The following is a 57,671-nucleotide window of genomic DNA, read 5'->3' on the forward strand; positions in this document are numbered from 1 at the left end:
TGCTTGCCCTTGATGTAGGCAGCGGTCTCGGGAGAATTCAAATATTTTGGTTGCTCATCTCCCATCGCACGAGCACCGAAGGCAACAGGGTTGCCGTTAACATCCAATACGGGAAAGATGATCCGGTGCCGAAAGCGGTCATAAATACGGCCTTTTTCTTCATTCTTAGAGACCAGACCGCTCTGTTCAATAAGCTTATCGTTCGCACCACTAGCAAGCAGATGTTCGTGAAGTGCCTGCCATTCATTCGGGGCAAAACCTATCCGGAACTGTTCGAGCACGGCTCTGGTTATGCCTCGTCCTTCCAGATAATTGTGTGCAGCGGCCGCCGCTCTGTCACCCGAATAGAGAAATTCTTCCCAGAATGTCAAAGCTATGCGATTCAGCTCGATGAGCTCTTCAGAAAGCTTTTTCTGCTGTTCTTTTTTCTTTTTTGTCTGTTGATACTGCTTATCGTCGATAGGTTCCGGAAGCGCGGTTCCGGTCATTTCGGCAACACGACGGACAGCTTCTGGAAAGCTAAGTCCTTCCATTTCCATAAGAAATGTGAAGGCGTTCCCTCCTTTACCGCAGCCAAAACATTTATAAAAGCCCTTTGAAGGATTTACCGAGAATGACGGCGTTTTTTCCTGATGAAATGGGCAACACGCCATCCAGTTCGCGCCTTTTTTCTTCAAAGGAGCGTAGGGTTCGATGATCCGCACGAGGTCAGCGCGGTCTCTGAGGTCATCAATTAAGTATTGATCGTAAAGCAAGGTGACATTATAGCACTCAGCAGTAAACAAATAGACTGAGTGGGGTTCATCTTCAATGCTATTGCCAAGGCTTCTACATTTTCAGTTCTGCGATCGTCGCGCCGTTGCCCCCTTGGGAGGAAGGAGCGAAGGCGAATCGCTCGATTAATTCGTGATGCTTTAGAAAATGGTGGACATAGTTTTTGAGAGCGCCGGTTCCGAAGCCGTGGATGATGCGTATTCGCGGCAGCGACGCCATATAAGCTTCGTCAATAAATCGATCAAGCTCGTATTCTGCATCTGCAGTGGTTTTGCCGATCAGATTCAGTTCAGCCGGGGCTTCCAGGTTATCAGGCCGAAGGTTTGGTGTTGACTTTCGCTTCTCAGTAGATGAGGTTCTTTGCTTGGTCTCTGGAGTAAATATCGTTCGCAGGTCAGAAAGTTTTTCCCGCATTCTGATGTTACCCACAAGTACTTCGGCGATCTCTTTATCGATTTTCTCCACAATGCCTGCTTTTCCAAGCGATGTGGTAACCTTCGAACCGACCTTTATGGGAATGTTTATATCTGAAGGTCTTTCGCTGGAGATTGAAGATTCGGGGTCAGATACTGAGCTGTTAACTTCATTTAGCTTCGAGAGTATTGCTCTATTAAGCTCAGCTTTTCGGGCTGAGCGTTCTTTGTCTAGTTTGTTTTTGAGGGCCTTATCCTCGATCGTGTCAATAAATGCTTTAGACTGGCGTTCGAACGATTCAAGGGCTTCAGCCAGCTTCTGTTCGAATTCCTTTTGTCTGATTTTTTCTTTGCGCAACGCTTCCACCTCAAGGCCAGCATATTTTAGTGCTGTTGCCTCTCGTTCTTCTTCGAGTGCGATACGAAGATCTTCAGCTTGTTTGGTCTCGGTCTGCAGCTTTAGTAAATAAGCCTCTGCTTCCTGTGCCGAAACATCCAAATTCTGACGTGCCTTGTCGATAACCTCCGGCAATATGCCGAATCGGCTGGCGATCTGAATTCCTGAAGAGGCTCCGGCCAGACCGATAAGCAGTCTATACGTTGGCTGTAGCGTCTTTTCGTCGAATTCGACGGAAGCGTTTATCACGTCCGGATCATTTGCGGCGTATATCTTTAAACCGCGATAATGAGTTGAGGCGATGACCTGAGCTCCTTTTTGTCGGAAATGATCGACTATCGCAACACCCAGAGCCGACCCTTCTTCCGGATCGGTCCCGGTGCCAACCTCATCTAGTAGAACAAGTGAGGGCTGGATACAATCGCGCATCATTTCCGCGATGTTGGACATATGGGAGCTGAACGTCGAGAGATTTGCGGAAAGTGATTGGTGATCGCCGATGTCTGCCAACACTGATCTATAAAATGGCACCTTTGCCTGTTTTGCAGGGACGGGAAGCCCGGAAATTGCCATAAGGCTCAATAACCCGGCGGTCTTGAGAACAACGGTCTTGCCACCTGCATTCGCACCAGAGATTATCATTACCGATCGTTTGGCATCTAAAGAAAAACTTGACGGCACTATCTCATCGGTCTGATCCGAATCAGACGGTTGTTTGCCATTCGCCGCTAGCTGATTCCTTAAATTCTCTTCCAGCAAAGGATGTCTTGCGTCGGCAAGATACAGTGAACCCTCATTCGAAAGTTCAGGGACGATCGCTTTGAAACGGCGAGCGAATTCGACTTTTGCCCTAATGAAGTCGAGCTTTCCTACTGCGTCGGCGGCTTTTTCGATGGCAGGAAGTTGGTCGCGGAGCGATTCGGTCAGGTCGAATAGTATTCTGGATATCTCGCGTTCTTCTTTGCCTTTTATGTTCTGGAGCTCGTTATTTGCTTCGATGGCTTCGAGCGGTTCGATAAAAACGGTCTGCCCGCTGGAAGAGAAGCCATGAGCGACACCGCGTACCTTGCCGCGGAGATCTGCCTTAATAGGGATAACATATCGGTCATTACGCAGAGTTACGATCTGATCTTGAATAGAATCTCCCGCCGAACGCATTACGGTTTCAAGAGAGTGGGCCAAACGCGACCGCTGTGCATTAAGTTCACGGCGAATTTGGCCCAGTTCAGGCGAGGCCGAGTCGTCTATCTCGCCGCCGGGCAATATCTTCCGTTTGACGTTGTCCAGTGTTCCTAGCAGATTCGGCGGAATATCCTCGACGATGTTCCAAAGTGTCGCGGCAAATTCCTTTTCAGGATGTATCAAAGAGCGAGCGAACAATGCCTGTTCGCATAAACGGACAATTTCAAGCATTCGTTCAGGTTCGAGCGATGCATTGCGGATCTTTAACACAGCAAGGGCATAATTCGGATCCTGCATACCACTGAATGACCATGAGACCTGCTTTTCTTCGTTGAGCAATATTGTTTCTGAAATTCCCGAAAGTTCGCGCTCCAATCCGATCCGGTCTGTCATGGGCTGAAGATCGAGCATCATTTTGCGCCCCATTTCGGTCTGAGTGAGACCAATGAGTAGATCGACCAACCGGTGGAATTCAAGTGTCTCAAGCGAATAGTTCATAAAATCAAAGTCTGAGATTCAAATTCTAGAACAGACAGATAGAACTTTACACAAGTGTTATGACAAAGGTGTTCGGTATCTTTCATTATTTGCTTGCAAACGGTACAACAAGATATTACAGCAATTTGAAAATAGTATTTAGAATCATTTAATTTAAGAGATAATAGGTGATAGCTTTGCGGCCTTTGCGAAGGAGCACCTACCTGTCTAAACAATATGAACCTCACTGATATTAAGGCAAACCAAGAGGCCATGGTCACAGCTGTAATTGGCACGGATACGATAGCCAATCGTTTGATGGAGATGGGTATTGTCCCAGGAGTTTCGGTCCGTGTCATCAAAGCCGCCCCGTTCGGCGACCCAATAGAGGTTCGGTTGCTCGGTTACAATCTTGCTCTACGGCGCAACGAAGCAGCGATGATAAGCGTCGCGAAGGTCTGATCCTAATGTCCAAAGAAACCATTACAGTTGCACTTGCGGGCAATCCGAACGCTGGAAAGACTACACTTTTTAATGCTCTTACAGGGCTAAGGCAAAAGGTTGCCAATTTCCCCGGCGTAACTGTTGAACGAAAGACTGGTAGTTGGAACGCAAATGGGCAACCTATCGATCTGATCGATCTGCCGGGGCTATACAGTCTTGATGCAACGTCTGTTGATGAAGAGATCGCACGAAAGGTTCTGACCGGCGAGGCTGAAGGCCAGCCAAAGCCGAATGCAGTGATTGCTGTGGTTGACGCAACGAATCTTGAAAGAAACCTCTATCTTGTAACGCAGATCCTTGAGCAGGGGATAGAAGTCGTTGTTGCGATGACAATGACCGATCTATTCGAGGATCAAGGTCATGAGATCGATATCGCAAAGTTTTCGAAAATGCTTGGGGCTCCGGTGGTCCAAGTTGATGCTCGGACAGGCCGAGGTTTGAACGAACTTGCAGAAATTACTCTTTTAGCACAAGCCAAAGGAAGTGGGTCGGTGATGATCGCTGCCTCTCGAATCGTACCTACAACGCTCCGGTCAGAAGAGCGACATGGGCGAACTCCTCACATCCAACCCGAAGTCCAGCGGACGCTTTCATTCCGATTGGCTCAACATGATGTACCCGCGTCTGCGCGTTGCGAAGGACCTCCTTCGTGAAGACGGTGTCATGTTTATTTCGATCGACGATAACGAAGCTCGTAACCTACGATTGTTAGTTGACGAGATTTTCGGAGAAGAAAACTTCATTTCTCAGATAGTTATTCAGTCGAATAAACGCGGCCAGACTTATAAGGAAATAGCCAAGACGCATGAATATCTGCTTCTGCATTCGCTCGGAGAAGACTATTCCATCTTTGAACTTCCGAAGCCCGATGACAGCCTCCCTTTTGAAGACTCAGACGGCCGTTTTGAGCTTTGGGAGCTGAGGAATCGAAACCCGAAATTTGGCCGGCACAATAGACCGAATCTTTTCTACCCAATATATGTGCGCCCTGAGGTTGGACCCGATGGCTACGCGGCAATATCGCTTAAGGCGTCCACCGAGTTTGTAAAGGTAGAACCATTTGACAGTAATGGCCGCGAAAGTTGCTGGCGTTGGGGTCGCGATACGGTACAGAAGGCAATCGAGAAAGGTGATTCGGTTCTTGTCGCAAAACAGCGACGCGACGGCAAATGGAATATCTACGAAAAATCACGAAAGAGCACGACGAGCCCTAAGTCTCTTTGGACTGAGACGGATGTAATCAGTGAGCAAGGGACCGTAGAGCTGGGCGAGCTCGGGATGGGAAAATACTTTGATCATCCTAAGCCGCTCGGCTTGCTGGACAAGGTTCTGCGGATAGCCACCGAACAAGACGATATGGTAATCGACTTCTTTGCAGGAAGCGGAACGCTTGCCCATGCCGTCTACGCCCTGAATGCGGAGGATGGAGGCAATCGAAAAGCGATCTCAGTCCAAATTGGCGAACAGATTTCCAATGGACACGCTGCCTATAAGGACGGCTTCAGAAAGATTTCCGATGTTACCGCGGAGAGACTTCGAAGGGCGTCAAAAGCAATATCGGAGGGCGGAAAGAGAGAGAATGCAGACTTAGGCTTTAGAAGTTATCGACTTGAAAAATCTAACTTCAAAGCATGGACTGATTATCAAGGAAACGACCTCGACGAACTCCGAGGACTTCTTCAGGCGCAACTCGATTCGACGTTCGTTGACGGAGCGACCGAGGACGCGATTCTGACCGAGATCCTCCTTCTGGAAGGCTTCCCATTGACCTCGAAAATTGAGACCGATGAGACGTTCGAAAAGAACATCGTTCGTCGCATCTCGCACGAATGGTCCGAACACCGCCTCTTCGTCACGCTCGACAAAGAGATCCAGGAAGAAACGATCCGAAAGGTTGATGAACTGATCGACTCCGAAGAAATGTCCAAGATCGACATCTTCATCTGCCTCGACAACGCCCTAACAGACCAAGACAAACTCCGACTAGCCGACGTGTGCAGGCTCAAGACGATCTAAATGTCAAAGATCAAGTTCCAATTCGATCCGGATCAGGAGTATCAGCTTGCCGCTGTTCGCTCAGTGGTTGACCTGTTTGAAGGCCACATGCCCTATCGTGCGGGTTTCCTCGGGTCTGAAGAGATCATACCGAACATACCGCCGGACGAGATACTTTACGATTCGGACTTGCGGGCCAATCTCGAATACGTTCAGAACTTGAACGGCTTGCCCGTCACAGGCGAGCTGGAGAAGGAAAGTGGGATGGTATTGGAGGGAATCGGCGTTGATTCCCATGATTTTCCGCAGTTCACGGTCGAGATGGAAACCGGAACCGGGAAGACCTATGTGTACTTTCGGACGATATATGAGCTTAACAAACATTACGGCTTCACAAAGTTCATCATCGTGGTGCCATCAATTGCTATTTACGAGGGCGTCTTTAAGACAGATCTAATAACCCGCAGTCATTTTGCTAGCCTCTATGACAACAATACTCTCAACCTAATTCCGTATGACGGTAGCCGTCCGGGCCAAGTACGTAGTTTTGCGAACTCGTCGCAGATCCAAGTCCTTCTGATGACGATCGATGCCTTCAACAAGAAGTCGAATAACTTCTACAAAGCTACGGACAAGCTGCAAGGATCGGGATTGCGGCCGTTTGAGTTTGTGGCGGCCACGCGCCCGATCGTGATACTCGACGAACCGCAGAGTATTGATTCGACCGAAAAGGCAAAATCCGCGATTAGAACACTCAAACCCCTGTTTTCACTTCGGTACAGCGCAACTCATCGCCGAAGCCCGAATCTGATTTACCGGCTCTCGCCCGTCGATGCATATCATCAGGGACTCGTGAAGAAGATCGAGGTGACCGGCATTGATGCCCTCGACAATTTGAACGATATGCAGCTTGCCCTGGAAGATGTGCTTTTGTCACCTTTCAGGGCCAAGATTCGTACACTGGTAAATCGCGGCGGTACTTCGTTGTCGGAAACGGTCACGGTAAAACAAGGAGAAGATCTCTATCGGCACACTAAGCGTGAGGAACATCGCGAAGGCTTTAAAGTTGAAGAGATCAGTGTGACCGGTGAGAAACCATTTGTTACTTTTGAAAATCAGGTCAAACTCGAGCTAGGCTCGACAACGGCGCCCCTCCGCTCCGAAATATTCCGAGCGCAGATCCGCGAAACGATAGTTGAACACCTTCAGCGGCAGGAGAAGCTTCACGATCTCGGGATCAAAGTCCTTTCGTTATTCTTTATTGATCGGGTCAGCAATTACACCGACGATGACGGAATCATCCGAAAGCTCTTCGACGAAGAGTTCGATCAACTCAAACCCGCTTACAGACATTTCTCGAAGCTTGCTCCGGAAGACGTTCGAAGCTCGTATTTTGCGAAAAAGAAGTCAGCAACCGGCGAGTTTGCGATTGACACCAGTGCAAAGACGGCTGAAGAACGGGAAGCAGAAAAAGCAGCTTTCTCGCTTATCATGCGAGACAAAGAAAAGTTGTTGTCGTTTGATGAGAAAGTGAGTTTCATTTTCGCTCATTCGGCCCTTAAAGAGGGTTGGGATAACCCAAACGTCTTTCAGATCTGCACGCTGAATCAGACGATCTCTGAAGTTAAAAAGAGGCAAGAAATAGGCCGCGGCCTTCGGCTGTGCGTAGATCAAACCGGACAACGGATCTTCGACGAAGACGTAAATGTTCTGACTGTCGTCGCGAATGATAGCTATAAGGATTACGTAGAGTCGCTGCAAAACGAATACATTGCTGACGGCGAGACCGAGGCTCCGCCGAAGCCCTCCAGCTCACGCAAATCGACAGCATTCCGTCGCGATCCAATCTTTTTGGGTGCTGATTTCCGCGAGTTCTGGGAAAAGCTGGAGCAAAAAGCAGAATACATCATCAAGCTTCAAACGGCTTCGGTCGTTAATGATTGCATTCAAAGACTCTCGTCCTATAGATTCCCCGAGCCGAAGATTGTCATTTCAAAGGGCGAGTTCATAATGGCGAGCTATCGCATCAGCCTGGACCGAGTTTCGGGGAGCGTTGCGCACCTAAGAATCGCGAGCAAGGCGTCAGATGGTTCCGAAACGGTTCGATCGATCCCAGTTGAAGTCGGTTCGAAACTCGACAAGGTTTGCAAAGACGACACCTTGAGAGAATTCAAGGTAATGGCTATTACAAGCGATTCAGAAGCCCGAGTCGTTTTCGAGAACGACTTAGAACTGAATCAATACAATGAGATCCCGTTAGACGTACAAATTAGTCGTAAACCCGTCGTTTCTACAGTTGAGTTTAAGTCAAACACAGCTAGCACTTTTGACTTCATTTCTCGGATAGCTGATGAAACTCAATTGACGCGCAAAACCTTGGTCGAGATCTTTTGCGGATTGCCAACCACGACCCAAGAACAGGTCTTCAAGAATCCTGAAGGTTTCACGAACAAGTTTGTCGAGGTTGTTAAAGACGTTGTGGGCAGAACCGTCGCAGAGAACATTGAATACCGAATCGTACCGGATCAGAACATTGACCTTGAGGAACTATTCCCTGTAACGAAGAGTTACCCTCAACGTGAACTCATACCGGCTGGCGAACGAGGTTTATACGACCAGATGCAGGTTGACTCGGAGGTTGAACGGAACTTCATCAACAGGAATCTTGTTGAGCAGTCGGATGTCGTTTTCTATTTCAAGTTCCCCCCTAAGTTTAAGATCAATCTGCCTAAGATAATCAACAACTACAACCCAGATTGGGGAATCGTAAGACAGCCCCAAGGAAGCGTTCAAAACTTTGAGATCGTCGTCGAAACTAAGGGCGGGTTGGATATTGCCAAGCTCCGTTTCGCGAGTGAAGGGTGGAAGATTCGCTGCGCGATGCGGTTCTTTGCTGAGCTGGGGATTTCATATCGCCACGTTGACGGCAACACCTTCACATGGGCAGTCTTCGACGGGCAAAGCAATCTACCGTGATCTACCGGAAGTCGTAGAAAAGAGTAAAAGCGGGACAGTAGTAGGGTTCGTGGAAGCGTGCTGGACTCATTCTGGATTACTGAGATACGGCGTTCTCGAATGCATCACTGGTGGCTTGCCCTTTGAGATACTATGGGTGAAAAGCGATGAAAACTTTTGTGAGGTTTATCAATCGCTTGCTCCTGAGATGAGATCACCAACAGGATTTCAGCTCCCGGCATTGCACAGGAATACTGGTGAGTTTGTCGATTTAATGTGCTTCGTTTGAGTGCCGCACTTAGCGATGATCGCCTAGAAGAAAGAAAGCCGCCCAGAAATAGGGTTCGTGCGATCCGGTTGACTTGTTTTGGATCATCGAAATCGATACAGCCTGTAGTGCTTTTGCCGCAGAGGTTCCGTCTCGATACTGCTCGTAGAATTTTTGGGTAAACAGCTCAGTTGACCGGTCATTGGCCTCCCATTGGGCAGAAATAACCGACGAACTCCCTGATCCTAGCAGAGCCCATGCGATGCTTACGAGCCCCTCACCGTTAAGGACATTATTCGTTTCGCAAGATGCGAGGAATGCAAGGTTCTGTTTTTTAAGACGAACGCTGAGAAGGTCTTGCACCGTGATCTGCCCCGAATCCTTGCCGAAAGCCTTGAAGGCCAAAAAGGACTCCAACGGTTCATTCGGATCTGCTTGCGCGTGCATTGAAAAATGTAGAATGTCTGATTCACCCGCAGAACTCAAGAATTGTCTTCGTGTCGCACCGATCACAGGCCTCGCGGAGAAAATTCGTCCGACTTTTTCGGCTTCGCGATTAACGTATTCCAAATGGCGGTCTTGAAATGAATCATTAGCAAAAACCTGAATTGTTTTCCTGGACGGAACCGGCTGCGTAAGCTCATTCAAGAGCATCGAGACGGACGGTGAATAGCTTACGATTCGTTTTTCGATAAGGTAGGATTCACCATCAGGACTTAAAGCATGGAACGGGATCTTCCACAGAGCTTTGTCCGGCACGATCACGATATGGTTCGAGGCAAGCGACAAGGGGGCGAGCAGCCTATTGTAAAGCTCGTTTCCATCGCTCTTAAAGAAGATCCTATCGCGGATCTTAACTCGCGTGGATTGTGCTATTCGGGCTGCCTCGCCCTCTGAAAGCGATAATTCGACGGCACGGACAGGCTTACTGTCCTCAATAACATAGGCTCGTAGCTGACCACCGATTGTGAAAAAATACGAAACAACTGCGGTGTCGCGGAGCAGGTTTTTATTATCGAAGGAATTCAGATCGAGTTTTCGTTCAGCTGCGATTTGAGGCAACGAGAGCGTTACAGATTTTTCAATGGCGGCCAATTCATCTCGCACCTTTCCGCCGTCGATTAGTTGAGTTGAAAGTTCCTCGACATGCTTGCGGACCTCGCTATCTAGATCTGCTTTACGTCGGAGAGCCGAATTCTCAATGCGGTCGCGTAGCACACGAGCTTTTGAGTAATCGACAAGTTCTAAAGCGGTAGTCGTATTGCCCCTTTTATCTTCTATTTCCGCCAAAAGCCGAAAAACGGAATGGTACGTCTCCAGGATCGACAACGACAAGATGGTGTCCCCTGTCGGACGATCACTTTCGAAGATCGCGGCTGCACGTCTTGCGTGCTCGATTGCCAACTCCTGTTCTCCTAACCCCCAATATCCTTTTGCCAAACTAAAATAAATTCCCAGTAGATCTTCACGAAAATTACTTTCTTCAGTGGACTTTTGCAGTACCTTCATTTGTTCGATCAATCCGGCCCAGTCTTTACCTTTTTCGGCGAGGATGGCCTTCCAGTGCGGAATGAGATAATCGGAATGAGCCTTCAACGTTTCGAGTTCCTTGAAGTAGTTCGCCGATAACTCCTTTTGTCCTTGAAGTCCCGCGACCACCGCATTTCCCAGAATGGCTTCGAATAGGAATCTTCTGTCCCGATCAACACGGTCTAGGGTCAAAAGATGCTTCTTAGCGCTCGTTACATCTCCTTCGTAAAGGGACGTGAGGATCAGCGGAGAGAGAAGCAAACATGCCTGATAGGCGTCTTTCTCTGTCAAGGCGAGTTTCAGTCCTTTTTCGCGCATTTGTTTGGCTTTTCGCCCTTGACCAACCGAGCTTAGGAGCCCCCCGAATTCATAGAGTGCGAGCCGATGACGGTATTTGAATTCGGTTTTCTCGCTTATCTTGACGAGTTTTTCTCCATACTCTATCGCTCTTGCATAATTGAATTTCGCCGCCCATGCCAAGCTAAGATGTCCCAGGACATCAAGGTGCCCGAGCGACATCGGAAGGCCTCGGGCCAGTTTCTCGGCTTTTTCAAGCCAGATGATCGCCGCAACGTCAAATCCGGACGAGTACATTACCCGGCCGATGGCGAGATGATATTCAAATCTGATCTGTGGATCGGAAGCAGCCGCCGCAAGAGCGTTACGGGCGGACTTTAGCGCAGATGGAAAATCCCGCAGGGCACGCGCGTGCGCGGATCTGGCCAAATATATCGCGGCGATTCTTCGAGGCTGTCTCGCTTGCTCGGCGTCTGTCAGCGCTTCATCGAGAACCGTTGAAGCTTCTTCATATCTCTCCAGCCGCATCAACGCCTGAGCCTTCAGTACTCCTAGTTCGGAAGCGGTGGCCGGTGTCCCGGCTTTACGAGTTCGCAAGATCGCTTCTGGGGCTAGCCTCACAACTCCTTCGAAATGCCCGTTGTTGAACGAGTTTCGTATAGTCGCCAGTGGACTCGATTGACCGCGGATTCCGACCGACGCGAGAACTAAAAGAAGCAAGCCGGTTAATATCGGCCGGCTTGCTATTGCGAACCTCCAAAACCAACATTTCGAAAAGCTATGGTTCATTTAGTCGTCTCGCGGGCGGCAATTGCCGTTTCCGTCGCCGTCAGCTTCGTTGTTCGGGCGACAGTTCTGGCAAATTCGCAAAGGACAGTCTCCACTTTCGAACAAAGAGAGTACCTGTTCGGCGACAAACGAGAGCAATCCAGGGGCAATTCCAGCAGTACCCGTTACGACCGGTCCCGTCGCAAAGTTGCTTCCGGTCAGACTTATCAAAAGCACCAGCGTTAAGGCAAGTGATTTTATTCTCTTCATTTATTTTCTCCTCTTTTATTTAGTTGTCTTTTTAGAAATTCATACATTGCCGCAGTCACGTAACGGCTCGCTACGCCATGGCCTGCCTCCTTGGCATATATGAACCAGACCTCGTTCCCCTTGTTCTGCAATTGGGATTTCAGGTCGAGAACATCCCTCTCGGGATTCCTTGCATCGAGCTTTCCTCTGGTCATAAACAAAGGAGCACCGCTCCAGCGATCCGCGTTGTTCAATGGTGAAAGCTCGTCAAGCTGTTTCATAAGTTTTTCGTCTTTCGGATCGCCGTACTCGTTGATGGCGAACTCCTCGATCCATGTTTGGGAGAGAAGGCCTCTTATTGAAACCAGCGGATACTCGGCTATGACGGCCTTTACCCGCTTTGGTTCCAACAACGCAGAGCCAAGAGCGACAAAACCACCGTAACTCTCCCCGCGGACGATTATCCGGTTCCGATCAAGTTCAGGCTGCCTTTCGATCCAGTCCAGTAGGGCGGAAATGTCCCTAACAGCGTCCCCTCGCTTTTCCCCATTGTCGGCATCCATGAACTCAATACCAAAGCCTTTGGATCCGCGAATATTGGTGTGTATGATCGTAAGGCCAAGATCGGCCGCGAATCTCAGGGCCTGCGAATTGAAGACCGGCCGATCGATCACTTGCGGGCCACCGTGGATGAAAATTAGGACGGGTGACCTTCCCTCGATCTTTGCAGGCTTGATCATATAGCCAGATATATCGCGGCCATCGAAGGACTGCCACTTGATCACTTCGGGCGGGTTTACTTTATTCTCAAACTGGGGTGGTATCCGCTCCTGTGTCCACGCTGTAGTTCGTTTGGACGATATATCAAAGACCTCTATCGAGGCTGGCTTCGAAATGTTCTCTGTTGTGTATGCGATCTCCTTGTTCGAAAGCCATCGAGTATTCCAGACAACGTATGAGCCGCGAATGAAGGGTGGAACTGTCTCGATGATCGCGTTCTTCCATAGCCTGCCGATACGCATGTTGTCGATCCCATCCCGCATCTCCTGAATCAAAAAAGATCTCTTATCCGGTGAGATCTTTACGTCCTGAAGATTTGCAATTCCCTCGGGCAAGTTTATCCGGGTCTTGATTCCAGCTTTTAGATCCATCGACGAAAGACAGATCTCCGGACCACATTCAGCTGACCCTTCGGAAAGCCAGAAAACCCGTCCCAATCCGAAAAATCCTTTTGTTGAGTTTCCTTTGTCCTCGACGGTGATCAGCCTTTTCGAATTCAGGTCATAGATATACAGGCTCTGGTTGCTGGACGACTTCCAATGTTTGAGAAGCACTTTGTTTCTATCCGAATCAACAACATTCCAGATACCTTTCAGATCAACGTCATAGCACGCACTTCTTGACAGGTCGTGATCGCAAAGTCGGGTTGATTTCTTTTCATAGTCGATCTTCGCATAAAAAATCCTTTTACCTGCTTCATCCCATACGAAAGACTCCACGGACTGATCCTTGCCTGAAAATGAGGAAAGCTTTCGTATTTTTCCCACTTCATCCCGGAGATGGAGTTCAAAATTGTCTGCATCTTCCTTATCGTCAGTAAAGGCGAATACTCTGCCTTTCGGACTTACACGGACCATATTCGGCGAACGTTCGTCAATCACGGTTTGCGGTTTTTCCATCGGCGAATCGAGTCGATAGATATAGTTCTTTTCATCGGTAATGAGTATTGAGCGATTCTTTCGGTCTACATCCCAAATAAGGTTGCTCCTTACCTGCGAAGCATCGAAGAACAAATGGTCCACCTCGGATTTCCTGATTGGAGGAATTCCTTCAACTTTATAGGAATCCGGGACCGGGAATACATCGCTATTTTGCGACAGAACCGGCAACACGAAACAGAGCGCCAAGACCACATTGATGGCGTATTTGAAAGTCGCCCTCTTACCATAGATCTGTGTCTTTCCGCTTATCTTCAACATTCACCTCACCGCTCTGCCTATTGGCTCGCCAAGCAACGCGTTTCTGACTTTGCCTTGCTTTTGCGTACTTTCTGATTTGATTGAAAATCCCTGGCGGATAATTTCTGTGCATCGACGCTCAGGGTCTGACCGTTCTCAAGCGTAATAATGATCTTCCATTTATAAGCCTTATCCGGATCAAGCGTTTTCTTCAATGTAAATGAAGTGCCTGTCTCAGTTTCGAATTCATCTATTAAGATCTCATTGTCATCGGAAACATAGAGGTGGTATTTCGCCGCATTCGGAACGCTTTCCCACCTAAGAACCAGGTCACCATCTTCAGATCCAAGCTGCATCTCGAATGTTCTTTGGGCACCGCATTTTGACATCGCACCTCTGGTCGAGGAGATATTTGCATTAACTCCCCGCGGCACCGTCTTACCGCTATTGGCGCCAGTCTTTGGATATTGCCTCGACTGAGGGTTGCTCGGCTCCGAAAGATTTCGATCTGCGGATATTCGACCGGGCGATTGACTCAGACGGTCATCGCCTGCACTGTTATGTGGCAGCACGAGTTCTGGTTCTTCATTCTGGTAGTTGGGGCCTGATATTGGATCTTCAATTTCGAACGATTTAGCAATGGCGCCTCCGACACTCGATTCTTTCGAAACTGCCAAGAGAATCAAGAGGGTCAGACCCAATATGACGACCAGGGAACCACTGCTCCAGGCCAGAATACTGGGTTTGTTAAAGAGTTCAACGAACTCGTGAAGGTATGACTGTACCGAAACAGTGTTCCGGTCGGTCTTTGACCGTTCAGAGTCCTGTTCGCTCAGCACAGCCGTCCAGAATTGCTTTGGATTCGGCAATGGAAGCAACCCTCGGCAATTTGCACATCCGAGCAAGTGTCGGCCGACTTCGCGCGATTCGCACTCGGGGAGTGTTCGGGCACTGAAAGCCGCAATCTGGAGGTCTGTTAAATGTTCCGATGGATTCATTTTCTAATCAGTCCTTCGAGTTTCACCCGAGCCTCATATCTTGCCTTCTTGACCGAACCCGCCGTTGATGCCCGTATCGATCGGCCTTCCGTTTCTCCTGCGATCTGTGCATCTGTCATCGACAGCTGATTGCGAATCTCGTACCAACGGTCCTCATTGAACTGCAGCGCTTCTGCTAGATCCCTGTCCGTAATACCGCTCTGCATTAAATGAATGATCAATTCTTGTGAGTGAAGCAGCAACGCTCGTCGCTGTCGCAATGACAGCTGGCAAATTCCTTGCCACACTTGGTGAATGAGAGAAAAAACCTCAATTTCGGTTTGTCCCTCAACAGAGGGCTCCTCAATTTCCGAAACCATTACTAGCGGCACATTGGCCGCATTCTTTTCGCCCGAGAAATGCCGGTTGACCTCGTTATAGGCCGTTCGCGCAGCAAAAGAGTTCCACTCCTCGCCGGACATTTTCTCGCTCGTTTCCTTGTGGTTTGTGCGCCATCGCCAGAGCCGGAGGGCTACTTCCTGCACGAGATCTGAAGTGTTCGTAAAATCTAGCCGAGCCCGACGTCGGCCGACAATACGTTGAACGATCGGCAGAGCGGCAAGAAACGAATTCTCGGAAGAATTACCCCAACCGGGCGTGTCGGGTTCTGAGGCGGTCCGCTCTTCCTCAGCCACGCCCGGTTGGGGTAATTCTTCTAAAAGAGAATCGATCATTCAGTGTTTTTAGCGAAGTACCGCTTTCCAGGTTGTTCCAACCGTGATGAACTTATCAGTTCGTTCACTTTGTTCTGCTTACGCAGACGATTCTGCAGCGCCCGGCATTGAAAAAGCTTTCTTTGACAAAGGTAACCTCATGCCCTGTGCTGGGTTTTTTATGTCTGGATATGTAATTTTCGGCTATGAATTCTTCTGCAGGAAAACGCGGCCGGGCTCAAATTGGTTGTAAATAAATTTTGCATTAGAAAAATAAAACTAGTCAAATGTTAAAAACACTTAGCGATACTGGGAATCTTGCACTTCTCGCACGTTACGATTTTCTCTATCTATGTCTCCTTGGTGAAACTGGTACAGGCAAGACGCATACCGCACAGCCCATTCACGAACTTAGCCCGTGGTGGTAAGGACATTTGTCGTCAGTCAAACGGGTCAGACGCGGATATTGGTTCAATTTTGAGTCTTCCGGTGCTTTAATAAACCAGCCTGGTGCAAAAATGAACCACTTTGTTCGGTCTCCGGACGACCCAGTCTTGTATCATCGTTTCGGACAAAGCAGCAACATGCGAGGATCACTGTAATTCTTTCCAGGCCAGGAACTCGCTCGGGCGAACTTTGTATCGAGCGACATTTCCATCGTGCAGGCTGATGATCTCGTTTTCGATCAGGTTGAAGAGGGCATCACGATCGGCGTCTGGGATATTTTGCTGATCGATCAGGTCACGGATCTTCTGTACAATTTGTTCGCCTCCGGTTTTTTCGAGGATTATCGTGCGAACGATCTCCTGGACCCGTTCGCGGTATCGAAGTTTCAGTAGATTGGGCTCTCCCAAAGACTGCTGGACGGCCGAGTATCTTTGAGAAGACCTTGTATAAGCCCAGATGTAGAGATCCTGGATCAAGCTGACATCGTTCCTTTCGTAAACGCCAAGGAGGGCGCTTACATACGCGGCCGGGTCGACATCCGTGAACGAGAGAGGTTTGAGGTTCGCCTTTACCAAAGGAATGTTTGCCACAAGTCTTGCCGTCCTTTTATTCACGTCTTCAAAAGCCTGCATGTAAGACAAGTGGACTATCGAGAAGATCGACTGCTCGAACGGGTCTTCTATTGCGTTAAGTTTCTCGACAAATTGATCGAAGCACTCCTGGAGGATCTGAGGATTATCGAGCGGAAGATATGTGGATCCCCAGATCTCCACGATCAGAGATCGCAAACGTCCCGATGAGGCAGGGTTTCCCAGAAGATTCTCGGATAACAGTGCGTGAATGCTGCGGATCTCTTGAGAAGAAATATGGTCCTCATCTGCCGATTCTACTATGTACTCGATGGCCGCCTTGTGGTTCAGGATCATCTGGGCTTCGGATGCATCCTTTCCGGCCGCCGCCTCACCGAGTTCGATCAGCCGCTTGATCTCAAGCAGGGAGTAGGCCGGTTCATTGGGGAGTCGGAACGCATATCGGCGAAGATCTCTTTGACGACCCGCCGCTGAGCATTTGTAAGCCTGAACGGCAACATCTTCGCGATACGATTCTTCAGAACATCTCCGATCTCGATAAACTCTCCCTTTGATTCCTTCTGTCTCTCACCGCGAACCAATTGGAGAGCAAAAGAAAGCATAAAGAACTCTTCAAATATCAACCTTCGCTGTGCCGGACTCCGGAACATCTCATACTCCGCGATCCGAGAATTATCCGGGGGAAAGTGGATCTCGGTAATGGCTTTAGATCGGTCAATTAGGGAATTATTTTTAATAACCGAAGGTGGCAATATCTCGGCTATATTGGAAGGATCAATATTTTGTATGACGTCGTAAATGATCTCTCGGAGCCGTTTTGTCTGAAAGGGACCAAGCTTGCGATACACTGGAACGTTGCGCGCTGTATGAACCGTGGAAAACTCCGGGCGTGAGTCTTCATCCTCATCGTCCTCGCCGTTTTCTGCATGAACTGATGCCCGATCTGTCGTGTCGACTTCGGCCAACAATCCGTACGCGTCAGGATCGGCATCAGCGGGAAGTATCTCAAGCAGGTCAGGACGCTGAAGTTTCAAAACGAAAGTATTTCGCCGGCCATCCCACTCCCATTTCCCGTGTGCGATGAACCGAACACCGCGTTGGAAACGTTCTGTATAGTATTCGATTATCGGCTTTGAGTTCTTGCCGGAAACGAACCACATTACCACGACCGGGCGTCTTATCCGTTCCCGGTCTCCCGCATTTATCTCAAATATGAATAGAGGCGGCTGTCGCGGGCCGCGGTGTTTTCCTACGCGGATCGCACCCGCAACTCGTACATAGAGCTCTAACGAAGCTTCGATCCCATCAAAAAGCTGATCTATCTGGATTAGATTTGAGCGATCTTCGTATCTGGCAGGAAAATAATTTAAGAGATCTTCTACGCGGGCTTCATCAGGATCCGTGATGCCGGCATAGTTAGCTACCGCGGTCGCCATCCGCTGTGCCATTTTGAATGAGAGGCCACCGATCCCGGCTTTCGAAAGTTCAAGGATCGGCGTCTCGGGCTTGATCTTCACCGCTTATATAAAAAGTAGTCGGTTCAAATATGGCTCGACATTAGGAAGCCACAGGGAAAGCGACCAAATTGAACAGCACATCGCGCTGCGCTCGGCTCAATCCGTGGAATCTGACAGCAAAACCTATTTCAAATACGTGATTTAGAACAGTGCCACGAAATTCGACGTTGAGGCCTGTGTCCAACGGGAGGAAAAGCCGTACGGTCTCACCTTCGAAGACCGATCCACCTGACAGCACAAAGCAACCCAGCTCGCTAAGATCGCTTATCGTGCCGTTCTGCCTACCATGACTGCTTTCCCACTGAATATCGATCGAGACCGGGTTCCGCGCGATGGCGCGCCGATCCGCACCGCTGCGCCTATCATTCATCTTCCGTCTCATCCTCCGGCGAAACAAAACCCTCTGGCGTCTTGCTTTGGAAATAGTAATAGAATGGCAATCCCAGCAATATCAAACCGATGCCGATCAATGAGTTGATCGTGTCATCATATAGCGTCTGAAGGAGAAGCCATGCCGTAACAAGCAGGAAGATCACCGGAACTACCGGATAACCGAATGTCCTGTATGGCCGCGGTGCGTCCGGATACCGTTTTCGGAAGAGAAAAACTGTCGAAGTTATCAGACCATAGAAGATGAAGGATCCAAACACGACGTAGTTCGTCAACGTATCAAACAGAGCATTGTCCGTGTTGTAGAGCCGCCAGAGCGAATCTGACAAGATCAGCAAGATCGCCCATGCCCCCTGGAGTATAAGCGACGCTATCGGAACACCATTGATCGAAAGTCGCTCAAAGCGTGAGAAGAAGAGGCGGTCGCGGGCCATTGCATATGGCACACGAGCAGCAGCAAGCACAGACGTGTGCAGCGAGCCAAGCGATGAGATCATTAGCCCGACAGAGAAGAGCGCGACCGCAGCTCCGGTCAAAAGACTTGCTACATCGCCAGCAAAAAATCTTTCGACGATCACATTTGCAACAGCCACATCCTTGTCCACAGCGGCTATCGCGCCTGGATCAAGCACGTAAAAATATGCGACGTGTACGAAGACGTACAAAATTATTATTAGGATGGTGCTGCCGATTATAGCGAGCGGTATATTACGATTCGGGTCTTTGACCTCGCCAGCTACAAATGTGAGTTGGTTCCATCCGTCGTATCCCCAAAGGGCTCCAAGCATTGCTGCGGCAAATCCGGCGAAGAAGGAATAGTTTGCATGTCCGTATCGCTGTGATTCGGCAACATCTAGACATTGAGCTCCAGCGGCATCTAACCCGAAGTTTCCAAACGTGCCACCGGAAACAAAAAGGAATGCCCCAAGTCCAACCAGAACCACAAGAGCGATCTTTACGAACGTAAGCGCAGTCGCGATCTGACCGCTGACGGCGACCGACGCACTATTAAGCGTCGTAAATATGATGATCGCCATTATCGCAATTATCTGGATCGTGGTCAGTTCTAGAATAGAACCACCAACTGGGATCGAGATGATAGCGTAATTAAGAGTATTTCCCAGATAGCTATTCAGCGCGATGGCGAATGCAACAGCGAGCGCTGCCATTGAACCGGTCTTTGCTATGAAAAGTTGCATCCAGCCGTACAGGAAGCTTGATGCCCGTCCATAGCCGTCGCGAAGAAGGACGTATTCGGCACTTGCTTTAGGCTTCATTGCGGTGAGTTCCGCATACGTCAGCGAACCTGCCAGAGCAAGCAGACCGGCCGCGATCCAGGCAGCAACAACCCATCCGCCGGTTCCCACGTTACAGGTCATAACACGTGCCTTGAAGAATACTCCGGTCCCGATCACGTTCCCGATGATCACCGAAATTGCGGCCAACAAGCCGAGCCCTCTGACAAGCTTGTACGTTGTTTCTGGATTTGTTGCCATATTTTGGTTGAGGTCCTGCAGGATCAGTCTGCAATATATTACGCGAAAAGCAAATTTTAGGGAAATTCAGCCAATGCCTCCAATAAATTGTAGTCAGACCCCTGTTCAATAGATGTTGTAAATAGACGGCATGTTAATATCACTTTCGTGTATCGGCTCGACATAGGGGCAGACGAACTGGTCTCTGCATTGCTTGGTATAAGCGATGAGCTGCCTATCTGCATTCTCGATAGTTGCGGGGTCGGTCATTTGGGATCACACCTTATGATCGCAGGTATCGAGCCAATTCATCGTTTTGAGTTTTCAGGTGAAAGAAAAGACGGTCTTGAACAAATTGAAAGAGTAATGAAAGGAGATCGCGCCGTTTTCTTTACGCTTTCTTATGATTTTGGACAAAAACTTCAGAGCGTAAAAGCGGCGTTTGATCCGGTCGAACCCGATATTTACGTAGCGGAGTTCGATGCCGTGGTAGTTCATGATTATGATTCGCGAGAGACTTTCCTTACAGGGAACGATCGTCAATTTGCACACATCGAACAAATACTACGTGAGAAACGGTTCGAGCCCCAAGAGATTACGGCAGAACCAGACCTCAGCTCGGGCTTTTCCCGTGATGAATATATTACCGCCGTTGAAGCGATCCGCGAATATATACGCAATGGATACACATATCAGACTAACCTTACGCAGAAACTTTCTGTAAGGTTTGAAAACGAGATATCGCCTGCATCTGTTTTTCATCGTCTGCGGCAGGATCATCCTGCTCCATTCGCGGCACTCATACAAAGACAAAATTCAACAGTCGTATCAGCATCGCCCGAACGCTTCTTTCGCGTAGCAGAGCGCACGATCAGGGCATCGCCGATAAAGGGAACACGCCCACGCGGACGCAACGAACAGGAAGACGCTTTTTTGCGCGAAGAACTTCTTCAAAGTGAAAAGGATCGAGCGGAAAATACGATGATCGTTGATCTTCTGCGGAATGATCTCGGACGGGTCTGCGAATTCGCATCGGTCAAAGTAGAGAAACTCTGTGACATCGAGGAACATCCAACCATCTTTCATCTGGTATCTACGATCAGCGGACATCTCCGACCGGACGCCAGTATTTCGGATATATTGATCTCGCTTTTTCCTTGCGGTTCTATAACTGGAGCTCCTAAGATCAGCACAATGAAGATCATCGACCAGATCGAACCGTCTCCCCGTGGATTGTCCATGGGAACGATCGGTTATCGGGTACCGGAGGTCGGCTTTGAAGGATTGATACCGGGTATCGATACGAGCGTAGCGATCAGAACAATGGTAATTCACGGCGATCGGGCAGAATTCAACGTCGGCGGCGGTATTGTAATTGACAGCGAGCCGAGTGCTGAATATGAAGAATCTCTCTTAAAAGCAAAAGCTCTTTTGAATGCATTAGGGGGGGGTGAATGGTCCGGTAGAGATTAATGCCCATTACCGGATGACCATTTTCCGAAACGATCAGATCGATAAGACCCATACCATTTTGCTCTTGCCTTTAACCACTGTTGCTGCTAGTCAATGTCGATACCATAACTGCGATATCTGTGCTACAATTCCGAAGTGTCACGGTTGCGCATTCGACCAACCGACGAACTTCTCTCCGACATCTAATCCGGCGTAGATGGTCAATTACTACGAAACGCTCAAAGTATCGCCAAAGGCGTCTCGGAACGAGATCAAATCCGCGTACAGACGTCTGGCGCGCAAGCTCCACCCTGACAAGAATGATGGTTCTGAAGAAACGGCTCGTGCGTTTGCGGCCATAGCAGAAGCCTATGCGATCCTTGGCGACGCAAAGGAACGAGCTAAATATGACAAAATACTCTCAAAAGCGCAGTTCAACGGCACAGCAAACGGCGAATCGGTTTTTGCTACCGATAATACACACGCACGGCGTTGGCGTCAGCTAGTTTATGAGCATCGCTACAATGAGATAATTGACCGAATGATCGCGGAAGAACGGCGCGAATCAGCCGAGCTACAGAAGATAATCTTCCCGATGGTCGCACTGTTTCTATCTACACTAGCGGTTGCCATCCTTAAGCCGCAATATTTTACAGAGGCTCCCGTTTTGATCAAGATAGTTGTGCTGACGCTATTTGTGGCGGGCACGATACACCTTATCGGACGGATCCGCGATGGTCTGGAGCGATACACTTACTATGATGATGAGATCCACGAATCCATTTTTGATGACCGTGAGATCGCTCTAAAACCTCATTCGCGAATGATCGCCGCATGCTTTTTGATATTTGGCATAATCGGAAGTTTTGTTCTGGGCTTGGCGATCGGGCAATATTGGGATGCTTCATTCATTCCGAAGATACACAACTTAGCTCAGGCATTGAATCCAGAATTTTTTGTGTATCCCCCGATCTTTGTTCTGATAGTTGATCTGATGCACACCGCGGCATTAAGAGTCGAATCGTAGCGGCACTACCTACTCTTGGATTAACTCCCCGATCTTCCCCCAATTTCCGCAACCTACCTTGTTTTTCCAGTTTCTACCTTCTAATACTTACTTTATGGATGTTGCTCTACTCCGGCAGATCTTTACAGTATGATATCCGCTCATACTAAGTTAAAAACACACTGATTCATTTAATTCGGCACAAAAAAGCCGGAGGTTTGAGTCTCCGGCTTGAGTGATTGATGCTGAAGGCGGAGTGTTGGTTCCGCCTTCAGGTTAAGGTTGAGTGCTTTGCGGTTTACGGATTCGCGAACCGCGGAGCCGGTTTATCCGCCGCGAGACCGAACTGCTGGACGATGATGCCCGACGTTGAGCGGTCGATCCACCATTGCCCCGTGCTCGGACGATAGATAGCAAGATCATCCTTGCCGTCACCGTCATAGTCTCCCGGTACAGGAACGTCCGTCGAAACACCGAACGGTGCACTGATCACGACGCTATCCGTGCTTCTCCTGATGAACCACGTCCCGGTCGATGGCCGGAACACGGCCGCATCGGTCTTGCCGTCGCCGTCATAATCTCCCGCCACCGGTATGTCACCGGCCTGGCCAAGCGATATGCTCAGCGGGCCGCCGCCGCCCGATAGCGTTCCCGTCCATTGTCCGTTGGTGAAGATGATGCCGTCTGCCGCACCATCACCATTGTAATCACCAGGTACAGGCGTATTGCCAGGATTGTTGACTATGGCAAACCCGCCATTGCTCAGCAGGATATACCAGTTGCCCTCACCCGCACGATAGATCGCCGCATCCGCCTTCCCGTCACCATCGTAATCGGCAACAGCAGGAACGTCTCCCGGTAATCCCCAAGAAAGCCCCGTCATCGTGAACGTGGTGCTGTTCAGGATCCAGAAATCAGCCGCCGATGGATTAGCATCCGGACGGAATACCGCCCAATCCGCCTTACCATCACCACTGAAATCTGCCGGTACCAGCGTGTCAGAACCAAGTCCCCAATTCACCGCTACGAATGAACCATTCCCGGACAGAATGTGATACCAGTTGCCGTCCGATGGCCGATGCAATGACAGATCCGTCTTACCGTCTCCATCAAAGTCTGCTCGCCCATTGCCCGAAGGCGTTACAGGCCCGCACGTGTAGTCGTCTGATTCGAAGGTTATCGACCAACCGCCCATTGTGCCGACGTCCCCTGCCGCATCGTCCACTACCCATAGGTTCCATGTACCATTCATGCTAGCTCCACTCGTTCCGAATACCGAAGTGAGTGTATCTGTGCCTGCAGGGGCTGCATTGGTATACGGTCCAGCGGGTGCCGGTGCTGCGAATGGGTCATTTGCTCCAGTATTATACGGCCTGAACTCACCTGCGACCCATTGCGTAGTCGAGGGCTGTGCAGCCGCACTATCAATGAAGCTAATGTTCAGGTTGGTAATGTCACCTGTACCACCGGAGTCAGATATGAATATGTACTTCTGCCCGCCTGGGCCTTCAAGAAGCATATCCAGGTCGCCGGGGAACGTATGTGTCGCCTGTAGAAGATTCACTTTGATCTTCTTGTTCCCGGAAAGACCGGTTACGTTTATCGCTGATGGATAAACACTCGCCGGACCACTAGTTGTGGTAGGCTGTCCATTTGGAATGTTCATCAACGTATTGTTGGTAAATGTAGCCGGCGGTCCTCCGACCGGTACACCGAGTCGGAACTCTCTTGCGACTGGAGCTTGAGCCCCTACCGAACTCGACACATTCACCTGCACCGTGTGCATACTTCCGCATGGTGCACCAGCCGGTACCGTGTAGGGCACCTGCTGCGTGACCGTCTGACCATCGGCGATACTGCCATAGTTGACGTTCGTCCCGCCGCTGATGTTCACCACCACATTGTTGATCGTTGCTCCCGTCACGTTCCTTACCGCAACGCTCGCCAGGATGTTCTCTCCCGGTTCCGGGAACCCGTTGTTGTTGCCCGGTGAATCGCTCACCGAGAACGGATCCACGTGCTGGACATTCGCAAAGTCGAATGCCTCAACGACAGATGTCGATGAGATCGTCTGTGCCGAGAAGCCCATACCGCGTCGGCGGAAGCCTTCGCGGACGTCCGCTACGTCGGCCGAGGCCTCAGGTGCCACCGGCAGAGCACTTGCTGCCGCGATGATCGCATCGCGTTCCTGCAGCATCATCGGATTGCCCGGTGCCAGCTTCATACCGTCCGTCACCGCCTGCAGCACTCTCCTTGTCCCGACCGTAAAGCCGAGCCTCTGCACCATCAGTGCCCTCACTTCCCACAATGCACTCGACCAGATCTCGCCCGCATTGTGCACCTGTGCACAGCTTCCCGTCGTACCGAACGGCCCTCTCGGGAATGCACTGATATTGGCCGTCGTCGTCGTCCCGATCTCCGTATCGCACCCCGTGTTCAGATGCCGGAACGTCAGCGGATTGTGCGGACACGGTGCATTGCCGCACGCCGGACGTGCCGGACCGCCGGTAAATGCTATCGGGGCCTTCGGAAAGCGCCGAATGCCGTAGTAATAGTTCGCCGTGAACCCGGCCGTCGCCAGATACGTCGCATATCCGCCCAGCGAGTACACTCCATTGATCGGATCCGTCGGCTCCGCCAGCATCGTGTGGGCATACCAGTCAGACCAGCCTTCGCCCATCATTCCGCCCTGGTTGCCCAAACCGTTGTGCAGACGGGTAGATGTCCCGTGCGTCACCTCGTGGATGATCACGTCCGCATCGATCGTCCCGTCAAAGTCCGGGTTCGGCCCCGTCCAGATGAACATCTGCATCCTTCCGCGTCCACCGTCCGCCGGCGTCGAGAAGTTAGCATTGTTCGTCCCCGAACAGTCCTGACCCTCAGCACTAACACGGTCATTCCCGACACCTCCGCGACCGAAGTTGTCATGCTGGAAGTTCCTCGCCTGCTCATTGAACCCAAGGTCATACAGCAGATCGTGATAGATGTTCATCACATAGAACATCTGCGTCGCCGCCGCTTTCTGATAGTCCGTATATGCCGGAGGTGACGCCACACAAGGCGTCGGCGCGTTCGGCGTCGGTGCATCACCCGTGTTGTCCACAGGATTACCAGGATTGAACGGATAGTTGAACACGCGGTTCGGCGACCCTACCGGAATGCTCGCCGCATCCACTCCGTTCGTCGTGTCGCGGTCAACACCTGACTCCACGTTGTTCCCATCCGTGATGTTGTTCCCGTCCGTTATCCAACCCAGATTGTTCTGTCCCGGATTCGGTGCCTCGTTACCTATCCGCGTCACGCTCGTCCGGTTGATCCGCGGCCCCTGCTGTCCCGTCGTCGGATCGTTCGGACCAGGCGACAGCGGGTTCGGACTGTCCGCTACATTGATGAACGCATTCGGATTCGTATACACCTGATACGTCGCACTCTGCGTCTGATCCGCCGTGATGTTCTCCCTCGACAGCATCATCCCCGTCTCAGCATCCACTATCACGTAGAACGCATTCACCGGCAGCCAGATCAATACTCGCCATGCCGGCCTCGCCACTCCGATCTCCGTCGGAAAATACATCCGCTCGGCAGTCGTCGCCCAGTCTCCCGAACCAAAAACTACCTTCTGCTCCGTCGATTCCCCGTCGTTCCGGCCAAACCCTTCCGTCGGTACCTCTTCATTGATGTACCCGTAGGCCCGCCTTACCGCCTCTCCGGCATCTCCAAAATTCTTCGATACTGTCCCATAGTCAATACCGGGTGCAAGATCATTCAATACACGGATCATCTCTCCCGTCTTCGTGAATCCGGCCCTCGCCTCCCCACGATACACAGGTATCCCGTTGATCTCCTGCTCCAATCGCACGAACGAAAGATATCCGCTCGGATTCGTGTAATCCGCCGTCACCTTCAACTGATCCGCCTGCTCGTCCGTGATCCCGATCAATGCATTGTTCTCCTTGATGAACCCTCGCAGGATCTCAGACCTCTTCGTCGATGACGTCCCCGTCAAACGATCGAACGGTGCCCTCTGTACGTCCGGCGAAATGACCTGCGGCATCCGAAGCAATGTGTCATACTCCACCTTCAGGTTCGGAACACGCCTCTTCAACGCCTCCTCGCCCCGCACGAACCCCTCGCTCATGTCCGCCATGAACGATGCGTCCTTACCAACCGCCTCCCGAAAACGCATGAACGCTTCCGCCACGGCCTCGTTCTTCTGATCATCTCGCACGTCATAATCCTCTAACCCAGGAACATGACTCTCCGTCCGCTCAAATAATCCCGTTCCTGTACCACTTACTGTGGTCTGGAAACGGGACGGCAGAAGCGAAACATCTGTGATGAGCGCAAGAACGAACAAACTCAGCGCAATACCACGCCAAGCCGTTATCTTACTTCCTAACTGCATTTAGTAGCCCTCCTAAAAATAAAAAGGAACAGTGAAATGTCGCACGATGCGACATATTTGTGCTTAACCTTATGACAATTATAAGGACGAGAAAGATCACCTGAGAGAGCACCCAATTTATCGACTTTACAGGTACCGAAAGGAAATAGATAGACGATTATGGATACATCAACATATAAAAATAACTACTGAATGAAAACCAGGGCCTGCACAGATTGTGAGACGTTGTGATTCAACAAAAGTAACAAAGATACTCATATTGGTCAACCAAAATGCATCAAATTCTGATACCTAGGAACACCAAGAGAACTCTCGACCATCCGATCGATGGAAGAAAAACAGATCAGCGGGCCATCGGACGGCTCCTATCAAGGGTCAAATATCTACATCAAGGCAAATATCCAAGCGGAGTCGGGCGATCCGGAGAAAGTCCGAATTGTGCTGCTGCAAATCCTGCAGTTGAACGATTCAAATACCATACACCGTCTCTATAAACAGCCTGATCGGTCTTGCCATCACCATCATAATCGCCCGGGACCGGGATATCGGTTGATATTCCGAACGGAACATAGGAGATCCCTGAATCCGAGCTGCGAAGTATGTACCAGAGCCCGTCTGACGGCCTGAAAACGGCTAGGTCAGTCTTACTATCACCGTCATAATCTGAAGGAACGGGTTTATCCGAACTGAGTCCGAACATATCGACAGAAAAGCCGCCGCTGCTTCGTGCGATCCACCATTGGCCATTTCGATAGATCCCGATATCGGCCTTTCCGTCGCCGTCAAAATCTCCACGTATCGGAATATCACCGGCAGAGCCGAACTGTTGGATCGTAAAACCGCCAGAGCTCCGCTGTATGTACCAGACATTTGTGGATGGCCTATACACCGCAAGATCGGTTAGCCCGTCGCCGTCATAATCCCCTGTTACTGGAAAGTCACCGTTCGTGCCGAACTGCGAAATAATGAAGCCACCGGAGCTCTTCATTATGTACCATTCGCCGTTGGCGGGTCGCCAAACAGCGATATCAGTGATACCATCGCCATCGTAATCGCCCGGTGTGATGATATCCGTCGCAATTCCAAAATTCACCGCGGCAAAGCCTGCCTGTGAACGAAGCAGATACCAATTCCCATCCGAAGGACGAAAGACAGAGATATCCGTCTTCCCATCTCCGTCATAATCCGCCCAAACCGGTGACGATTTGGTCGTGCAGGTATAGCTGCCAACGACTTCAACATTGTCGATATGCCAGCCTCCGTTTGCCGGTGCCGTATTGTCATCGGCACCAAATCGCCAACGAAGGCGTACATTCTGTCCGTTCGCCGCAGCAGGCAAGCGCACCTGCGAATCGATATACCCCTGCGAGGTTCCCGTCCACGCCGGACGACCGGCAATCGGGTTATTTACGCCGTTCGCCCCTAGCGTTCCGTTGTATGGGCCATAGATAAACGAGCCGCCGGCGGTAACGACGTCCTGAAACGGCTGATCCGCAATACTGATCTCAAGCACTCCGCCGTCCCAGCCGGCTTCAGTTAGAAAACTATTTCGGAATGCGATAGTTGCTGCCGATGCACTGATCGGCATTGACGGCGACGTCAGATTGGTGCCTCCGCCGACAGTTGTTGGGTTAAGTGCGAAAGCAGAATTCGGCGGCGAGTCGGGAGCTGCAGTGCTCGTAACAAAGTTAATGCCGCCTGATATCACTTCCGCAGTCCACCCTGCAGGAATGTTTGGAGTGCTCACGGAATCAAAGCTCTCCGTGTTAGTGATCACGGGCACGCCGATATTCAACTTCCTGACAAAACTTATAGGCCCAAGGCTGCTGTTGACGTTAAATGTCAGATCGATCGCGGAGCCGCAGGGAGTGCCCGGAGGCACCGTGTAGGAAATAGGCTGCGACGCAACCTGGCCGCTTGGCAACGTTCCGAGATGAACACTTCCTCCGCCGACTATTTCAACGCTGAGATTGTTAGCGGCAATGCCGGTAAAATTCGCCACCGGAGCAACGATCGTGACCGATTCGCCCGGCTCCGGATGACCGTTCCCATTTCCGGTCTGGTCGAATGCCCGAATAGGTTCGAGCATAACTAGGTTCGGAGTATCAAATGCTTCAGTAACCCGTGTATTGCCTGTTCCAGATCCAGTCACCTGGATCGATGCGGAAAATCCCATTCCGCGTATCGCAAATCCCGCCCAAGCATCAGCCGCATCGTTCGCATCGCCACCGGCCAAAGCTGCAAAGATGATCGCGTCACGGGCCTGCAGAAAGGTTGGCGCAAGCGGTGAGATCTTCATCCCGTCCGTGAAGTGCTGAAGAGCTCTTCGGTTTCCTACAGCCCAGCCGAGCCGCTGAACATAACGAGCCCTGATCTCCCAAAGCGCATTCGCCCAGATCTCGCCCGCGTTGTGAACCTGGTCTGCGCTTCCGCCGACAGCGCTGTTCGGAGCGAAGGCACCATCTGAAAGATTTATTTGAGTTGAGTCGATATCAGCGAATGTAAGCGGATTGTGTGGTCGATTGTTCGGCCCGCCGGTAAAGCTACGGACCGCGATCGGAAAACGACGAATTCCATAGTAAGTATTGGTCGGTTGTGTCGGCCGATAGAAAGAATAGCTTGCAATTGTGTAAAGCCCCTGTATTGGGTCCGAGGGCTCGCTTAGCATCGCGCTCGCATAAATATCCGACCATCCTTCGCCCATCGCACGAGCCATATTGGTCGTCAATCCGGTAGAATTTCCGTGCAGACGGTTCGAAAGGCCGTGAACGAGTTCGTGTATAGCAACCTCTGCATCAAGAGCTCCGTCATGATCCGGCACGCGCGAGCCATTCCTTCGACAACCGCTGCGGTAACATCCGGTTCAAGCTTTCCTGTTGCAAAATAATCGAGGAAAAAGAGCGGCTTTGCTCCCTGCACAAGAATGTCGTTTACACAATGGTTCACCAGGTCGGCACCGACAGTGTTATGTATGCCGGTCTCAAAAGCCAGCTTCAGCTTCGTCCCGACGCCGTCCGCCGAGGCCACAAGTATCGGCTCTGTCATATCCGGGAACATCGCTGAAAACATCCCGCCAAAACTGCCGATATCGGTCAGTGTGCGTTCATTAAAGGTTGATTTGGCGTATTCGCGGATCTTCGCGACCGCTCGATTCGCATTGTCTATTGAAACGCCGGCATCGGCATATGAGATCGATCGTTGCATTATTTGTATTGTAGGGGACGGATGTCGAACTCGTCATTCAGGATGGTGTCAAAATTCTCCTCTGAATCGATAGTAAACTCCTGTTTCTGATCAACATTCGTAATGATAAGTTTTTTGTCGGTGAGTGTTTTCCGGCCGGTTTCGGTCATTATCGAACAGATGGCTCCTTGCGTAAAATGCGAAACAGGCGAAGTCTGCTGGTAATGGCACATTTCCGCAAACTCGGAAAGTTCGCGGGGAGTGTCCTTGAATATATATTGGCTGCGCCACGTGCCGTCGATATGTTTTGCAACCTCACAATATTCACCATCGAATCGCCGGATCGTAAACCTACCGTTCGCATCCCGCTGTTCCTCGTCTAAAGCAAACCTTAATGGTTCCGCAGTAAAATCGCCGAATCCGACGTCTGCCAGAAATTCCTCATCGCCGATGGTTACTATGATCGCTGCGTGGTCAAACTCAGGCCCGTGATCCTTACCGTTAAAAACACGGGCTGATATCAGACGAGTCTTGAAGCCAATAGATAACAGCAATTCATTGAAAAGGCCATTGAGTTCATAGCAAAACCCTCCGCGGCGATGTTCGACTATCTTTGTAAAAAAGCGTTCCAGGTCCAGTACGATCTGACATTTCCAATAGATGTCAAGATTCTCAAAAGGAACGCTGAGAAGATGCCGTCGTTGCAGGTGAAAGAGCGTTGCCGCATCCGCGCGGATATCATGATCATTAATGCCGATGCGTTCCAAATATAGCTGCTTATTCATTCTGCGTTTAACAGTATTCTACAACCCACGTATGGCAGATGCCATTTTGATCTCTTCAGAACCCCTTGCTCGCTTTTCCACTTTCACGGTTTTGTCGTAACTTTAACACTATGAGTTTCACGCTTCACGATATGGGCCAGGAAAGCTATCAATTCAGTGCCAACGTATGGAACTGGAAAGCCTTGCTGGAGATCATTAAAGGAATGGACGTTCTTAGCGAAGGGAAGGTCCGTCAGATGGGTTACAACGCGATGGGTGTAAAGGTCGAGCAGGATGACGCTCGCCTGATCGGCGCAAAACTTCGTGACGAGATCCTGCCAAAACTTGAGCCGAACAAGCGGATGTTCTCTGATGGCACCGTTACCGACGAACCTGATGACGGTACGATCTATAAAGATGAGGACGAACAGTGGAAGAATTATTTCGTAACTTACCTTTGGGTCAAGGATCTGTCTGATTTCTGCCTTCGGTCGAAAGGCTTTCAGATATTCTGATCTGGTGATCCGGTATCGTATAACGTTCGTTCGAATACATGGAATTTTTTAACGAACTAGCAAATAGCATCGCCCCATGGTTCAAGGACATTCGTGTCCAGGTGCTTTTGCTTGTTGTTTTTGCGACCGTTCATGGTTGGCTGGCTGCGTGGCTGGCGGTGCGGATGCTTTTCCGGCCACGAAGGCCGTTCAAGGTCTTTGGAATAACTTTGTTTCCGCAAGGAATGATACCGCGCCACCGCGACCGGCTGGCGAACGCTATCGGCAAGGCCGTCGGCGAAGAGCTTGTCTCGCAGGAAACTATAATGGACGAACTGGTCGGCAAAGATTTCCTGCGGACAAAGATTCGCGGCGTCATTGATTCCTACACGCAGGACCTTTTGGCCCAAAATTATCCTTCTTTGGTAGAAACGCTTCCGCCAAATCTTCGTGGGCCGGTCCTTGATGCCATCTCGTCGCTTCAATTCACCGTTGCCAAGCATATCGAGCGCGTTCTTCAAAATGAAGAGACACGGTCGGCGATCAGTTCTTTTGTTGAGCGACGAGTTGATGAGGTGCTTTCCAGAAGGGTATCGGCAGTTATCGACGACGATGCATACGAAAAGCTTCTTGGATTCATCGAAAGCCGGATCCGCAAGGCGATCGACTCCCCCGAAATTGAGAAAAATATCCGTGAATTCGTAAACCGCCGCATTGACGATCTTGTTACCGCGAACACGCCCATAGGCGAGATGTTCACCGCCGAAGCCGTAGAACTGTTAAAGGAAAAAGCCGCCGAACAGATCACGCCGATAACGCATCATTTGACCGAGATCGCAGCTGAGGAACGAACTCGTTCGCAGATCGGAGCACTGATCAAGAAAGAGGTGCATCAGTATTACGAAAATCTCCCGTTCTTCAAAAAGATATTTGTTTCAAGAGAGAATCTTTTGAAAGAGGTGGATGATTTGGTCAACGAGAGCCTGCCGAAGCGGATCGAAGAAACGCTTAAAGGTGATGTATTTGCCGCAGAGGCCGGTTCATTTATAGATCGTTCGATCGATAATGCGATGCGCAGGCCGCTCATCGAACTGCTCGGAAAGATCGATCCCGAACAGCTTTCAAGATTCAAGGAACAGGTCGCCTCAGCAATTTTTAAGCTTCTTCGCGGTCCTGAAATGGAGCGTTCGATCTCCGGTTACGTTAAGGATCTGCTTGAAAAGCTGCGGCCTCATAGTATCGATTCTATCCTTAGGACCGTCCATCCGGAATCAGAAGCAAAGTTGAAAGATATGCTTTCGCGTGGCCTGCTCGCGATCATCGCCGGTGAAAACACCTCTCGGCTGGTAAACGATATGCTTTCAAAACAGATCGAAAGCCTGCTTGCCGCACCTATCGGAAGACTTTCGGACAAAATTGAAGAGGAGAAACTGGTCTCTGCCAGCGAGACCTTTGCCGATACCATCATTGCCGCTATCCGTGAAAAACTGCCTGAGGCTATAAAGGAATTTGATGTTGGTGGTGTTGTTCGCGAGAAGATCAAGAATTATCCGGTGGAAAAATTGGAAGCTCTTGTGCTTTCCGTCGCAAAAGAACACCTTCGCACGATCGAACTTTTCGGCGCGGGCTTTGGGCTTGCGATTGGCATCGTCCAAGGTGCCTTGCTTTATTTCCGCGAGATGCTCCAGCTCTCACAATAAATCTAACGCCATATGTGTGGTATCATCCTCGACCGACAAGGAGAATTAAGATGCTTACATTGGAAGTAGGAAGTCCCGTTACCTGCGGTATTTGCCGCAGGGAAACCTCGGTCCATTTCGTTACGGAACGCGAAGGCGGCATGGCATACGACCTTGACTGCAAACACCGAAATGCGGTCTGCCCGAACTGTGATGTGCTTGTCCGTGACGATAGCGAGACGATATTTGCCGTCAAACCCCTTTGCCGTACTTGCAGTCCGGAGGCATTTGAAGATGAAGACGAAGATTAGGCAGATTCTTTTGTTGGCGTTCGCGGCTATTTTGTTACCTGCTTCCGGATACGCTCAATCCGCACCGGATGCCGCCGAACTTACACGCCTTTTGAATGAATTTCTTGAAGGGGCCGGGCGGAACGATGCCGCGATCCACGACCGCTTCTGGGCAAATGATCTGATATACACTCGAGGTGTTGGCCAGCGTATAGATAAGGCCGAATTGATGAAAGGTGTTCGCTCTGCCCCGGCAAGGAAGCCGGACGATCCCGTAACAACATATTCGGCTGAAGACGTGATGATACGACAATATGGAAATGCGGCGGTGGTCGCGTTTCGGTTGGTCGGGATCACCACAAGATCCAACGGTGAAAGGACAGTTTCCAATCACCTAAATACTGGCACGTTCTTTAAACGTGATGGCCGTTGGCAAGCCGTCGCCTGGCAAGCAACTCCGGTTCCGGATCCGGCAGCAAAACCAACCGCAACGTCAAATAGGACCGCGAATTCAGCCGCAGAGGCTTCGAGATCTTCAGACGGTCGCACATATCAAAAAGGCCCCCGCGGAGGGTGTTTTTACACAAACACCAACGGAAAAAAGGTCTATGTAAACAAAGAACTTTGTAATTGAGCCTCTGACCTACAACGAAATAATCCGAACTTTCTAACCTGTTTCCTCGTTTGCTCTCATCAGCAGATACTTTTCCTCGGAGGGAACAGATGAAAAAGGTCGGAATCATAATCTTCATAGCGGCTTTGGTGATCGGTGTTGTGGTCGCAAATGTATTTTCGTTCGGAAGCATCAGGGCAGAGAACTTAAAGCCTAGTTTTCTTAGTTTCTCTTTCAAGAGCGGTATCAAGGGTTCGGGCAATATCGTTACCGAAAACCGTGAGTTACGCGATTTCAAATCAATCGACGTTAGCAGCATCTTTGATATTGAGATAGCCTCGCAAAAAGACTTCAGCGTTCAGATAGATGCGGACGACAATCTACTTCAATACATCAAGACTGAGGTAAATGACGGAGTTCTTGGTATCTCCCTAGAAAAGCGTGTGCATACGAGCGGTCCTATAAAGATCCGTATCGGGGCACCGGATATTGAAAAGATCGAGGCTTCCGGAGCCGTAAAGGTCAGCCTGGTCGATCTCAATAACAGTTTGTTAACGGTTGATTCAAGCGGTGCTTCTCGTATTATCGTGAGAGGCAAGACCGCAAGACTTAATGTTGATGTAAGCGGTGCCTCAAAGATAGAAGCGGAGGAGTTGGTCGCTGAAAATGCGTTGGTTGATTCAAGTGGTGCAAGCAAGGTGAGGGTAAATGTCCTTGGCGAACTCACCGCGGATGCTTCGGGTGCAAGTAGCGTTTCCTACGTTGGAACGCCCGCAAATGTTATTAAAAAGACTTCCGGAGCCGGCAAAGTTTTCTCTAAATAAAAAGTTTTCTCTAAATAATTGGTTAGTATTGATGAATCCGGGTCGTCGCCTGACGAAAAGGCTGCGGCCCTTTACTTTTTAGATCTTTGACTGGTATAGAATGACCTCTAGAAATACGAAATGGAAAGTGCAAGATCATTTATCTTTCTTGGAGCCGTCGCTTTGTTGGCGGTCGCGGTAATTGCGTTGGTGCTTTTTAGGGCTAATCCGCCGGTCGAAACTAACTCGAACATTCAACCCAAACGAGAATTTACGTTTGGGAGCTTTATTCAGGGATCACAGCTCGTGCCAAAAGGAGAATTGCTCGCGTTCAAATTCGAGCTGAACAGAAAAACCACTCTTCGCGGAAATTTCTCAACACCAAAAAACGATGTACGCATCAACTGTCTTATAGTTACCGCTGACGACCTGGCGGCAATGAAGGAACGGCAGGAATTCAAACCGCTGATCGAAACCGGGATCGTTCCCAAAGGCGAGATCACGCGTCAGTTCGGACCAGGCGAGTATTATGTTGTATTCGACAACCGGAACGGCGAGAAAGATCTGCCTTTGACCGATGTTGATTTCTCAGTAAATTGAAGATGCTCATCACGTCTCGACAGCTCGTGTCCTGATACCTACGATCTCGCCGGAATTTTTGTCTTCCCCAATTGCGTAAATGTCTATCCGTATCTGCCCTATACGAAACACTGTTGGATCCAATAGCCTGCGAGAGAATATCTTTCCTAGTTGTTCAAACCGCCTCGCTGTTTCCTTTTGATCCTTAGTGTACCAATCTTTTTGTTCAGAGAGCCGCTTGAAAAATGCCGGGGCATCCTGTTGATCTATCTTTGTGTTTTTTGGAAGTTGAAGTTGATAGACAAGCTGCTTTGCGGAAATTTCCGACATTCTTTCTCCGACAAAAAGTTCTACCGGCGCGTCCGTCTCACTGACGTAAATAAGCCCCTTGCAAAGTTTTGCTATTTCGAGAGAGGCGGAGTCGTTTTCCACCTCATCTTTTTCTTTCGTGCACATAAAATTTTCCTTAAAAATTTAACATCATTTCGGGTGAAAATTCGTCAAAAAATTGCTTGCTTTAGGGTCTATTCTCGCTCCAAATCATTGATAAAAAAAGTAGTTGAAGGGAATTTTTCTTGGGCCGTATTTTCTGTGGATTTTGGTTTGCAATGGCCAGTTGTATGTGCTAATCTGACACCCGTTTTCGTTTGAATAACCCTTGTAAAGCATTGAAAATAAATAACTTAAAGTTACACTTTAAGTGTCTTGTTTATTTCCACAGCCTTGTGGAAAAAGCTGTGGGAAATTTTCACTGGAGCGGAATTACTTCCCGCCGAAACCTGTGAATTTCAAACGAATTACAGTCGCAGAATGTTGTGAAAAACTTTAGTCTGAGACACAGCAGATCCGAGCATTTCTCGGCAGATAAATTTAATAGTTGTTAACACCTGTTTCGGAGACCTATAGTGGAAACTCTCGATACCAAAACAGACATTTGGAAAGATATTCTGGCGGTTGTAGAAACGCGCCTTAACAAGCATATTTTTGATTCTTGGTTCCGTCCAATAATATTTGACGGCATCGATGACAAAGAAAGAAAGCTTATGCTTCGAGCGGGCGACATCACGCGGGACTGGGTGTCGAAATACTACCTAGAATTACTTCATCACATAATGCGCGATCAAGGGCTTGAAGGTTATGCCATTGAATGGATCATCGAAAAATCCGATGCAACAGAGAGCAAGTTCTCGGATACAGATGAGAGCGTTGCGGATGCGTCAAACAGTGATGTTCTTGAAGACGCTCAGTCGCTCCCATTCAAGCCAATGTTCGGTCGCTCCCAATCGCCAAATTTTGTCGATATCGAGCCAGTCGATAATTCGCTGAATCCAAAATACACCTTTGAGAAGTTCGTCGTCGGTTCCAGCAACCAATTCGCCCACGCAGCGGCGATGGGGGCGGCGGATATTCCCGGAAAAACATACAATCCGTTATTCATTTATGGCGGTACGGGACTTGGTAAGACACATCTGATGCATGCGATCGGACACGCGATAAAGCAGCGCAATCGGCATATGCGTGTTTCTTATATCACAAGCGAAAAGTTCATGAATGAGCTTATCAATGCGATCCGCTTTGATAAAACAGACAGCTTTCGCGAAAAGTATCGTTCGATAGATGTGCTCTTAATGGACGACGTCCAATTCTTTGCCGGCAAGGAACGCACGCAGGACGAATTTTTTCATACTTTCAATACGCTTCATAATGATCAGAAACAGATCGTTATCACGAGCGATTGCCCGCCGCGCGAGATACCCACGCTTGAAGAGCGTCTGCATTCGCGTTTTGAATGGGGTCTTATTGCCGATATTGAACCGCCGGACCTTGAGACAAAGGTTGCTATCCTAAAACGAAAAGCCGATCTTGACGGAATAGATCTTCCTGATGAGATAGCTATATTTATAGCGAGCAAGATCAAGAGCAACGTCCGCGAGCTTGAAGGCTCTCTTGTAAGGCTGGTCGCGATCGCCAGCCTTCGCGGGGTTCCTATCTCCAAGATGCTTGCACAGGACGCGTTAAAGAACATAATAGATTCTGAACGGCCCGAAGGATTGACGATGGAGCGAATTGCACGGATCGTGGCTTCGCATTACAATCTTACCGTCGAAGAAATGAAATCGAAGAACAACAGTCGGGCGGTCGCAATGCCTCGCCAGGTTGCTATGTATCTTTGCAAACGGCTAACAAAACACAGCTTTCCTGAGATAGGCCGAGAGTTTGGAGGTAAGCACCACACCACTGTAATGCACTCGGTCGACAAGATAGATTCATTAACTAGAGAAGACCGCGTTTTCCACAATAAGATAAGCGAACTCATCGACCTTATATGCCGATAAATAAAGGAGTTTTTGCAAAAATGGAAAAAGAGGATTTCCACATACGGTTCAGAGACGTTGCCTCTGTAAGTCTATTATTTGCAGCACTTGATAATAATTTTCCACATTTCCTCAACAACGGGCCGTTAGAGCCTGAGGATAGCAGTGGAAAAAACCGACGAGAAAAGGTTTTCAACACTTTAAGAGCTTTTTCCACAAGTTTTCCACAACACCGTGCGGAAACTAAACACTAATAAAAAAGGTAATTTTAAGGCCTTTTACACATTTTCACAGTGCCTACTATAACTACTAAATAAATAATTAAATTATTTAGAAGTTAATATAAGCAGACAGACAGGAAAAGATATACCGGGAGCAGTAATTGAAATGGAATTCACGATCAAGCAGAGTGTTCTGAAAGAAGAACTTGGTTATATCCAAGGAGTGGTCGAAAAGAAAAGCACGATACCGGTGCTTTCAAACATTCTGATCGAATCGATCGGTGAAACATCGATCCGGATTGTTGGGACCGATCTTGACGTTACCATTCGCTGTGATGCTGAGGCCGAGATAAAAACACCAGGTGCCATGTGTGTTCAGGCCCGCAAACTGTTCGACATCGTCCGGACCCTGGACGATGGTGATGTCTATTTCAAAAAGGAAGACAATGAGTGGGTCCGGATGAAAGCCGGTCGTGCGAATTTTCGATTGGCCGGTGTCAACCGTGAGCAATATCCGGAGACCCCTATCTTTAAATCTGCACCGCTGAAGCTTTCGTCAGATGTGTTCAGTTATTTTGTGCAGAATACTGCCTTTGCGATTACAAATGAACAAAGCCGCTTTACGCTTTCCGGTGCAAAGTTCATCATTGCGGACGGCGTGGCCAAAATGGTTACAACGGACGGCCACAGACTTGCATATGTTGAAAAGGCAATAAATGGCGATGAAGCATCGAGCATTGATACGCTGATACCTAAGAAAGCATTGCTTGAGCTTGTGAGGATCGCCCGCGTCAGCGGTGGAGATGTTCAGTTCGGCGAAGACCAGAATCACATTTATTTCGAGACTGATGGCCGTTTGCTAATAACTCGAAAACTTTCGGGGAATTTTCCGAACTATGAAATGGTGATGCCTAAGGACAACGATCGATCTGTCGAATTCGATCTTGCGGATATGCGTGCGGCAGTCCGACGCATTTCATTGATGTCCGACGAAAGGAATCGTTCTATTCGTTTGACTGTTCGTGAAGGAGAAGTTGAGTTAACTGCTCAATCAAGTGAGGAAGGCGAGGGCGTTGAGGTGATCCCGGCTGATTATAAAGGCGAGGAAGTTACAATCGGCTTTAATCATCAATATCTGCTTGAATTTCTTAACAATGTGGGTTCAACAGAACTCGTTGCCTCTTCCGCTGAACAAGTTTCCGATACAGGGAATTCTGACGGAACCAATGCTGGAACCGCTCGGGCAAAAGAGCCCGCATCTCCTAAACGCATCTTGTTTGAATTCAAAGATTCAAACGCTGCAACACAGATGCGGATCGCAGGTGAGACGGGATACGATTATCGCTATATCGTTATGCCTCTAAGGATCTGAGGGTTCCTTTAATAGTTGTGCTTGAAAGATCGCGGTTCGGTTTGGATTACCGGCCGCGTTTCTTTTCAGAGTAAATTTTCTGTCGTATGGCGGACATGGTTTAATATTAAGAGATGAACGCAGAAGGCAAAGGAAACAGGTTCAACGACCTGCTTCCATATCTAATGTGGACCTTAGCACTTGCGGCAACAGGCGGCAGCCTTTTCTTTTCGGAGATAATGGAGCTTCCTCCTTGCGTTCTCTGCTGGTATCAGCGAATAACGATGTATCCGCTAGTTGTTATAATTGCAGTTGGTATCATATTGTGTGACGGAAAATGGAAGTGGTACGCATTTCCGCTCGCTTTAATTGGGCTTGGTGTGGCCGTTTACCACAATTTGCTTTATTACGGGATCATTCCCGATAGCCTGACGCCGTGCACGGAAGGGATCTCATGCACCTCGCGCCAGATCGAGTGGTTGGGATTCATAACCATTCCATTGATGTCCTTGGTCTCATTTATAATGATAAGCATAGGTTTGATCATTTATCGGCCTCAGAAATAAGGATCAAAGTTCTAATAATGAAGAAAGAAGTAAAGACTCTTGCTGCTATCGCCATCGTGGCCGTGATACTTGGGATCGTTGGTATTATGGCTTATCGGAGCTCAGAGACAACGAAGGCTCCTCCAGTTCAGAGACCCGACAACACCGAAAAACTTGTTCGGCCGGACAGCTATACCCTCGGGCCAGCGGATGCAAAGGTTACTGTCGTAGAGTTCCTCGATCCTGAATGCGAAGCATGCGCGGCGTTTGCCCCCTCGGTCAAGAAGATCGTCGGAGAGTTTCCGCAAGTGAGGTTCGTTTTTCGTTATATGCCCTTTCATAGAAATGCGAAGCTTGCGGCCACGTATATGGAAGCTGCAGGTGAACAAGGCAAATATTTTGAAATGATGGATATTATGTTCCGCAAGCAGTCAGAATGGGGTGAGATACACGGAGCGGCACCACCACCGAACCGCCCTGAAGCGAATGTTACATTCGAAAAGTTTGCGCAGGAAATAGGCTTGGATATGCAGCGGCTTAAAAACTCATTGGCTGACCCAAAACACGCTGCAAAGGCAGACCGTGATATGTCCGACGGCCGAGCTCTAGGGGTACGTGCAACACCGACCTTCTTTGTGAACGGCCGCCAAATGACACGACTGGATGAAGGAAACCTACGTTCCATGATCAACGAGGAGATAAGGAAAGGGCAATAGTTTGGATGGAAGTTTCAAAGAGCCCTATCTGATCAAATAATTCTTCCATTATCGTAAGCTCCGCCGCAGCCGAATGCTAAACCAACTAAAGACTCCGCGACGGGTAGTTATCACCGGTTTCGGCTGTGTAACTCCCATCGGCATCGGGAAAGATGAGTTTTGGAAGTCGCTAAGTTTGGGCAAAAGCGGCACCCGGCTGATAACATCATTCGATCCAACACCGTTCAAGGTTCAGATCGCTGCCGAGATACCGGAATTCGATTGGAGAGCGGAGCTTGCTGCCAAGGACCGGCAGCACGTTCCGAGAACGGTTCCGCTTGCCATTGCCGCATCACGTGAAGCAATGGCGGACAGCCACCTGCTCGCTGATGAACTTACGGCAGAAGAGCGTGGCAATTTCGGGGTTGTGTTAGGTACCGGCGGCGGCGGACTATCTTTCACGGAAAAGCAGTTCGGTTTTTGGTTTTCCGGCAATGCAGGAAAAGGAAGTATTTATACGATACCTGCATCTACACATGGCGGCCTCTCATCAGAACTTTCGATGTTCTTCGGTCTTCACGGGCTCTCTCACGTCGTTTCAACCGGATGTACCTCTTCCACTGATGCCATCTTTTATGCTGCGCAGCACATCGCTTTTGGGCGTCAAGATCGAATGCTCGCGGGAGGAGTAGATTCACCTATTTCGCCCGGTATTTTGAAAGGTTTTGAGGTAATGGGTGTTTGTACAAAGGAATGGAACGCAGAACCGGAGCGTGCAAGCCGGCCTTTTTCAGCGGATCGATCGGGAATGGTGATCGGTGAAGGGGCATGGATATTTGTAATTGAAGAATTAGAGGCGGCTTTACAACGCGGTGCGAAAGTATATGCAGAGATAATCGGATACGGATCTACCTGCGATGCATACCACCGTGTACGTCTGGAAGAGAACGGCGTTGAGCCGGCAAGGGCGATGAAACTTGCAATGGATGATGCCGGCATTACTCCGCAAGACATCGATTACGTAAATCTTCACGGAACCTCGACCCTCCTGAACGATCGAATAGAAACGAAAGCCATAAAAGCAGCATTCGGGGAATATGCCTACAAAATACCGATGTCCGCCACCAAATCACAGATCGGCCATCCTCAGGGTGCGGCAGGCGCGGCAGGTGTCGCAGCAACATTGTTTGCGATCAACGGTTCAGTTGTGCCACCGACGATCAATCTTGACCTAGCGGATGCTGAATGCGACCTGGATTACGTTCCGAATTTTCCTCGCGAACACTCTGTTCGAATTGCACTTTGCAACTGCATTGGCTTCGGCTCAAAAAACTCTGCGCTGATCCTAAGATCAATTGAGCCATAAGGAAAAAGTGCGGCCTTATTGGTCGGCCGCACTCGGTAGGTATATAAATGGATGGTTATTAGGACAGGAATTTCGGCAAATTACCGGAGCGCGTCCGGTTTTACCGACGGAGGATAATAAAAGGGTCCAAAGCTCTTAAAGCTCTGGGTATTAAAATTCTTTCTGGCACCGCATTCCAAACAGGCGCGATAAGAAACATTCTTAACGGTAATAGGCCGGCCAAGCCGTTTGTGCCAACAGCCGAACAGCTTTCCAAAAATGCCGATCTTGGTACCGAGAGCCGACTCACGCCGTTGCCTGGTTTTAGTCAACAAATTGTTTTCTAGTACTTGCTGCATCATCCTATTTACCTCCCCACATCTGCTAAATGATGTACCTTGATACACTATATAGAACGAATAACGGGGAAAGTTTTGCAGTTATTTGATGTATGTACCTGCAAACTGGTTTGTTCGATTTTCAAACTCATTCCCGTGCTTTTCTTTCGCTTATCGCAGTTATTCGCTAGAATCATCCAAAAAGATTCGGGCAGATATCCGAGGTCCTCTATGGAAATAAGACGCATAAGGCATATCACCTGCGCAGACTGCGTTCATGTATTCGATCGCTTTCTCAAGTTTCAAGTTCTGTTCTTTGGCTTCTCCTTATTGGGTTCGATCGGAACTGAATTGTTCCGCTTTTCATCCGGTCTGACCGGAGCTTTGCGTGGCTTTTCAAGCGACGGCTTCGTCAGCTCGATCTTTGTCTCCTTCTTCTCGGAGATCATAGGATCTCTTTTCGGCTTCTCGTTAATTGCCTCAATTTCCCTAGTCTCTCTTGATTCTGCAAAACTCTCACCCAGCGATTCACCGTTGCCTACCGATTCATCTATCTCTTCTCCATTGAATACGGCGACCATTCCATCGCTATCAGGAGCAACCTTCAATTCCGGAAGCACGTTCTCCGCTATCTCCTGAAAGACCGGGGCGGCAACATCCCCTCCATTTCGACCGCCAATGCGTGGCTCATCGATCATAACAGCGATGGTTATACGGGGGTTATCTGCAGGTGCATAGCCAATGAATGAAGATACGTATTTTGACGAACTGACCCGCTTGATTGCCGGATCATACTTCCAAGCCGTTCCGGTTTTTCCGGCGGTGGTATAGCCGGCGACCTGCGCTTTTTTGCCCGTTCCCGAAACAACTACCTGTCGCAGCATACGGCGCAGTCCTGCCGCTGCCTCATCGCTGATGACCCTGGTTTTTTCGGGTTTTGTAACGGAGATCACCGTATCGTCGGAGCGCTTGATCTCTTTGATTATTCGCGGACTGACCCGCACGCCATTGTTTGCTATCGTCGCAAAAGCAGTTGCCATTTGCAACGGTGAAACGCCTATTTCGTAGCCGATCGACATCGAAGCTAGCGAATCACCAAACCAACGTTCCGGAGGACGAAGCATCCCGCCGGTTTCGGCAGGCAGTTCGACGCCTGTCGGCTGGCCGAAACCAAATTTCCGCACCATATCATAGTAGTTCTCTCGTCCTACACGAAGCCCCGTTTTGATAGCGCAAACATTGCTCGAAACTGCCATCGCCTTTATGAAATTTATCCGGCCGAGTGCTTTTGAATCCTTGAAGCGATGACGGGCAACCTCAATAGTTCCATTGCCGGTATCGATCTCTGCCTCCGGAATTATCAGACCGCGATCCAAAGCCGCTCCATAAGTAACGAGTTTGAAGACTGAACCCGGCGAATAAAAGCTTTGGACCGAGTTGTTCCTTAGATTCTCGGCATTGATACCTTTGAGGTCGTTCGGATCAAATGTTGGGTGGTTCGCCATCGCAAGTATTTCGCCGGTTGCATGATCAAGAACGACTGCCATCCCCGACTTAGCACTTGAAGCTGAAACCGCTCTCTTCAGCGCCTCTTCAGCCTTGTACTGAATAGAGGAGCTGATCGTTAAGACCACATTGCCCGGCTCTTCCTGTTCTGAGACACGTTCATCATATATCCTGCCAAGTCGGTCGCGCTCCTGAACTTTCTTTATTACTGCACCATACAAAACATCATTTTGCGATTGTTCGATCCCTGCCTGGCCAACGCCTTCTGCATTGCTAAAACCGACAACGTGTGCAGCTACTGTTCCTTGCGGATAACTTCGTGTCTGGTCCTCACGCCAATAAAGCCCTTCAAACCTTGGAAGATCAGCCTTTTTTATACTTGGATCTTCTAACATCCTGTTTATACGCTGGACGTCATCGTCATTTAGGTTTTTTGCAAGCGGTACGAATTTTCGCTCAGCATCTTTTGCTTCTTTTAATTGAGTTTCGACCGCGCCGGCTTTGACATTTATCGCTTTCGCGATCGCCTTGGCGGCTTGGGAAACATTCTCGATCTTCGTCGGATCAGCAAATAGTGTCCGCGTCTTGATACTCATCGCCAATGCCCTGCCATTGCGGTCATAAATAGTACCGCGGGGCATTCGAGTCTTCTTAATATCAACACGTTGCTTGATCGCCCGGTCGCGGAGCCAGCTATGCTCATTTACCTGAAGATGCACAAGCCGGGCGCTGATACCTCCAAACCAGATCACCAGGATCGCCACGATAAACATGAATCTCGTAAATGCGATCTGATTCAAATTCTGCTTCTTTCTAGTTCTTCGAACCATATTCGGGATCCGATCTAGTTAAAACTTCTCGCTTCTGACCACCATTGAACTTTTTGTTGAAGCCGCTGAGATCACAGTTCTTCGAATACCGCTATCCGAAGATGAGCTCGACCCACCGCGTACTTCGGCGATCCTTGGCCGAATGTCCTCTGATACAATGGTCCGCCCCGTTTCGGGCTTTTCAGTTTTCGCAGCTTTGACGTCTATTTCTTTGGCAGGTTTGGGACTCGAGACCGCTAATGCCGGTTTTACAGATACCCTCGACTGTGCGGACGGGTTTTGTGATTCACCGGTTACGGAAGGTGTTACTGCTCTGCGGGATACTGGCTCCCGTAATACTCCTTGGAGCTCACTTGTTGTGCTGACGCCGATCGTGCCGGAGTTCGTCAGCAATGCTGCCTCCTGAAATCCAAGAGAGCGAGCGGTTCTCTTGATCACAGCCGGAGACAAAGCCAGTTCGCGCTCAAGTTCAAGGCGACGCTTTTCATCGTTCAGCTCCTGAAGCTGACTTCGAAGCTTCGCATTCGCGATGCCGAGCTGCATAGATGCGAAATGTCTCGTTGCAGCAAAGAACAAACCCGTCGAGATTATTGCTGCACCGGCTATTGCCAGCAACAACAAGCCCCAAGGAAAAGAGCTTGTTTCAATTTGTCCTGCCGTTCGATTTCGATTTACGTTTCGTCGCTTCATTTTATTTAGACTCCCTCGCAATTAGATCTTTTCGATAGCTCTTAACTTCGCGCTTCGAGCTCGTGGGTTTTTATTTAGTTCACCCTCACCCGGGACGATCGGTTTCTTTGTTATTACCCTGACTTTAGTGACCGCACCACACAAACACTTCGGCATCTTGGGCGGACACAGACATTTTCCCGAGAGCTTTTGAAATGCCCGTTTGACGATCCGATCCTCGAGCGAGTGAAAGCTAATGATCACGAGCCTTCCGCCTCGATTCAGTAATTCAACCGAACTTTCAATGAACTCCGACAATGCTCCCAGCTCGTCATTCACCGCGATCCGAAGTGCCTGAAATGTTCGCGTCGCCGGATGGATGGCGTCTTTTCGTCCAACTCTCACACAGGATTCGACGATCCGTTTAAGTTCGAACGTCGTCTTGATAGGCCTGCCAGCTTCTCTTTCAGCAACTATCCGACGTGCGATCTTGCGACTTGCCCGCTCTTCACCGAATTGGTAAAGGATGTCGGCGATCTCGTCCGCGTTTAGTTCTGCCAGAAGTTCTGCTGCTGTCGGACGTGATGATCCAGGATCCATTCTCATATCAAGCGGCGAATCAAAGCGAAAACTAAATCCGCGCTCGGTGCTGTCGATCTGCATTGAAGAGACCCCAAGATCAGCAACTATCCCATCCACATTATTGAATCCGACTTCATTCACCATTCGAGCAATGTCACTGAAATTTCCCTGCCGTGCGATGATCAGGATCCCTTTAACCTCAAGCCTCTTCTTTGCTGCCTCAAGTGCAACAGGATCTTGATCAATGCCGATGATCGTGGCGGTTGGTACTCTTTCAGAGATCGCTTCGGTGTGTCCTCCGAATCCAAGAGTCGCATCCACGATTACTTTGATCTCACCGGTAACAAGGAGTTCAGCAACTTCATCTCTTAGCACCGTGATGTGTGCGATGTCTGACATCTTCTTAGTTAAGTCAAAGAGCGTTAGGATCAGATTCGGACATACAAAACTCTGCTCTATCAACGAGCACACTTCCGGCCCCGGCCGCAAAAAGGCCCCGTGGCGACCGTAATGGGCGCCGGTGTCATTTCTGACTTTTAACGAATTTTGCTTATGAGGCTGTGCTTAATGTCTTAAGCGACTATTTTGCGGCCTGAACTTCCAAAAGTGACCCAACTTAGCAATTGACCGACCGCAGAATGAATAATACGTCGATTCTCTTTTGGTTGTCAATACAAAAAATTGTGAAATTTTAATCAACTGCTTAAGATTTTACCCTCTTACCCCTCGAACCCCTTTATGTCTTCCTCCACTTTACTTATTACAGATTTTCTGTAGAGTTGTAAGATTGTTTTCAGATGGAAACAGGATTTCATCAGCTCGTGATCTTCGGTTTGCTGGCAGCCGCAGCCAATGTGCTTGGTGGCCTGGTGCTTTTACCTTCGCGGCTCCATGGACAATACCGTGGCTTACTAAAGTATCTGTTAGCGGTAGGTGCGGGCTTTATGATCTCCGTTGCTTTGATCGAACTTATCCCGCGGACGGTGGAGCTATGGAAGACCGAGGGGGAATTCTTCCATTCTAACCTTTACATTCCGATGCTGCTTTTGCTTGGCGGATATCTTTTGACTCAGTTCTTTGAACATACCATTGCCCCACATTTCCATCTCGGCGAAGAAGTCCACCCCGATAATGTTCTAAGCCCGCGTTCGGCTTTTGCCGGTGTCGGCGGATTACTGATGCACACATTCTTCGACGGGGTTTCCATTGCCGCCGCGTCGCAGATAGATTATCGGGTAGGCTTGCTGGTTTTTGTCGCGGTCTTTCTACATAAATTCCCGGAAGGCTTTACTATCGGTTCAATGATGCTTGCGGCCGGCAAAGGTCGGCGGGAGGTTCTGATCGCCACTTCACTTGTGGGAATTACAACCTTATTCGGAGTTCTTCTTTACCATTTCGCGGGGACGAGGCTCGGACTTTCAGTCGCCTACGCACTCCCCGTAGCTTGTGGCATCACACTTTATGTCGCCGCGAGCGACCTAATACCTGAGGTTAACCACCACGGGGGTAAGCGTCCGTTCGTATCACTTTCGGTCTTTGCCGGGGTCGGATTGTTCTTTTTGCTACACATTACCGTCCACGAATTGATCGGTCATTAAATTCCCGGAACCTTTCTTTAATTCCGTCGTAATAGAAATATCGGAGGTGCTTTGAAAGCTATGCGCGATCCATTTATTGCAGGGCTATTAAGTTTATTGATTCCGGGTGTCGGGCAGATCTATAACGGAAGAGTTATTATCGGCATTATCTGGTTGTTGTTAACCGGTGTATCCTGGATCGGCTCTGCTGGACTGCTGGGATGTGTGGTCCACCTAATTTCGGCATGGTGCGCATATAGTTACGCAAAGGATAATCCGGTCAGGTGAAAACCTGGTTTTTTCTTCATACGATCCTCCTCTTTTCCGGTGTGGAAACGCACCGGATTTTTTGCGAAACCAATAAGGCTAACTTTGTATTTCCCGCCAGCCGCAAGTATCTCCTTTGTTGAGGTTGATTATTCAGATAAACTTACTGATACAGCGACAAGGCTTGGAAGTAGGCAATTTGTAGGTTCAATTGTGCCTTGATCGCAAATTCTTATGGCTAAAGAAGGACTTCCATTTGTTTTGGTACCTGCGGTCATCGCGCTTTTACTTGCATATTTCGGCCTTTGGGCGATAGCACTGATACTGGCAGCTGTTGCGGCGTTCATGGCGTACTTTTTCCGAGATCCCGAACGTGTGGTTCCGGACTCCCCGGGTATTGTAGTTTCCGCGGCAGATGGGCGAATAACTCGGATCGAAGCCGATGAACGCGGAACCACGGTAAGCGTTTTCCTTTCCCCTTTGGATGTCCACATAAACCGATCCCCGATCGCGGGCAAGATAACCAAGCAAGAATATATTCCGGGACGCAAGGCTCCTGCAACGAACGATTCGGCGAGTTTGTCGAATGAGCGCAATTCACTTACGATAGCTGGCGGAGAAGGCACGGTCGTCTGCACTCAGATCGCCGGAATTCTGGCCCGTCGGATCGTGTGCTGGTCGAAAGAAGGAGATGAGGTAAAACGCGGTCAGCGATTTGGATTGATAAAATTCAGTTCGCGAACCGACCTTTTGATACCGGCCGGAGCTGATGTGCTTGTAGAGGTTGGCGACAGAGTTCGCGGTGGCGAGACCATCATTGCGCGGTTCAATACAAGAGCAACTGACAATGTCTCCGCTACTAGCCCGTAGAATTGGAATTGATGGATATCAAGGATAACAAACCAGCTCATCGCGGTTTACGAAAAGGACTTTACGTGATCCCGACCGCGTTTACTGCTGCCAATATCGCGATGGGGTTTTTGGCGGTTCTTTATTCGATCCGCGGATTTCAGATCGCTGTAACGGATGCCGCTGCTGCCGCAAGCTACTTCAATTACGCTGCGATAGCCATCGGGCTTGCCATACTATTTGACACGCTTGACGGACGCGTAGCTCGAATGACACGCACGACAACGGAGATCGGTGTTCAATTTGATTCGCTTGCCGATGTGCTTACATTTGGTATTGCCCCCATCGCGTTGATCTACAGTTGGGCTTTCGGAGCCTCATTCAATGAAAAAAGCAGCGAACACGCTTTAGCGGTTTTTCTTTTGTTTATGTACCTGATGTGCGGAGCGTTTCGACTTGCGCGCTTCAATATTCAGGCGACCCGCCCGCGTGTGATCAAAGAAGGTACACCGAAGCTTGACAAGAAGAATTTTGTCGGGCTGCCGATGCCGCCGGCGGCCGGTCTTTTGGCTTCGACGGTACATTTTGCACCGATGCCACTGAGTTCGTATGGTGAAGGTTTTGCCAGATTCTACAGTTACCTTTTGATGATATTGATCGCGGCTCTCGGTCTTCTGATGGTAAGTACGCTCAGGTACACGAGTTTCAAGACTGCGGGAAGCGGGCGTCGAAATCTTTACATAGTGCTTCTGATCGCGGCGATTGGGATGCTTATTTGGCTCTATTCACAATATGTACTGTTGATCCTTTCAGGCCTTTATGTCGCCCACGGCGTGCTGTTTTATATTTTCAGCATCTTTCGGCGTCGGCCCATACCGACAGAAGAGACGGAAATCGCAGCAGATTAAGCTCGGAAAAGAATTTTTTTCAGTAAAGCTGGAGGGTGAAACTACTACTTTCTAGATTCTGATTTTAGTTTAGCAACTGATTCGATTATAGCTTCACATAGTTCGATAGCTGTTTGAAGGTTCCCACGTTCCGACATAGTTTCAGCAGATGTCTCAGCTTTTATAAGGTGAGGAAGATACCGCTCCGCAGCGGCCGCAAGTGCCCGAACCGCTTTGGGGAACAACTTACCCTCAACTTTATTTTGTGCTTGGGTGATCTCATTCCTCCCGGCAATGTCGTCAATATCATCTGCGGCTTTTTGTAAAATGCTGCGAATATCAGAGAACGCCCTAACTCTGTCTGTCGTGGGAAGCTCTCCCCATTTATCCAGTTCCTTTTCCTTAGGTTTCCAGCCACCAGTCTCAATTCCTATGGCGTTAAATCGGCGGTCGATCATCCTTGTAAGTAACGTAATACGTAGATCGATGTCCTGTGCGTCGCGAACTAGCTCGATCTCCTCATCGGTCATATAGTCGCGACGCTGTGAGTGTGCATCCGCAACAAAAATTAGTAGTGCGGCAAGCGATAAAATTAGTGCACGGAAGATCATATTGTGAGTGTCCGAAGCCTGTTAGATGCGGTTATGGCTCATCCTGTTGCTGGCGGCGAGCACCTGGAACAACAGTATCAGAGAACATCGGCTCGACCGCCTTTGCTCGGGCTTCGCGAAGATCTTTTCCTAGATAATAAATATAGCGCTCTCGCTCCGGGGGTACTTCACGTCTCAGCAGTTCCAATTGTGGGGCAAGCCGTCTTAATCCTATCTCAAATCGCTTGAAATTATTTAGGATCGCCTTTCTGTTGCTTGAGGATCTATCAAGAAAAGCGAGTGTGTCATCCATAAGAGCGTGGAAAGCACCAAGATCTTCGAACATTGATTTGAAATCATCAGCGGCATTCTTTTCTGCTGCGGCTTTAAGGCGCGTCTCCATTAATTCTAACGCCAGCGAGGTGCGTTTCTTTACATCGCGAGTAGAATCTAGTTGCTTTCGCTCCGCGTCAGAAATGATTTTCATAGGAGGCGGAGCGTCCGTTGGGTCATATCGGTCCGTCGCTTGAGCGGCAACGGTATGAACCAGCACAAACACTACCGGCACGATAGCGACCAAGCGTTTTGATCGCGATGCATCAAAGAAATAATTCCCCGACAACACTGCTCCCAAAACGCTCCTTTTCATCTTTCTATTTCCCCTTTTTGTCTTTGATCTGCTTCTGTATAGTAGTCATCCGCAGATTCACTTTGTCTATTTCCAATTGATTGACCGCCGGGTCCGCGATCTTCAGAAACTGCTGGTAATTTGCCACGGCATCAAGATACTCGCCAAGTCGGTCATACACGACAGCCAGAAAATAAAATGCTACAGCTTTTTCCGGCTGCTTTTCCGTAAGCCATTTATATTCGTCTTTCGCTTCAGTAAGCCTCCCCGATTCAAAAAGTGCCGTTGCAAGGTTTGCCCGAATAGTTGCGTTCTCCGGAGCAAAACTTTTTAACTTTTTCAGCAGGTCAGACGCTCCTGCATATTCCTTTGCCTGAACTAATGCAGCTCCGTAGCCGATCGCGTGATCGATGTTATCGGGCTCCGCCTCAGATGCACGGCGGCAATATAGCAATGCCTTGGACGGGTTGTCCCTTCGATAAAGCACACAAAGTCGAGAAAGTGCTGCAATGTCAACTGGATCAACCACGAGCCGTTTTTCTAATTCGGCAACGTCAGTCGCAGTGGCTGCATCGATCGCGGATAACAACACCGTGATCTCACTACTTGGATCGGGTACCTCTGAAAGTAGCCGACGGGCCTCTATGGTCTTTCCCTCCGCGATCAAAATCTTTGCCTTGAGCAGTCGCAAATCGTGATCGACTGGCCCAAGAGATTCAATCTTTCTTACATAAGCTGATGCTGAAACAACGTCATTTCGAGAAAGGGCGATAAGGGAAAGCTCTTTAAGTGCCGTAATATTGTTCGGATCAAGCTCTAATGCACGGGTGAAACTGGCTTCGGCTTTTTCGCCAAGAGCAGTTTGCAAAAGACCGCGTGCGATCCAAATGGACACAGGCGGCCTCGCCTTTGAAGCAAAGGTTGAAACGACATCCAAATGACTACGGAGCTTCTCTTTCGGGGCATTGCTACGGATAAGCAGTTCGGCGAAGGCGGCTATCGCGGGGATGTTCTGCTCATCCAGCTCGATCGCTTTCGCTAGAACTGACCGAGCTTCCTCAAATTCACCTTTGTCCAGGAGAAGTGAACCGAGCCCGGCATACGCAAGAGACCAGGAGTCGCGAAACTCTATCGCACGCCTGAACGAACGCTCAGCAAGTGTGCGATCTCCCGACTGCCTGTATGCAACTGCAAGCTGGTACTCGGCCTCGGGAAATTCTTCGATCAGTTCAAGAGCTTCTTTATATAAAGAGATAGCGGACGTTAGATCACCTTTTTCGTGTGCGTCCTGACCGCGATTGAAAATGGCAATCGCACGCTCAGTTTCATCGCCATCCTGGCAATTAACCGGCGTGGCAAAGGCTGCCGCTGCAAACAACACCGCGACTGTGCTTACGATTGCTTCGACCCTTATTCGCCGGATCGAACTAGCGATTGAATGCCGAATTGAGAACTTCATCGAAAGGCTGAATATCGCTGATTTTAGCATCAGAAACGCCCAATTACCAGATTTTTTGTAAAAGAATGGATTTCGACAGCAATCGTTTGCCTTTCGGATTTTCGCTACGTTAAGATTTCAAGTTTATGATTGCCCAACCGGGCCGCGTGTTCTAGCGTTCACACTAAGTTCACGTAAAAAATAAGACATCATAAGTAACCAGCAAGAAAATATTGGAGAAGGAAATTCGTAATGGCAAACCCGATGGCAGATGAGATGCGCCGCTTCAAAGGCAGCGATGAAAAGAATCCCTTTGAGGCAATGAGCGAACGTTTTGACCGTGCTGCACAGTTACTAGGACTCGACCCAGATCTATATGCGGTGATGCGTGTTCCGAGCCGAGAGATAAAGGTTTACATACCAGTAAAAATGGACACCGGTCATATTCAGGTGTTCGAAGGTTTCAGGGTCCAGCATAATTTTGCCCGCGGCCCGGCAAAAGGCGGCATTCGGTATGCACCAGACGTAACGCTGGACGAGGTAAAGGCTCTCTCAGCATGGATGACATGGAAATGCGCGGTTGTTAACGTGCCCTTCGGCGGAGGCAAGGGCGGCATAATCTGCAATCCGGCCCAGATGTCCGAAGGCGAATTAGAGCGTTTGACCCGCCGCTACACAGCCGAGCTGATCGATTTTATCGGTCCTGACAAGGACGTACCGGCTCCGGATATGAACACGAACGAGCAAACGATGGCATGGATAATGGATACATACTCAATGCATGCTCGTCACACAGTTACGGCCGTCGTTACTGGAAAACCTGTTGCACTCGGCGGTTCGCTTGGCCGGCGTGAAGCGACCGGTCGAGGTGTGATGTTTACGGTCAATGAAGCGATCAAGCGCTTTAATCTCAAACCCCAGGATACGAGTGTTGTGGTGCAGGGATCTGGCAACGTTGGCGGCATCGGCGCAGAGCTAATGTACGATCAAGGCTATAAGATCGTGGCCATTTCAGACATTTTCGGAGGCATCCATAATTCGAACGGTCTAAACATTCCTGAGGTTATGCGGTATCTGCGTGATAATAAAACGCTTGAGGGATACCCGGAGGCCGAACCGGTCGGGAACAAAGAGCTCCTCGAACTGGAATGCGATGTTCTTGCCCCCTGTGCTACTGAGAACCAGATCACTTCCGAGAACGCTGACCGCATCAAGTGCAAGATACTCGCCGAAGGAGCTAACGGGCCGACCACGCCAAAAGCCGATAAGATATTGCACGACAAAGGGATATTCGTCATACCGGACATCCTGGCAAATGCTGGCGGCGTAACGGTTTCTTATTTTGAATGGGTCCAGGACAGGATGGGATACTTCTGGCCGGAATCTCAGGTAAACCAACGGCTTGAAGAGAAAATGGTGGCAAGCTTCAACGAACTTGCTCACTATGCGGACAAGCATCAAGTGGATACACGGACTGCGGCGTACATGCTTGCGATCGATCGTGTAGCCTACGATACCCGCATGAGAGGCATTTACGCATAAAACAAAATTGCGTGTAATTCATTAAAAATACTTGCTTTTCGGGTAAAGTTGGGTTATTTTCGATTTCTGGAGAGATCATGCGCTGCTAAGAGACCTTAACGGCTTTTGGTCGATCATCTCTGATCATTACAGTAGAGGCTTGTATCATTTTCGCGGTCTGCTAAGCTTTTCAGGCAGAGCAATTTGGCTTTAACGGCAGCGTGTGTGATATTGTGTAGCTATAACGAAACTGTTGCTCTTTCGTTTTTTGAGGCTACAATTTGAATCTTAATTATTTTTTTCGGCGGAGGATTATGATGAAACTCGCTAATAGAGTGTTAGTTGTTTCACTTGCCCTTTTGACGTTCGCTTTTGCGGCATTTGCGCAACAGATCGATCCGGACAAGAGGTCTGACAAGGACAACAGGAACACGGCACCAACAGTCGGTACCGGAGGCACAATGGGTGGGCCAACCGGGCTTTTCACCGTTTATGACGGCACCACGCTGCGACGAGGGGAATACACTTTCAGCGCTGCCTGGAGCAACTACGATCGCGATCCAGGCGATGTTGACATAAACGAAGTTCCGGTAAGTTTCCAGGTGGGTCTTAACAATCGTTTTGAGCTTTTCTTTAACACAGATGCCTACCGAGGCGTAAAAGTAAATTCGCCAAGGAACTTATCTTCATTTTATTTGCCTAACTCCAGGCTTCAGATCGGTAATGTAAATACAAGTCCGCCGGCAATAGTTTTGGCTCCGCGCGGACCGGGTGTCGGCCCCTTGTCTGGACAGGCGATCTTCCGACCGGCAGGAGCTCCGTTCGTGCAGTTCCCGTATATCGGCGGTAACGCCGGAACATACGGCTTGCTTCCGCCGTTCTTCTCCGGACCGCTGTTCGGCTTCCCGGCTAACACTAACGCATTGCTAGGGCCGCCCCTTGGCTCTGGCGGTGCTAGTGCAGACTCATTCCCCGGGATCGGCTCTGTTTATGGCAGCATTCTTCCCGGCGTTGTTTTGACAACGGTTCCGCTGCTCAATCAGGCAGGCAATCCGGCCGGAACGGCCCCTGGAGTATTTACATTAGCTCCGTCCTATCTCGCCGACGCTCCGTTCATTAACAGAACCTATGGCGAATCAGCCTTCAGCACGTACACCGCAGGCTTCAAATGGCGTTGGACAAGCAATCAGAATCCGGTCGGTGCGGGTCTTGTCGGTTACTATCGCTGGTATCAGGATACTGGAGACAGCTTCCGCGGATTTAACCAGATGCAGCGCGGAGCAAGCCCCGGAGGCAATCGCGGTGATTTCGGTCTGACATTCTTTGCCGATGCTCGCATCAAACCCTGGATGAATCTTTCGGCTAACGTAGGCTATCACTACAACGCAAGCTCCAAGATGGACGTTCCTGGCGGCACTTTCACGATGCTTGATCGCGGCGACGAAGCAATGTTCGCTCTCGGTGCTGATTTCCCGGTGAACAAGTGGTTCCAGCCGATAGTCGAATTCCGTGCTCTTCGCTACGTTGGCGAAATTCCCGTACTAGAGAATATATCGAGAAAGGTGAAAAGGATGGGCGTTCGATCACAGATGCGATGAACGATGGAACGCTTGACGGAATGCAGACCTTTGACAAAGTGTTAGAACGATATATCCGAGAAGGTCTCATTACGCGCGAAACCGGCATGGCATACGCTTCAAATGCGACAAATCTTGCACTTGCTATCAGCGATCTTGACGATACATCAACACGTCCAATGCAGCAAGTAGATGTTGTTGCTCCGATGGCCACACAGAATGAGGTTATGATCGAAGGATTCGAGCGGTGATCAGGAACGGTTGCCTTCCGGAAGCAGCTCGTAATTACCCATTTCGCGGTTATAACTGTCCAAAAGACCAACATCGTCTGCGGTGGCATCAAGCATCTGCTTTGTCATCGCGATCGAATCGGAAAGCTGTTCAAAGTCAAGAAGTGAGAATTTCTCGGGCGTTGACATCGTAACGATCTCATCGTTTAGGTAGCTGAAGAAGTTCTCGATCGACTGCAACTGACCCTCAACGAGCTTTACGCTCCGCTCGATCTCGTCAAAGGATGCAATGCGGCGTTTGAGTATCTCAACATTAGTCTGTTGGATCCGCTTCGTCTTTTCGTCAGTGGCGCTCTCCGCGGCGCGATATGCCTGCGAAAGCTGGTTGTGTACGGCCTGCCGGTTGATCGATTTTAAATGCTGCTTTCTGCGACGATAGACATCCAGCAGATCGACAAAATCCTCCCAGCGCTGATCCAGCGTCCGCAGATTGGTTGGCAATTGAGCGGCTCCAGTGAATTTCTTGTAATTATCCTGTATCTTTTCTTTGAGCCAGCGAAGGTATTCGACAGCTTCCCGTTCGCGCGGGGTAAAGGTCTTGATCAGTTTTTCGCGAGCCGACTTGTTTGCCAGCATTATTCGCTCTTTTTCACGGGCCTGAACAAGTCTTCTATACTGCGGCAGGTTTGGGACTATCAGTATATACGCCATCTCAGCGATCAATGCGATCAACAGAGGGATCACGCTTCCCGTATAGGCCGCGGCCACAGCAAAACCCGCAAGGCCCCAGAAATTCATCGGTTCCTTGATCGCCTCTTTGGCGTAGCTAGTATTAAATTTATCCAGGTTTTGCTGGTACTTAGCCAGATCTGCCATAAACAAATAGATGCTCTAAGTCGAACCCGCGTTCGAAAATATGAAGCAGATCGCTTTACTGATTCGCTTCCTTGACCTCAGCCTCAATGACTTGGTCCAATAACTCCTCTTCACCCTTCTTCTCGCTTCCGGAGCCGATCTGCTTGTTTGATTCGTTACCTGAGCCTGCTCCTAACAGGCCCATCTGTGCCTTATATTCGAGAAGTTTATCCTGAAGCTGGATGTCCATGGCCTCACGTTCAATGTCAGCCATCTGATTATCTACCGAAGCCGCACCAAGTTGAAGTTTTGCTTCAGCAGCAGCAACCCGGCGATCGATCTTCTCGCGCATTTCATTGAAGGTAGAAGCATCGTCGCCAATATTGAATGCTTCCATGGTCTGCGCAAGCTGTTCCTGCAATTTTGCCTGTTTTGCGGCGGAAATAAGCTGCATCGCTTCGGCAGTTCGCTTTTTCATATTAAGCACGTAATTATCACGTGCCTTCAGAGCCTGCTTCGATGCAAGTTCCGCGTGCTCAAGCTGTGCGGCTGTGCGTTCACGGTCGAGCTGTGCTTGCTGCAATTGTCCGATGTATGCTGTCGCGATGTCGTCGCGGCCCATTTTTACGGCAGCCTTGATCTTGGAGTCCAGCTCGACGACCTGACGTTCAAGATTCTCATGATTCTTCTTCAGCAATCGCTCTGTGGCCATTACTTGTGCTACGGAATTGTTGAGTTCCGGCACGCGATCGCGCATATCACGAATTGTCTGCTGTAATACAAGTTCAGGGTTTTCGATCTTATCGAGTGCCGCGCCGGTACTCGCCCGAAATACCCTCGTTATCCTTGCCCACAATCCCATTTTTATCTACGCTCCTAAACTCTTGTGTTAAAACGGCATCTCGCCATTCTCTCTACGACAGGCAATGGCCGCAAGTTGCAAGTTCCGCCGTCAAGTATATCAATAAATGTCCGAATTTACATTGGAAAGCGCAATTGTTTGTTCGATCCCTCGACAGTCGGAACGAACTTGGCGGATCTTGGATGATATAGGTGCCTTAGTGAACTGAAAAAAAAGTGCTTACAGGGTTAGGGGGGCTACCATTGCAAGAACTATTGGACATGCCCGTTCAAAAGATGGCACGTGGATAGAATGGCAAGTGCTTGGAAATGCTTTATCATTCACTTCGGACATTAGCGAGCCGGTATTTGCAATGTTGCCTATATTCCACAGATCTCTTTGTGAGGAACAAATTCAGAATGCGAGTTTTAATTTCAGGCATTATTACAACCTCGATCATATGGTCGATGGTCGTGCCGTTCACGATCAATGTGAACGCGCAGATCATCGCCAAAACGTTGGAGAAAAGAATGCAGTATCTTCCTTCAGGTCTAAAGTTCACACTCAGCGAGGGCGACCCCAATGCGGGTACGCGCGTAGTCCAGCCTCCTGCTTCAACTGATCCGCTTTCCGACGGTGAAGCCGGTAAACTACTGGGACGGCTTCCGGCGATCAAAACCGATCCGGATGACCGGGCAGAATTCGCAAAGCGTATCGGAACGCTTCCTGCCCCCAAAACAGGAGAAAAAATACCGGTCAAATTCCCGGCGGATGAACAAAGGCAATTGCCGGACACGGGTGGTACCAAAACGTCTTTAGAGGTTGTCAGATACTCGCCTGAAGGGCGTGTTGACCTGGCTCCGGACTTAA

The 57,671-nt window shown here is 49.5% G+C and carries 52 protein-coding genes (2 of these 52 running past the window's edge); 26 read left to right on the forward strand and 26 right to left on the reverse strand.

Annotation, left to right across the window (positions count from 1 at the left end):
• Window positions 1–755, reverse strand: the beginning of a protein-coding gene (gene dnaG, locus JVX88_RS03540; protein WP_211625804.1) for a DNA primase. It extends 1,093 nt beyond the left edge of the window; the window shows 755 of its 1,848 coding nt (coding positions 1–755); its start codon is at window positions 753–755; the stop codon falls past the left edge of the window.
• 73 nt (window positions 756–828) lie between these two features.
• The gene (locus tag JVX88_RS03545) at window positions 829–3,264 is read right to left on the reverse strand and encodes an endonuclease MutS2 (RefSeq protein WP_211625805.1); all 2,436 of its coding nucleotides are present in this window, start codon (window positions 3,262–3,264) and stop codon (window positions 829–831) included.
• A gap of 216 nt (window positions 3,265–3,480) precedes the next feature.
• Between JVX88_RS03545 and JVX88_RS03550 the strand changes: the two genes are divergently transcribed.
• Genes JVX88_RS03550 through JVX88_RS03565 form a run of 4 tightly spaced genes read left to right on the forward strand, consistent with a single transcriptional unit; the run spans window position 3,481 to window position 8,718 of the window.
• The gene (locus tag JVX88_RS03550; protein WP_225931331.1) at window positions 3,481–3,705 is read left to right on the forward strand and encodes a ferrous iron transport protein A; all 225 of its coding nucleotides are present in this window, start codon (window positions 3,481–3,483) and stop codon (window positions 3,703–3,705) included.
• 5 nt (window positions 3,706–3,710) lie between these two features.
• Window positions 3,711–4,400, forward strand: coding sequence for a FeoB small GTPase domain-containing protein (locus JVX88_RS03555; RefSeq protein ID WP_211625807.1), 690 nt, complete (start codon window positions 3,711–3,713; stop codon window positions 4,398–4,400).
• Window positions 4,294–5,763 carry a site-specific DNA-methyltransferase gene (locus tag JVX88_RS03560; protein WP_211625809.1) on the forward strand — a complete coding sequence of 490 codons (1,470 nt, stop codon included), beginning with the start codon at window positions 4,294–4,296 and terminating at the stop codon, window positions 5,761–5,763. The genes JVX88_RS03555 and JVX88_RS03560 overlap by 107 nt, the downstream gene beginning before the upstream one ends.
• Window positions 5,764–8,718, forward strand: coding sequence for a DEAD/DEAH box helicase family protein (locus JVX88_RS03565; protein ID WP_211625810.1), 2,955 nt, complete (start codon window positions 5,764–5,766; stop codon window positions 8,716–8,718).
• Window positions 8,719–8,995: 277 nt separating this feature from the next.
• On the opposite strand, the gene JVX88_RS03570 is transcribed toward JVX88_RS03565, so the two are convergent.
• The 5 genes from JVX88_RS03570 to JVX88_RS03590 form a co-directional block, all read right to left on the reverse strand.
• A complete protein-coding gene (locus JVX88_RS03570; protein ID WP_211625812.1) occupies window positions 8,996–11,512 on the reverse strand; it encodes a CHAT domain-containing protein in 2,517 nt (838 codons plus the stop codon).
• 69 nt (window positions 11,513–11,581) lie between these two features.
• Complete coding sequence (locus JVX88_RS03575; RefSeq protein WP_211625814.1) at window positions 11,582–11,830, reverse strand: hypothetical protein; 249 nt, start codon at window positions 11,828–11,830, stop codon at window positions 11,582–11,584.
• A complete protein-coding gene (locus JVX88_RS03580) occupies window positions 11,827–13,788 on the reverse strand; it encodes an alpha/beta hydrolase family protein (protein WP_211625816.1) in 1,962 nt (653 codons plus the stop codon). The genes JVX88_RS03575 and JVX88_RS03580 overlap by 4 nt, the downstream gene beginning before the upstream one ends.
• A 17-nt stretch (window positions 13,789–13,805) precedes the next feature.
• Window positions 13,806–14,765, reverse strand: coding sequence for a hypothetical protein (locus tag JVX88_RS03585; RefSeq protein WP_211625818.1), 960 nt, complete (start codon window positions 14,763–14,765; stop codon window positions 13,806–13,808).
• Window positions 14,762–15,478, reverse strand: a complete 717-nt coding sequence (locus JVX88_RS03590) for an RNA polymerase sigma factor (protein WP_211625820.1) — start codon at window positions 15,476–15,478, stop codon at window positions 14,762–14,764. The genes JVX88_RS03585 and JVX88_RS03590 overlap by 4 nt, the downstream gene beginning before the upstream one ends.
• Window positions 15,479–15,744: 266 nt before the next feature.
• On the opposite strand from JVX88_RS03590, the gene JVX88_RS03595 reads away from it, so the two are divergent.
• A complete protein-coding gene (locus JVX88_RS03595) occupies window positions 15,745–15,885 on the forward strand; it encodes a hypothetical protein (RefSeq protein ID WP_211625822.1) in 141 nt (46 codons plus the stop codon).
• Window positions 15,886–16,050: 165 nt separating this feature from the next.
• On the opposite strand, the gene JVX88_RS03600 is transcribed toward JVX88_RS03595, so the two are convergent.
• The 5 genes from JVX88_RS03600 to JVX88_RS03620 all read right to left on the reverse strand — a co-directional run bounded on the left by JVX88_RS03600 (window position 16,051) and on the right by JVX88_RS03620 (window position 20,146).
• A complete protein-coding gene (locus tag JVX88_RS03600; RefSeq protein WP_211625824.1) occupies window positions 16,051–16,830 on the reverse strand; it encodes a Fic family protein in 780 nt (259 codons plus the stop codon).
• Between the two features lie 47 nt (window positions 16,831–16,877).
• A complete protein-coding gene (locus JVX88_RS03605) occupies window positions 16,878–18,011 on the reverse strand; it encodes a hypothetical protein (RefSeq protein ID WP_211625826.1) in 1,134 nt (377 codons plus the stop codon).
• Between the two features lie 40 nt (window positions 18,012–18,051).
• Window positions 18,052–18,381 (reverse strand): PilZ domain-containing protein, encoded by a 330-nt coding sequence (locus JVX88_RS03610; protein WP_211625828.1) that lies wholly within the window; start codon window positions 18,379–18,381, stop codon window positions 18,052–18,054.
• Complete coding sequence (locus tag JVX88_RS03615) at window positions 18,374–19,897, reverse strand: APC family permease (protein ID WP_211625830.1); 1,524 nt, start codon at window positions 19,895–19,897, stop codon at window positions 18,374–18,376. Before JVX88_RS03615 ends, JVX88_RS03610 begins: the two co-directional genes overlap by 8 nt.
• Before the next feature lie 105 nt (window positions 19,898–20,002).
• Complete coding sequence (locus tag JVX88_RS03620; protein WP_211625832.1) at window positions 20,003–20,146, reverse strand: hypothetical protein; 144 nt, start codon at window positions 20,144–20,146, stop codon at window positions 20,003–20,005.
• A gap of 15 nt (window positions 20,147–20,161) precedes the next feature.
• Between JVX88_RS03620 and pabB the strand changes: the two genes are divergently transcribed.
• Both pabB and JVX88_RS03630 read left to right on the forward strand, forming a co-directional pair.
• The gene (pabB, locus tag JVX88_RS03625) at window positions 20,162–21,349 is read left to right on the forward strand and encodes an aminodeoxychorismate synthase component I (protein ID WP_211625833.1); all 1,188 of its coding nucleotides are present in this window, start codon (window positions 20,162–20,164) and stop codon (window positions 21,347–21,349) included.
• A 196-nt stretch (window positions 21,350–21,545) separates the two neighbouring features.
• Window positions 21,546–22,355 (forward strand): J domain-containing protein, encoded by an 810-nt coding sequence (locus JVX88_RS03630; protein ID WP_211625835.1) that lies wholly within the window; start codon window positions 21,546–21,548, stop codon window positions 22,353–22,355.
• A 277-nt stretch (window positions 22,356–22,632) separates the two neighbouring features.
• Here the strand turns inward: JVX88_RS03630 and JVX88_RS03635 are convergent, their stop codons facing one another.
• From JVX88_RS03635 to JVX88_RS03650, 4 genes are all read right to left on the reverse strand, one after another.
• Window positions 22,633–26,739, reverse strand: a complete 4,107-nt coding sequence (locus JVX88_RS03635) for a M36 family metallopeptidase (RefSeq protein ID WP_211625837.1) — start codon at window positions 26,737–26,739, stop codon at window positions 22,633–22,635.
• Between the two features lie 388 nt (window positions 26,740–27,127).
• A complete protein-coding gene (locus tag JVX88_RS03640) occupies window positions 27,128–29,560 on the reverse strand; it encodes a M36 family metallopeptidase (RefSeq protein ID WP_211625839.1) in 2,433 nt (810 codons plus the stop codon).
• Complete coding sequence (locus JVX88_RS41715) at window positions 29,464–29,943, reverse strand: AIR synthase related protein (protein ID WP_315875321.1); 480 nt, start codon at window positions 29,941–29,943, stop codon at window positions 29,464–29,466. The genes JVX88_RS03640 and JVX88_RS41715 overlap by 97 nt, the downstream gene beginning before the upstream one ends.
• Window positions 29,943–30,707 carry an arylamine N-acetyltransferase family protein gene (locus tag JVX88_RS03650; protein ID WP_211625841.1) on the reverse strand — a complete coding sequence of 255 codons (765 nt, stop codon included), beginning with the start codon at window positions 30,705–30,707 and terminating at the stop codon, window positions 29,943–29,945. The genes JVX88_RS41715 and JVX88_RS03650 overlap by 1 nt, the downstream gene beginning before the upstream one ends.
• Window positions 30,708–30,817: 110 nt before the next feature.
• Between JVX88_RS03650 and JVX88_RS03655 the strand changes: the two genes are divergently transcribed.
• The 6 genes from JVX88_RS03655 to JVX88_RS03680 all read left to right on the forward strand — a co-directional run bounded on the left by JVX88_RS03655 (window position 30,818) and on the right by JVX88_RS03680 (window position 35,165).
• Window positions 30,818–31,201 (forward strand): hypothetical protein, encoded by a 384-nt coding sequence (locus tag JVX88_RS03655; protein WP_211625843.1) that lies wholly within the window; start codon window positions 30,818–30,820, stop codon window positions 31,199–31,201.
• Between the two features lie 38 nt (window positions 31,202–31,239).
• The gene (locus JVX88_RS03660; RefSeq protein ID WP_211625845.1) at window positions 31,240–32,880 is read left to right on the forward strand and encodes a DUF445 family protein; all 1,641 of its coding nucleotides are present in this window, start codon (window positions 31,240–31,242) and stop codon (window positions 32,878–32,880) included.
• Window positions 32,881–32,930: 50 nt separating this feature from the next.
• Entirely contained in the window at window positions 32,931–33,170 is a 240-nt protein-coding gene (locus JVX88_RS03665) for a hypothetical protein (protein WP_211625847.1), read from the forward strand.
• Window positions 33,154–33,783, forward strand: a complete 630-nt coding sequence (locus tag JVX88_RS03670) for a nuclear transport factor 2 family protein (protein ID WP_211625849.1) — start codon at window positions 33,154–33,156, stop codon at window positions 33,781–33,783. The genes JVX88_RS03665 and JVX88_RS03670 overlap by 17 nt, the downstream gene beginning before the upstream one ends.
• 89 nt (window positions 33,784–33,872) lie before the next feature.
• Window positions 33,873–34,586, forward strand: a complete 714-nt coding sequence (locus tag JVX88_RS03675; protein WP_211625850.1) for a head GIN domain-containing protein — start codon at window positions 33,873–33,875, stop codon at window positions 34,584–34,586.
• 120 nt (window positions 34,587–34,706) lie between these two features.
• Window positions 34,707–35,165 carry a hypothetical protein gene (locus tag JVX88_RS03680; RefSeq protein ID WP_211625851.1) on the forward strand — a complete coding sequence of 153 codons (459 nt, stop codon included), beginning with the start codon at window positions 34,707–34,709 and terminating at the stop codon, window positions 35,163–35,165.
• 9 nt (window positions 35,166–35,174) lie between these two features.
• On the opposite strand, the gene JVX88_RS03685 is transcribed toward JVX88_RS03680, so the two are convergent.
• The gene (locus JVX88_RS03685) at window positions 35,175–35,600 is read right to left on the reverse strand and encodes a nuclease A inhibitor family protein (RefSeq protein ID WP_211625852.1); all 426 of its coding nucleotides are present in this window, start codon (window positions 35,598–35,600) and stop codon (window positions 35,175–35,177) included.
• Window positions 35,601–36,049: 449 nt separating this feature from the next.
• Between JVX88_RS03685 and dnaA the strand changes: the two genes are divergently transcribed.
• The 5 genes from dnaA (at window position 36,050) to JVX88_RS03710 (ending at window position 41,637) form a co-directional block, all read left to right on the forward strand.
• Window positions 36,050–37,480 carry a chromosomal replication initiator protein DnaA gene (dnaA, locus tag JVX88_RS03690; RefSeq protein ID WP_211625853.1) on the forward strand — a complete coding sequence of 477 codons (1,431 nt, stop codon included), beginning with the start codon at window positions 36,050–36,052 and terminating at the stop codon, window positions 37,478–37,480.
• A gap of 366 nt (window positions 37,481–37,846) precedes the next feature.
• Window positions 37,847–39,052 carry a DNA polymerase III subunit beta gene (gene dnaN, locus JVX88_RS03695; RefSeq protein ID WP_211625854.1) on the forward strand — a complete coding sequence of 402 codons (1,206 nt, stop codon included), beginning with the start codon at window positions 37,847–37,849 and terminating at the stop codon, window positions 39,050–39,052.
• Between the two features lie 113 nt (window positions 39,053–39,165).
• Entirely contained in the window at window positions 39,166–39,597 is a 432-nt protein-coding gene (locus JVX88_RS03700) for a disulfide bond formation protein B (protein ID WP_211625855.1), read from the forward strand.
• A gap of 17 nt (window positions 39,598–39,614) precedes the next feature.
• Window positions 39,615–40,292: a DsbA family protein gene (locus JVX88_RS03705; RefSeq protein ID WP_211625857.1), complete on the forward strand. Its 678-nt coding sequence runs from the start codon at window positions 39,615–39,617 to the stop codon at window positions 40,290–40,292.
• Between the two features lie 73 nt (window positions 40,293–40,365).
• The gene (locus tag JVX88_RS03710) at window positions 40,366–41,637 is read left to right on the forward strand and encodes a beta-ketoacyl-[acyl-carrier-protein] synthase family protein (protein WP_211625859.1); all 1,272 of its coding nucleotides are present in this window, start codon (window positions 40,366–40,368) and stop codon (window positions 41,635–41,637) included.
• 80 nt (window positions 41,638–41,717) lie between these two features.
• Here JVX88_RS03710 and JVX88_RS03715 read toward each other — a convergent pair whose 3' ends face one another.
• The 4 genes from JVX88_RS03715 to rsmH form a co-directional block, all read right to left on the reverse strand.
• Window positions 41,718–41,978, reverse strand: a complete 261-nt coding sequence (locus JVX88_RS03715; RefSeq protein ID WP_211625861.1) for a hypothetical protein — start codon at window positions 41,976–41,978, stop codon at window positions 41,718–41,720.
• Window positions 41,979–42,256: 278 nt separating this feature from the next.
• Window positions 42,257–44,290, reverse strand: a complete 2,034-nt coding sequence (locus JVX88_RS03720) for a peptidoglycan D,D-transpeptidase FtsI family protein (RefSeq protein ID WP_211625863.1) — start codon at window positions 44,288–44,290, stop codon at window positions 42,257–42,259.
• 18 nt (window positions 44,291–44,308) lie between these two features.
• Window positions 44,309–44,980, reverse strand: coding sequence for a hypothetical protein (locus JVX88_RS03725; protein WP_211625865.1), 672 nt, complete (start codon window positions 44,978–44,980; stop codon window positions 44,309–44,311).
• A gap of 21 nt (window positions 44,981–45,001) precedes the next feature.
• Window positions 45,002–45,940 carry a 16S rRNA (cytosine(1402)-N(4))-methyltransferase RsmH gene (gene rsmH, locus JVX88_RS03730; RefSeq protein ID WP_211625867.1) on the reverse strand — a complete coding sequence of 313 codons (939 nt, stop codon included), beginning with the start codon at window positions 45,938–45,940 and terminating at the stop codon, window positions 45,002–45,004.
• A 398-nt stretch (window positions 45,941–46,338) separates the two neighbouring features.
• Here rsmH and JVX88_RS03735 point away from each other — a divergent pair, with 398 nt between their 5' ends.
• From JVX88_RS03735 to JVX88_RS03750, 4 genes are all read left to right on the forward strand, one after another.
• Window positions 46,339–47,139, forward strand: coding sequence for a ZIP family metal transporter (locus tag JVX88_RS03735; protein ID WP_211625869.1), 801 nt, complete (start codon window positions 46,339–46,341; stop codon window positions 47,137–47,139).
• A gap of 60 nt (window positions 47,140–47,199) precedes the next feature.
• Entirely contained in the window at window positions 47,200–47,406 is a 207-nt protein-coding gene (locus JVX88_RS03740; RefSeq protein ID WP_211625871.1) for a hypothetical protein, read from the forward strand.
• A 213-nt stretch (window positions 47,407–47,619) separates the two neighbouring features.
• The gene (locus JVX88_RS03745; protein ID WP_211625872.1) at window positions 47,620–48,255 is read left to right on the forward strand and encodes a phosphatidylserine decarboxylase; all 636 of its coding nucleotides are present in this window, start codon (window positions 47,620–47,622) and stop codon (window positions 48,253–48,255) included.
• A gap of 11 nt (window positions 48,256–48,266) precedes the next feature.
• Complete coding sequence (locus JVX88_RS03750; protein ID WP_211625874.1) at window positions 48,267–49,142, forward strand: CDP-alcohol phosphatidyltransferase family protein; 876 nt, start codon at window positions 48,267–48,269, stop codon at window positions 49,140–49,142.
• A 44-nt stretch (window positions 49,143–49,186) separates the two neighbouring features.
• On the opposite strand, the gene JVX88_RS03755 is transcribed toward JVX88_RS03750, so the two are convergent.
• Genes JVX88_RS03755 through JVX88_RS03765 form a run of 3 tightly spaced genes read right to left on the reverse strand, consistent with a single transcriptional unit; the run spans window position 49,187 to window position 51,798 of the window.
• Window positions 49,187–49,732, reverse strand: coding sequence for a hypothetical protein (locus tag JVX88_RS03755; protein WP_211625876.1), 546 nt, complete (start codon window positions 49,730–49,732; stop codon window positions 49,187–49,189).
• A gap of 31 nt (window positions 49,733–49,763) precedes the next feature.
• Window positions 49,764–50,360 carry a hypothetical protein gene (locus tag JVX88_RS03760; protein ID WP_211625878.1) on the reverse strand — a complete coding sequence of 199 codons (597 nt, stop codon included), beginning with the start codon at window positions 50,358–50,360 and terminating at the stop codon, window positions 49,764–49,766.
• Between the two features lie 4 nt (window positions 50,361–50,364).
• Window positions 50,365–51,798 (reverse strand): tetratricopeptide repeat protein, encoded by a 1,434-nt coding sequence (locus JVX88_RS03765; protein WP_211625880.1) that lies wholly within the window; start codon window positions 51,796–51,798, stop codon window positions 50,365–50,367.
• Window positions 51,799–52,029: 231 nt separating this feature from the next.
• Here JVX88_RS03765 and JVX88_RS03770 point away from each other — a divergent pair, with 231 nt between their 5' ends.
• From JVX88_RS03770 to JVX88_RS03780, 3 genes are all read left to right on the forward strand, one after another.
• Window positions 52,030–53,319, forward strand: a complete 1,290-nt coding sequence (locus JVX88_RS03770; protein ID WP_211625882.1) for a Glu/Leu/Phe/Val family dehydrogenase — start codon at window positions 52,030–52,032, stop codon at window positions 53,317–53,319.
• A gap of 293 nt (window positions 53,320–53,612) precedes the next feature.
• Entirely contained in the window at window positions 53,613–54,896 is a 1,284-nt protein-coding gene (locus JVX88_RS03775; protein ID WP_211625884.1) for a hypothetical protein, read from the forward strand.
• Window positions 54,893–55,126, forward strand: coding sequence for a hypothetical protein (locus JVX88_RS03780; protein ID WP_211625886.1), 234 nt, complete (start codon window positions 54,893–54,895; stop codon window positions 55,124–55,126). The genes JVX88_RS03775 and JVX88_RS03780 overlap by 4 nt, the downstream gene beginning before the upstream one ends.
• Here the strand turns inward: JVX88_RS03780 and JVX88_RS03785 are convergent, their stop codons facing one another.
• Both JVX88_RS03785 and JVX88_RS03790 read right to left on the reverse strand, forming a co-directional pair.
• Window positions 55,127–55,981 (reverse strand): hypothetical protein, encoded by an 855-nt coding sequence (locus tag JVX88_RS03785; protein ID WP_211625888.1) that lies wholly within the window; start codon window positions 55,979–55,981, stop codon window positions 55,127–55,129.
• Window positions 55,982–56,036: 55 nt separating this feature from the next.
• Window positions 56,037–56,822, reverse strand: coding sequence for a PspA/IM30 family protein (locus JVX88_RS03790; RefSeq protein ID WP_211625891.1), 786 nt, complete (start codon window positions 56,820–56,822; stop codon window positions 56,037–56,039).
• Between the two features lie 398 nt (window positions 56,823–57,220).
• Here JVX88_RS03790 and JVX88_RS03795 point away from each other — a divergent pair, with 398 nt between their 5' ends.
• Window positions 57,221–57,671: the 5' end (the start) of an alpha-2-macroglobulin family protein gene (locus tag JVX88_RS03795; RefSeq protein ID WP_211625893.1), read on the forward strand. It continues 5,867 nt past the right edge of the window; only the first 451 of its 6,318 coding nucleotides appear in the window; the start codon lies at window positions 57,221–57,223; the stop codon falls past the right edge of the window.

Source organism: Leptolyngbya sp. 7M (assembly GCF_018128485.1).

Excerpts from the sequence above, each read along its gene's own strand:
- JVX88_RS03545 (WP_211625805.1), bottom strand. The coding sequence starts at position 3,264 with ATGAACTATTCGCTTGAGACACTTGAATTCCACCGGTTGGTCGATCTA.
- JVX88_RS03550 (WP_225931331.1), top strand. The coding sequence starts at position 3,481 with ATGAACCTCACTGATATTAAGGCAAACCAAGAGGCCATGGTCACAGCT.
- JVX88_RS03555 (WP_211625807.1), top strand. The coding sequence starts at position 3,711 with ATGTCCAAAGAAACCATTACAGTTGCACTTGCGGGCAATCCGAACGCT.
- JVX88_RS03560 (WP_211625809.1), top strand. The coding sequence starts at position 4,294 with ATGGGCGAACTCCTCACATCCAACCCGAAGTCCAGCGGACGCTTTCAT.
- JVX88_RS03565 (WP_211625810.1), top strand. The coding sequence starts at position 5,764 with ATGTCAAAGATCAAGTTCCAATTCGATCCGGATCAGGAGTATCAGCTT.
- JVX88_RS03575 (WP_211625814.1), bottom strand. The coding sequence starts at position 11,830 with ATGAAGAGAATAAAATCACTTGCCTTAACGCTGGTGCTTTTGATAAGT.
- JVX88_RS03580 (WP_211625816.1), bottom strand. The coding sequence starts at position 13,788 with ATGTTGAAGATAAGCGGAAAGACACAGATCTATGGTAAGAGGGCGACT.
- JVX88_RS03585 (WP_211625818.1), bottom strand. The coding sequence starts at position 14,765 with ATGAATCCATCGGAACATTTAACAGACCTCCAGATTGCGGCTTTCAGT.
- JVX88_RS03590 (WP_211625820.1), bottom strand. The coding sequence starts at position 15,478 with ATGATCGATTCTCTTTTAGAAGAATTACCCCAACCGGGCGTGGCTGAG.
- JVX88_RS03595 (WP_211625822.1), top strand. The coding sequence starts at position 15,745 with ATGTTAAAAACACTTAGCGATACTGGGAATCTTGCACTTCTCGCACGT.
- JVX88_RS03600 (WP_211625824.1), bottom strand. The coding sequence starts at position 16,830 with ATGATCCTGAACCACAAGGCGGCCATCGAGTACATAGTAGAATCGGCA.
- JVX88_RS03610 (WP_211625828.1), bottom strand. The coding sequence starts at position 18,381 with ATGAATGATAGGCGCAGCGGTGCGGATCGGCGCGCCATCGCGCGGAAC.
- JVX88_RS03615 (WP_211625830.1), bottom strand. The coding sequence starts at position 19,897 with ATGGCAACAAATCCAGAAACAACGTACAAGCTTGTCAGAGGGCTCGGC.
- JVX88_RS03620 (WP_211625832.1), bottom strand. The coding sequence starts at position 20,146 with ATGACCGACCCCGCAACTATCGAGAATGCAGATAGGCAGCTCATCGCT.
- pabB (WP_211625833.1), top strand. The coding sequence starts at position 20,162 with ATGATCGCAGGTATCGAGCCAATTCATCGTTTTGAGTTTTCAGGTGAA.
- JVX88_RS03630 (WP_211625835.1), top strand. The coding sequence starts at position 21,546 with ATGGTCAATTACTACGAAACGCTCAAAGTATCGCCAAAGGCGTCTCGG.
- JVX88_RS03635 (WP_211625837.1), bottom strand. The coding sequence starts at position 26,739 with ATGCAGTTAGGAAGTAAGATAACGGCTTGGCGTGGTATTGCGCTGAGT.
- JVX88_RS41715 (WP_315875321.1), bottom strand. The coding sequence starts at position 29,943 with ATGCAACGATCGATCTCATATGCCGATGCCGGCGTTTCAATAGACAAT.
- JVX88_RS03650 (WP_211625841.1), bottom strand. The coding sequence starts at position 30,707 with ATGAATAAGCAGCTATATTTGGAACGCATCGGCATTAATGATCATGAT.
- JVX88_RS03655 (WP_211625843.1), top strand. The coding sequence starts at position 30,818 with ATGAGTTTCACGCTTCACGATATGGGCCAGGAAAGCTATCAATTCAGT.
- JVX88_RS03660 (WP_211625845.1), top strand. The coding sequence starts at position 31,240 with ATGGAATTTTTTAACGAACTAGCAAATAGCATCGCCCCATGGTTCAAG.
- JVX88_RS03665 (WP_211625847.1), top strand. The coding sequence starts at position 32,931 with ATGCTTACATTGGAAGTAGGAAGTCCCGTTACCTGCGGTATTTGCCGC.
- JVX88_RS03670 (WP_211625849.1), top strand. The coding sequence starts at position 33,154 with ATGAAGACGAAGATTAGGCAGATTCTTTTGTTGGCGTTCGCGGCTATT.
- JVX88_RS03675 (WP_211625850.1), top strand. The coding sequence starts at position 33,873 with ATGAAAAAGGTCGGAATCATAATCTTCATAGCGGCTTTGGTGATCGGT.
- JVX88_RS03680 (WP_211625851.1), top strand. The coding sequence starts at position 34,707 with ATGGAAAGTGCAAGATCATTTATCTTTCTTGGAGCCGTCGCTTTGTTG.
- JVX88_RS03685 (WP_211625852.1), bottom strand. The coding sequence starts at position 35,600 with ATGTGCACGAAAGAAAAAGATGAGGTGGAAAACGACTCCGCCTCTCTC.
- dnaN (WP_211625854.1), top strand. The coding sequence starts at position 37,847 with ATGGAATTCACGATCAAGCAGAGTGTTCTGAAAGAAGAACTTGGTTAT.
- JVX88_RS03700 (WP_211625855.1), top strand. The coding sequence starts at position 39,166 with ATGAACGCAGAAGGCAAAGGAAACAGGTTCAACGACCTGCTTCCATAT.
- JVX88_RS03705 (WP_211625857.1), top strand. The coding sequence starts at position 39,615 with ATGAAGAAAGAAGTAAAGACTCTTGCTGCTATCGCCATCGTGGCCGTG.
- JVX88_RS03710 (WP_211625859.1), top strand. The coding sequence starts at position 40,366 with ATGCTAAACCAACTAAAGACTCCGCGACGGGTAGTTATCACCGGTTTC.
- JVX88_RS03715 (WP_211625861.1), bottom strand. The coding sequence starts at position 41,978 with ATGATGCAGCAAGTACTAGAAAACAATTTGTTGACTAAAACCAGGCAA.
- JVX88_RS03720 (WP_211625863.1), bottom strand. The coding sequence starts at position 44,290 with ATGGTTCGAAGAACTAGAAAGAAGCAGAATTTGAATCAGATCGCATTT.
- JVX88_RS03725 (WP_211625865.1), bottom strand. The coding sequence starts at position 44,980 with ATGAAGCGACGAAACGTAAATCGAAATCGAACGGCAGGACAAATTGAA.
- rsmH (WP_211625867.1), bottom strand. The coding sequence starts at position 45,940 with ATGTCAGACATCGCACACATCACGGTGCTAAGAGATGAAGTTGCTGAA.
- JVX88_RS03735 (WP_211625869.1), top strand. The coding sequence starts at position 46,339 with ATGGAAACAGGATTTCATCAGCTCGTGATCTTCGGTTTGCTGGCAGCC.
- JVX88_RS03740 (WP_211625871.1), top strand. The coding sequence starts at position 47,200 with ATGCGCGATCCATTTATTGCAGGGCTATTAAGTTTATTGATTCCGGGT.
- JVX88_RS03745 (WP_211625872.1), top strand. The coding sequence starts at position 47,620 with ATGGCTAAAGAAGGACTTCCATTTGTTTTGGTACCTGCGGTCATCGCG.
- JVX88_RS03750 (WP_211625874.1), top strand. The coding sequence starts at position 48,267 with ATGGATATCAAGGATAACAAACCAGCTCATCGCGGTTTACGAAAAGGA.
- JVX88_RS03755 (WP_211625876.1), bottom strand. The coding sequence starts at position 49,732 with ATGATCTTCCGTGCACTAATTTTATCGCTTGCCGCACTACTAATTTTT.
- JVX88_RS03760 (WP_211625878.1), bottom strand. The coding sequence starts at position 50,360 with ATGAAAAGGAGCGTTTTGGGAGCAGTGTTGTCGGGGAATTATTTCTTT.
- JVX88_RS03765 (WP_211625880.1), bottom strand. The coding sequence starts at position 51,798 with ATGAAGTTCTCAATTCGGCATTCAATCGCTAGTTCGATCCGGCGAATA.
- JVX88_RS03770 (WP_211625882.1), top strand. The coding sequence starts at position 52,030 with ATGGCAAACCCGATGGCAGATGAGATGCGCCGCTTCAAAGGCAGCGAT.
- JVX88_RS03775 (WP_211625884.1), top strand. The coding sequence starts at position 53,613 with ATGATGAAACTCGCTAATAGAGTGTTAGTTGTTTCACTTGCCCTTTTG.
- JVX88_RS03780 (WP_211625886.1), top strand. The coding sequence starts at position 54,893 with ATGAACGATGGAACGCTTGACGGAATGCAGACCTTTGACAAAGTGTTA.
- JVX88_RS03785 (WP_211625888.1), bottom strand. The coding sequence starts at position 55,981 with ATGGCAGATCTGGCTAAGTACCAGCAAAACCTGGATAAATTTAATACT.
- JVX88_RS03790 (WP_211625891.1), bottom strand. The coding sequence starts at position 56,822 with ATGGGATTGTGGGCAAGGATAACGAGGGTATTTCGGGCGAGTACCGGC.